At 61.0% G+C, this 56,706-nt stretch carries 52 protein-coding genes (2 of these 52 only partly in view); 30 read left to right on the top strand and 22 right to left on the bottom strand.

Going from position 1 to position 56,706, the window contains the following annotated elements; translation table 11 throughout:
- Positions 1-605 carry the 5' portion of a LysR substrate-binding domain-containing protein gene (locus NBG89_RS01955; protein WP_431321482.1) on the bottom strand. Its footprint begins 352 nt before the window's first position, so the window shows 605 of its 957 coding nt (coding positions 1-605); the start codon lies at positions 603-605; the stop codon falls past the left edge of the window.
- A 201-nt stretch (positions 606-806) separates the two neighbouring features.
- On the opposite strand from NBG89_RS01955, the gene NBG89_RS01960 reads away from it, so the two are divergent.
- A complete protein-coding gene (locus NBG89_RS01960) occupies positions 807-1,106 on the top strand; it encodes a DUF1127 domain-containing protein (RefSeq protein WP_431321483.1) in 300 nt (99 codons plus the stop codon).
- An 87-nt stretch (positions 1,107-1,193) separates the two neighbouring features.
- On the opposite strand, the gene NBG89_RS01965 is transcribed toward NBG89_RS01960, so the two are convergent.
- From NBG89_RS01965 to NBG89_RS01985, 5 genes are all read right to left on the bottom strand, one after another.
- Entirely contained in the window at positions 1,194-2,057 is an 864-nt protein-coding gene (locus NBG89_RS01965; RefSeq protein ID WP_431321484.1) for a DUF937 domain-containing protein, read from the bottom strand.
- Positions 2,058-2,414: 357 nt separating this feature from the next.
- Complete coding sequence (locus tag NBG89_RS01970) at positions 2,415-3,788, bottom strand: glutamate--cysteine ligase (protein WP_431321485.1); 1,374 nt, start codon at positions 3,786-3,788, stop codon at positions 2,415-2,417.
- Positions 3,789-3,938: 150 nt separating this feature from the next.
- Positions 3,939-4,676, bottom strand: a complete 738-nt coding sequence (locus NBG89_RS01975; protein ID WP_431321486.1) for a 16S rRNA (uracil(1498)-N(3))-methyltransferase — start codon at positions 4,674-4,676, stop codon at positions 3,939-3,941.
- A gap of 13 nt (positions 4,677-4,689) precedes the next feature.
- Positions 4,690-6,189 carry an inorganic phosphate transporter gene (locus tag NBG89_RS01980; protein ID WP_431321487.1) on the bottom strand — a complete coding sequence of 500 codons (1,500 nt, stop codon included), beginning with the start codon at positions 6,187-6,189 and terminating at the stop codon, positions 4,690-4,692.
- A gap of 62 nt (positions 6,190-6,251) precedes the next feature.
- Entirely contained in the window at positions 6,252-6,764 is a 513-nt protein-coding gene (locus tag NBG89_RS01985; RefSeq protein ID WP_431321488.1) for an NUDIX hydrolase, read from the bottom strand.
- Positions 6,765-7,029: 265 nt separating this feature from the next.
- Here NBG89_RS01985 and NBG89_RS01990 point away from each other — a divergent pair, with 265 nt between their 5' ends.
- Both NBG89_RS01990 and NBG89_RS01995 read left to right on the top strand, forming a co-directional pair.
- Entirely contained in the window at positions 7,030-7,911 is an 882-nt protein-coding gene (locus tag NBG89_RS01990) for a LysR substrate-binding domain-containing protein (protein ID WP_431321489.1), read from the top strand.
- 95 nt (positions 7,912-8,006) lie between these two features.
- Positions 8,007-9,164, top strand: a complete 1,158-nt coding sequence (locus tag NBG89_RS01995; RefSeq protein ID WP_431321490.1) for an adenosylhomocysteinase — start codon at positions 8,007-8,009, stop codon at positions 9,162-9,164.
- 40 nt (positions 9,165-9,204) lie between these two features.
- Here NBG89_RS01995 and NBG89_RS02000 read toward each other — a convergent pair whose 3' ends face one another.
- On the bottom strand, positions 9,205-10,203 hold the full coding sequence (locus NBG89_RS02000) for a zinc-dependent alcohol dehydrogenase family protein (protein WP_431321491.1): 999 nt from the start codon (positions 10,201-10,203) through the stop codon (positions 9,205-9,207).
- Between the two features lie 162 nt (positions 10,204-10,365).
- A complete protein-coding gene (locus NBG89_RS02005; protein WP_431321492.1) occupies positions 10,366-11,262 on the bottom strand; it encodes a LysR family transcriptional regulator in 897 nt (298 codons plus the stop codon).
- A 134-nt stretch (positions 11,263-11,396) separates the two neighbouring features.
- On the opposite strand from NBG89_RS02005, the gene NBG89_RS02010 reads away from it, so the two are divergent.
- The 4 genes from NBG89_RS02010 to NBG89_RS02025 are packed head-to-tail and all read left to right on the top strand — an operon-like array spanning position 11,397 to position 15,835.
- A complete protein-coding gene (locus NBG89_RS02010; RefSeq protein ID WP_431321493.1) occupies positions 11,397-12,836 on the top strand; it encodes an FAD-linked oxidase C-terminal domain-containing protein in 1,440 nt (479 codons plus the stop codon).
- Positions 12,833-14,038 (top strand): FAD-binding protein, encoded by a 1,206-nt coding sequence (locus NBG89_RS02015; RefSeq protein ID WP_431321494.1) that lies wholly within the window; start codon positions 12,833-12,835, stop codon positions 14,036-14,038. The genes NBG89_RS02010 and NBG89_RS02015 overlap by 4 nt, the downstream gene beginning before the upstream one ends.
- A gap of 4 nt (positions 14,039-14,042) precedes the next feature.
- A complete protein-coding gene (gene glcF / locus NBG89_RS02020) occupies positions 14,043-15,356 on the top strand; it encodes a glycolate oxidase subunit GlcF (RefSeq protein WP_431321495.1) in 1,314 nt (437 codons plus the stop codon).
- 38 nt (positions 15,357-15,394) lie between these two features.
- Complete coding sequence (locus NBG89_RS02025) at positions 15,395-15,835, top strand: hypothetical protein (RefSeq protein WP_431321496.1); 441 nt, start codon at positions 15,395-15,397, stop codon at positions 15,833-15,835.
- A 33-nt stretch (positions 15,836-15,868) separates the two neighbouring features.
- Here NBG89_RS02025 and NBG89_RS02030 read toward each other — a convergent pair whose 3' ends face one another.
- Positions 15,869-16,549, bottom strand: coding sequence for a L,D-transpeptidase (locus tag NBG89_RS02030; RefSeq protein ID WP_088694645.1), 681 nt, complete (start codon positions 16,547-16,549; stop codon positions 15,869-15,871).
- Positions 16,550-16,684: 135 nt separating this feature from the next.
- Positions 16,685-17,425: a L,D-transpeptidase gene (locus tag NBG89_RS02035; RefSeq protein ID WP_431321497.1), complete on the bottom strand. Its 741-nt coding sequence runs from the start codon at positions 17,423-17,425 to the stop codon at positions 16,685-16,687.
- 210 nt (positions 17,426-17,635) lie between these two features.
- On the opposite strand from NBG89_RS02035, the gene NBG89_RS02040 reads away from it, so the two are divergent.
- Together NBG89_RS02040 and NBG89_RS02045 are read left to right on the top strand one after the other, a co-directional pair.
- Entirely contained in the window at positions 17,636-18,265 is a 630-nt protein-coding gene (locus NBG89_RS02040; protein ID WP_431321498.1) for a DNA-3-methyladenine glycosylase I, read from the top strand.
- The gene (locus NBG89_RS02045; protein WP_431321499.1) at positions 18,262-18,744 is read left to right on the top strand and encodes a hypothetical protein; all 483 of its coding nucleotides are present in this window, start codon (positions 18,262-18,264) and stop codon (positions 18,742-18,744) included. Before NBG89_RS02040 ends, NBG89_RS02045 begins: the two co-directional genes overlap by 4 nt.
- 7 nt (positions 18,745-18,751) lie before the next feature.
- Here the strand turns inward: NBG89_RS02045 and NBG89_RS02050 are convergent, their stop codons facing one another.
- Positions 18,752-19,456 (bottom strand): HAD family hydrolase, encoded by a 705-nt coding sequence (locus NBG89_RS02050; RefSeq protein ID WP_431321500.1) that lies wholly within the window; start codon positions 19,454-19,456, stop codon positions 18,752-18,754.
- Between the two features lie 238 nt (positions 19,457-19,694).
- On the opposite strand from NBG89_RS02050, the gene NBG89_RS02055 reads away from it, so the two are divergent.
- Positions 19,695-20,744 (top strand): aldo/keto reductase, encoded by a 1,050-nt coding sequence (locus NBG89_RS02055; protein WP_431321501.1) that lies wholly within the window; start codon positions 19,695-19,697, stop codon positions 20,742-20,744.
- A 53-nt stretch (positions 20,745-20,797) separates the two neighbouring features.
- Here NBG89_RS02055 and copM read toward each other — a convergent pair whose 3' ends face one another.
- Positions 20,798-21,157, bottom strand: a complete 360-nt coding sequence (gene copM / locus NBG89_RS02060) for a CopM family metallochaperone (protein ID WP_431321502.1) — start codon at positions 21,155-21,157, stop codon at positions 20,798-20,800.
- A gap of 639 nt (positions 21,158-21,796) precedes the next feature.
- On the opposite strand from copM, the gene NBG89_RS02065 reads away from it, so the two are divergent.
- Positions 21,797-23,788 carry an ABC transporter ATP-binding protein/permease gene (locus NBG89_RS02065; protein ID WP_431321503.1) on the top strand — a complete coding sequence of 664 codons (1,992 nt, stop codon included), beginning with the start codon at positions 21,797-21,799 and terminating at the stop codon, positions 23,786-23,788.
- Between the two features lie 35 nt (positions 23,789-23,823).
- Here NBG89_RS02065 and NBG89_RS02070 read toward each other — a convergent pair whose 3' ends face one another.
- The gene (locus NBG89_RS02070) at positions 23,824-24,582 is read right to left on the bottom strand and encodes a hypothetical protein (RefSeq protein ID WP_431321504.1); all 759 of its coding nucleotides are present in this window, start codon (positions 24,580-24,582) and stop codon (positions 23,824-23,826) included.
- Between the two features lie 138 nt (positions 24,583-24,720).
- Here NBG89_RS02070 and hisS point away from each other — a divergent pair, with 138 nt between their 5' ends.
- From hisS to hisG, 3 genes are read left to right on the top strand one after another with little or no spacing between them, the layout of a single operon-like run.
- A complete protein-coding gene (hisS, locus tag NBG89_RS02075; RefSeq protein WP_431321505.1) occupies positions 24,721-26,235 on the top strand; it encodes a histidine--tRNA ligase in 1,515 nt (504 codons plus the stop codon).
- Position 26,236: 1 nt separating this feature from the next.
- Complete coding sequence (locus NBG89_RS02080; protein WP_431321506.1) at positions 26,237-27,355, top strand: ATP phosphoribosyltransferase regulatory subunit; 1,119 nt, start codon at positions 26,237-26,239, stop codon at positions 27,353-27,355.
- Positions 27,355-28,050, top strand: a complete 696-nt coding sequence (gene hisG, locus NBG89_RS02085) for an ATP phosphoribosyltransferase (protein WP_431321507.1) — start codon at positions 27,355-27,357, stop codon at positions 28,048-28,050. The genes NBG89_RS02080 and hisG overlap by 1 nt, the downstream gene beginning before the upstream one ends.
- A gap of 81 nt (positions 28,051-28,131) precedes the next feature.
- Here hisG and NBG89_RS02090 read toward each other — a convergent pair whose 3' ends face one another.
- The gene (locus NBG89_RS02090) at positions 28,132-28,554 is read right to left on the bottom strand and encodes a DoxX family protein (protein WP_431321508.1); all 423 of its coding nucleotides are present in this window, start codon (positions 28,552-28,554) and stop codon (positions 28,132-28,134) included.
- Positions 28,555-28,769: 215 nt separating this feature from the next.
- On the opposite strand from NBG89_RS02090, the gene NBG89_RS02095 reads away from it, so the two are divergent.
- Positions 28,770-29,480: a glutathione binding-like protein gene (locus tag NBG89_RS02095; RefSeq protein WP_431321509.1), complete on the top strand. Its 711-nt coding sequence runs from the start codon at positions 28,770-28,772 to the stop codon at positions 29,478-29,480.
- A 66-nt stretch (positions 29,481-29,546) separates the two neighbouring features.
- On the opposite strand, the gene NBG89_RS02100 is transcribed toward NBG89_RS02095, so the two are convergent.
- The 3 genes from NBG89_RS02100 to groES all read right to left on the bottom strand — a co-directional run bounded on the left by NBG89_RS02100 (position 29,547) and on the right by groES (position 32,712).
- Positions 29,547-29,993, bottom strand: a complete 447-nt coding sequence (locus NBG89_RS02100) for a hypothetical protein (RefSeq protein WP_189637243.1) — start codon at positions 29,991-29,993, stop codon at positions 29,547-29,549.
- Positions 29,994-30,701: 708 nt separating this feature from the next.
- The gene (groL, locus tag NBG89_RS02105) at positions 30,702-32,342 is read right to left on the bottom strand and encodes a chaperonin GroEL (protein ID WP_088705065.1); all 1,641 of its coding nucleotides are present in this window, start codon (positions 32,340-32,342) and stop codon (positions 30,702-30,704) included.
- Between the two features lie 73 nt (positions 32,343-32,415).
- Entirely contained in the window at positions 32,416-32,712 is a 297-nt protein-coding gene (gene groES, locus NBG89_RS02110; protein WP_007530391.1) for a co-chaperone GroES, read from the bottom strand.
- 326 nt (positions 32,713-33,038) lie between these two features.
- On the opposite strand from groES, the gene chrA reads away from it, so the two are divergent.
- From chrA to NBG89_RS02135, 5 genes are all read left to right on the top strand, one after another.
- Positions 33,039-34,451, top strand: a complete 1,413-nt coding sequence (gene chrA / locus NBG89_RS02115; protein ID WP_431321510.1) for a chromate efflux transporter — start codon at positions 33,039-33,041, stop codon at positions 34,449-34,451.
- Positions 34,452-34,554: 103 nt separating this feature from the next.
- Positions 34,555-35,403 (top strand): TIGR01459 family HAD-type hydrolase, encoded by an 849-nt coding sequence (locus tag NBG89_RS02120; protein ID WP_431321511.1) that lies wholly within the window; start codon positions 34,555-34,557, stop codon positions 35,401-35,403.
- Between the two features lie 27 nt (positions 35,404-35,430).
- Positions 35,431-36,414 (top strand): bifunctional riboflavin kinase/FAD synthetase, encoded by a 984-nt coding sequence (locus NBG89_RS02125; RefSeq protein WP_431321512.1) that lies wholly within the window; start codon positions 35,431-35,433, stop codon positions 36,412-36,414.
- A 269-nt stretch (positions 36,415-36,683) separates the two neighbouring features.
- A complete protein-coding gene (gene ileS, locus NBG89_RS02130; protein ID WP_431321513.1) occupies positions 36,684-39,659 on the top strand; it encodes an isoleucine--tRNA ligase in 2,976 nt (991 codons plus the stop codon).
- Between the two features lie 133 nt (positions 39,660-39,792).
- A complete protein-coding gene (locus NBG89_RS02135) occupies positions 39,793-40,419 on the top strand; it encodes a hypothetical protein (protein ID WP_431321514.1) in 627 nt (208 codons plus the stop codon).
- A gap of 110 nt (positions 40,420-40,529) precedes the next feature.
- On the opposite strand, the gene NBG89_RS02140 is transcribed toward NBG89_RS02135, so the two are convergent.
- Positions 40,530-40,967: a nucleoside deaminase gene (locus NBG89_RS02140; RefSeq protein WP_431322756.1), complete on the bottom strand. Its 438-nt coding sequence runs from the start codon at positions 40,965-40,967 to the stop codon at positions 40,530-40,532.
- A gap of 90 nt (positions 40,968-41,057) precedes the next feature.
- Here NBG89_RS02140 and NBG89_RS02145 point away from each other — a divergent pair, with 90 nt between their 5' ends.
- The 3 genes from NBG89_RS02145 to NBG89_RS02155 are packed head-to-tail and all read left to right on the top strand — an operon-like array spanning position 41,058 to position 44,420.
- Positions 41,058-42,959, top strand: a complete 1,902-nt coding sequence (locus NBG89_RS02145; RefSeq protein WP_431321515.1) for a pseudouridine synthase — start codon at positions 41,058-41,060, stop codon at positions 42,957-42,959.
- A complete protein-coding gene (gene rsmD / locus NBG89_RS02150) occupies positions 42,940-43,500 on the top strand; it encodes a 16S rRNA (guanine(966)-N(2))-methyltransferase RsmD (RefSeq protein ID WP_431321516.1) in 561 nt (186 codons plus the stop codon). The genes NBG89_RS02145 and rsmD overlap by 20 nt, the downstream gene beginning before the upstream one ends.
- Positions 43,501-43,523: 23 nt before the next feature.
- Complete coding sequence (locus tag NBG89_RS02155; RefSeq protein ID WP_431321517.1) at positions 43,524-44,420, top strand: patatin-like phospholipase family protein; 897 nt, start codon at positions 43,524-43,526, stop codon at positions 44,418-44,420.
- Between the two features lie 316 nt (positions 44,421-44,736).
- Here NBG89_RS02155 and NBG89_RS02160 read toward each other — a convergent pair whose 3' ends face one another.
- Together NBG89_RS02160 and NBG89_RS02165 are read right to left on the bottom strand one after the other, a co-directional pair.
- The gene (locus NBG89_RS02160; protein WP_431321518.1) at positions 44,737-44,940 is read right to left on the bottom strand and encodes a hypothetical protein; all 204 of its coding nucleotides are present in this window, start codon (positions 44,938-44,940) and stop codon (positions 44,737-44,739) included.
- Between the two features lie 106 nt (positions 44,941-45,046).
- Positions 45,047-46,855, bottom strand: a complete 1,809-nt coding sequence (locus tag NBG89_RS02165; protein ID WP_431321519.1) for a monovalent cation:proton antiporter-2 (CPA2) family protein — start codon at positions 46,853-46,855, stop codon at positions 45,047-45,049.
- 118 nt (positions 46,856-46,973) lie between these two features.
- Here NBG89_RS02165 and NBG89_RS02170 point away from each other — a divergent pair, with 118 nt between their 5' ends.
- From NBG89_RS02170 to lpxK, 6 genes are all read left to right on the top strand, one after another.
- Positions 46,974-48,320 carry a TldD/PmbA family protein gene (locus NBG89_RS02170; protein ID WP_431321520.1) on the top strand — a complete coding sequence of 449 codons (1,347 nt, stop codon included), beginning with the start codon at positions 46,974-46,976 and terminating at the stop codon, positions 48,318-48,320.
- 17 nt (positions 48,321-48,337) lie between these two features.
- Positions 48,338-49,147, top strand: a complete 810-nt coding sequence (locus tag NBG89_RS02175) for a 3'(2'),5'-bisphosphate nucleotidase CysQ (RefSeq protein ID WP_431321521.1) — start codon at positions 48,338-48,340, stop codon at positions 49,145-49,147.
- Positions 49,148-49,208: 61 nt separating this feature from the next.
- Positions 49,209-49,454, top strand: a complete 246-nt coding sequence (locus tag NBG89_RS02180; RefSeq protein WP_088705076.1) for a DUF4170 domain-containing protein — start codon at positions 49,209-49,211, stop codon at positions 49,452-49,454.
- Positions 49,455-49,602: 148 nt separating this feature from the next.
- On the top strand, positions 49,603-50,922 hold the full coding sequence (gene waaA / locus NBG89_RS02185; protein WP_431321522.1) for a lipid IV(A) 3-deoxy-D-manno-octulosonic acid transferase: 1,320 nt from the start codon (positions 49,603-49,605) through the stop codon (positions 50,920-50,922).
- Between the two features lie 14 nt (positions 50,923-50,936).
- Positions 50,937-51,650 (top strand): HAD family hydrolase, encoded by a 714-nt coding sequence (locus NBG89_RS02190; RefSeq protein WP_431321523.1) that lies wholly within the window; start codon positions 50,937-50,939, stop codon positions 51,648-51,650.
- A gap of 105 nt (positions 51,651-51,755) precedes the next feature.
- Positions 51,756-52,811 carry a tetraacyldisaccharide 4'-kinase gene (gene lpxK, locus NBG89_RS02195; protein ID WP_431321524.1) on the top strand — a complete coding sequence of 352 codons (1,056 nt, stop codon included), beginning with the start codon at positions 51,756-51,758 and terminating at the stop codon, positions 52,809-52,811.
- Positions 52,812-52,821: 10 nt separating this feature from the next.
- Here the strand turns inward: lpxK and NBG89_RS02200 are convergent, their stop codons facing one another.
- Positions 52,822-53,052, bottom strand: a complete 231-nt coding sequence (locus NBG89_RS02200; protein WP_431321525.1) for a DUF2093 domain-containing protein — start codon at positions 53,050-53,052, stop codon at positions 52,822-52,824.
- 68 nt (positions 53,053-53,120) lie between these two features.
- Positions 53,121-54,932, bottom strand: a complete 1,812-nt coding sequence (mutL, locus tag NBG89_RS02205; protein ID WP_431321526.1) for a DNA mismatch repair endonuclease MutL — start codon at positions 54,930-54,932, stop codon at positions 53,121-53,123.
- A 176-nt stretch (positions 54,933-55,108) separates the two neighbouring features.
- Here mutL and NBG89_RS02210 point away from each other — a divergent pair, with 176 nt between their 5' ends.
- A protein-coding gene (locus NBG89_RS02210) for a response regulator (protein WP_431321527.1) crosses the window boundary here: on the top strand, positions 55,109-56,706 show its 5' portion. It continues 118 nt past the right edge of the window; the window shows 1,598 of its 1,716 coding nt (coding positions 1-1,598); it begins with the start codon at positions 55,109-55,111; its stop codon lies beyond the right edge, outside the window.

Here is a 56,706-nt window from a genome sequence, read left to right on the forward strand (position 1 = left end):
GCGTCGAGCGCCGAGCAGGCGAGTTGGCGCCACTGGCAGTCGCGACGGCCGACGGCCAGTGGAACCGGCGCATCGTCACGGATCGGATGGTTCGCCGAGCCGACCCAGCAGAGCGGTTCCGTTCGCACGACGTCCGACATGCGCTCGCGCGGATTGTGCGTCACCAGCGCGATGTCGAGCTCGCCGCGATTCATGCGCTCGGCGAGACCCACCGAGGGCTCGCAGACAATGTATAGTTCGACGTTCGGGTGCGTCTTGGCGAAGCGGCCGATGATCTCCGGCATATAGCGGTCTGCATAATCATCGGGCGTGCCAATGCGCAGCGTGCCCTCGAGACGATTGTCGTCGAAGGCTGCAATCGCCTCGTTGTTGAGGCGAATGATGCGTCGTGCATAGTTCAAGAGCTTCTCGCCTTCGACGGTCAGGCGGTTGCCACGCCCGTCCTTGATGAAAAGCTGCTTGCCGATGCGCTCTTCCAGCCTCCGCATCTGCATGGAAACGGCCGACTGCGTCTTGTAGACCCTATCCGCAGCCTTGGTGAAGCTGCCGGAATCGACGATCGCGATGAAGGTCTGCAACTGATCAATATCAAGAGGCGCGGACATGAGTTCACCTATAACAATCTCTGATGTTAATCATTAGAAACATTCGTTGGACTGATCAATAGGTGTTTGGCATCTTCGGGATGCAAATCAAGCAAAGTGAAGGACAGACACCCTGCCTGTCCGCTCGGATTTCAACCCGATGCCTTCCCGCTCGACCTCGCGGGAGGGGTGGGTTGTTGCGCGCCAATGAAAGGATCAGCCATGCGCACGACAGACCGGATACTCGAACTCGACTGCAGCCAGACCACCCTGACGTTCCCCCAGCGTCTCGCAAATGGCTTTGCAACGTTGTCATCCGTACTGCGCGTGTTCCGCAACCGTATAGAGATCAACCGGCTGCACGATCTCGATGACAATCAATTGAGGGATATTGGCCTTAGCAGGGCCGATCTCACCTCGGCCTTCCTGGCGTCGACCTTCTTTGAAGATCCGTCGGAACATCTGACGCGTTCCGCGCGCAATCGCGGACCGAAGTCGCTCTTCAGGTCCCGAAAGGATTAAGGGCGGCCCAACTTTTCCCCGCAGGGTGATAGCCAATAGCCCTGCCTCTTGCCCGGTGACTGGCCTCCCAGCCGTCTCCGGGTTTTTTTATGCCTTCGGGGGCGAGGAGGGAGGCGTCTTCGGCATATAGGTCTCGAAGATCGCTTCCATACTTTTCTGGTAGCTCTTCTGCACCTCAAGCCCGCTGTCGAACATGTTGTTCAGCATGTCCATGTAGCTTTCCGTTTCCGCCTTTTCCTGCTCCTTCGGAGTTTCGGTCGGCTTCGGCTCAACTGGCTTTCCAAGCGAACCCATCATTTCCTGAAAAGCCTTGGCGAAAGGGTTGTCGAAAAACGGGTTGGTGACCGTCTTCTCTACCTCCGGCTTCTGCATACCGAACATCAGCTGCATCGCCTGGGTGAAAGGATTGTCGAAGATGCTCGGCTCAGGAGCGGGCTTTTGCTTCGGCGCGAAACCGGTGCTTTCGAGCCATTTCTGAATCGTTTCGCCCATCGCCGTGTTGACGAATGGATTGACCGGTGCATTCATCTGCCCCATCGACTGCTTGAACAGCCCGCCCATCAACGTGTCGGCCATGACAGGCAGCATCTGCTTGTAGATTTCCTGCCCGATTCCGGTCATCTGGGCCGCCTGGGCTGCCACAGCACGCGAAACTTCCTTTGAGCCGAACAGCTGCGCAAGGATGTCGTTGCCGTCCGATATTCCCTGCGGCGTGAAAGCCTTGCTCATGTCCTCGAAATATTTGGCGTAGTTGCCGGAGCCGACTGCCTGCATCAGCCCCATGAAATCGTAGGGGTTGTTGCTGCTCCGCTTGAGGCCGGCGGAAAATGCCGGCACGAGCGCCGCCATCGCCTTGGCGGCCTGCTCCTGAGCAAGATTGAACTGCTTGGATACGGCATCCATTGCCGCGCCGTTCTGGGCCTGCATCATCATGTCGAAGAGTGGCAGCATGGAAATCCCCTTCCCGGTTCGCAACGCTTATTCGCAACGCTTAATTGAGTCACTATAGCCGGAAAAAGGAATGCGCAAACCGCTTTTTGCAGAAGGATTTAGTAGGTCCTGACCCTAGAGCCTTTCAGGGTTAAATTGAAGCGTTCTGTTGGCTCAAACGGAGTCGAATGGCCGGTCGATCAGGCGGCCCGTTTCAGCCAACCCCGGTGGTTTGCTTGCAAACCAGCTAGGCCGGGCTTTCCACCAGGATCAGAGGCGATCGGCTCGGACGTACTTTGGGGTATGCCCTTCGCCAATCGCCTCTGCCCTGACGAAAATCTGCTCCGGCAGAACGCTTCAATTTAACCCTGAAAGGCTCTAGTATTGATATTCTTCGAAGACCGGCGCAACGGAACCGTTCCAGCGGCCGTGGTAGAGCGCCAGCAGGTCTTCGGCCAAGGTCGCCTTCTTGGCCATGACTTCGTCAAGCGGCGCAAGGAAGATGGTTTCGTCCTGGCCTTCCCGATTGAGCTTGTTACGCGCCCTGAGACCCACCTTCGAAACGGCGATCACTTCGCGTGCTGTTTCATAAAGCTCATGCCCACGAAACTTTGCCCTCAAGCCTTGAGACGGCACGGCGTCACGCAAGGCGTTGACCTCGTCGAACGTCCAGTCCTTGGTCAGCATATCGGCATCTTCAAGCGCCGCTTCGTCATAGAGAAGCCCGACCCAGAAGGCTGGCAACCCACAGATCCGTCGCCAGGGGCCACCGTCCGCGCCACGCATTTCGAGGAAGCGCTTCAGGCGCACATCCGGGAAGAGCGTCGAGAGATGGTTCGTCCAGTCTCCCATCGTCGGCTCCCACTCAGCGACTTCGCCCTTCAGCGCGCCGTTCATGAACTGCCGGAAGGTGATGTGGGTACAGTCGTGATAGTGCCCGTCACGCACGACGAAATACATCGGCACGTCGAGGGCCCATTCGACATAATCATGAAAACCGAAGTCGTCACGGAAGGTGAAGTCCAGCAGACCGGAGCGATTGTTGTCGGTGTCGCGCCAGATGTCGCCGCGCCATGAGAGCAGGCCGTTGAGCTTGCTTTCGGTAAAGGGCGAGGAGGCAAAAAGGGCGGTTGCCAGAGACTGGAGCTTCATCGAAACGCGCATCTTCTTGCGCATGTCAGCTTCCGAGGAAAAGTCGAGGTTCACCTGGATCGTGCAGGTGCGATACATCATGTCGAGGCCCTTGGATCCGACCTTCGGCATGTAGCGGGTCATGATCTCGTAGCGGGATTTCGGCATTGCCGGCGTTTCGGCAAGCGTCCATTTGGGGCTGCCGCCAATGCCGAGGAAACGGATGCCCATGGGCTCGGCGATCTCGCGCAATGTCGCAAGATGCGCGTTCGATTCCTTACAGGTCTCGTGGATCGTTTCCAGCGGCGCCCCGGACAATTCGAACTGGCCGCCGGGTTCGATTGAAATGGCGCCCATTCCCTTCGGCTCGCCAAGGCCGATGATGTTGTCGCCGTCCATGATCGGATCCCAGCCGGATTTCTGCTGCAGACCTTTCAGCAGCGCCGAAATACTGGCCTCGCCGAAGTACGGTACCGGGCTGTTGTCGGCCCGGAAGAAGGCGAACTTCTCATGCTCGGTGCCGATGCGGAATTTCTCTTCCGGCTTGCTTCCCGCAGCAAGATAATCGGTCAGCTCCTGAACCGATGAGAGTGGCGTCTGGTCGGTGGTATCGCGAGCCATTCAAGTCTACCTGCAATGGGAGAGCGCCTGGAAAAAACCCGGGCAATTGGAAGGGTGATTAGGACCGCTCCCACGTATGTTGCAAGTGAAATTGTTTCAACGGCTCATCAAAAAAATAGCGGCATATTTTGGCCGTCACCGATCCTAAGGTTAATTCCAGTCGCCGATCGACGCCTGAATGACGGCCATGGCAGCAACTGCAGCCGTATCGGCTCTAAGTATCCGCGGCCCGAGCGGGATTGCGGTGACGAAATCGAGGCTGCGCAGCCGCGCACGCTCCTCCTCGGAAAAACCGCCCTCTGGTCCGACCAGAAGGGCCAGCTTTCGCTCGCTAATTTTGGACAGCAACGGCAGCGGGTTTTGCCCCGCGTCGCCCTCGTCGCAGTAGACGATGCGGCGGTCGCTCGGCCAGGTATCCAGTAGGTCGGAAAGCTTTATCGGCTCGGCAACATCGGGGATGTCCAGTATCCCGCATTGCTCCGCCGCTTCGATGACATTTGCCCTCAGCTTGTCGAGATTGGTGATCTTGCCCTGCACGTGTTGTGTCATCACGGGGCGCAGTGTGCCGGCCCCCATCTCGACGGCCTTCTGCACCAGATAATCCAACCGCCCGACTTTCAGCGGTGCGAAGAGATAGTGCAGGTCGGAAGGGGTGGGCTGCGACCGCGTCTGCTCCTCCGCAATCAGCACAATACGTTTTCGCGTTGGGAAGGTGAGGCGTGCCTTCCACTCGCCGTCGCGGCCGTTGAAGACGAGCAGCTCGGCGCCCTCGGCCATACGCAGCACGTTGGCGAGGTAGTTGAAGTGATCCGCCGTCGTCTCCACCGTTGTTCCGGCAGCGAGCGGGGTGTCCACAAACAGCCGTTGCATCCGAAAATTGGCGCGCATTGAAAAGTCCCGCTCAAACAAAGAGCGCGAACATAACCCAATAGAGGATGGCTGCAAGCGCTGCCGAGGCCGGCACGGTGATGACCCAGGCAGCAATGATCGTCATGAAATGCGAACGACGGACGAGATAGCGGCGGCGAACCTCATGCGTGTTCGGGTCTTCCGGTTCGTCGATCGCCCAGCTTTCCGCCTTGCGGCGCATGTATTCGATACGGCGCTTCGAATGTCGCGTGTACCACTCGCGGAAGAAGCCGACGCCGAACACCGAGCCGACCGCGATGTGCGTCGTACTGACGGGCATGCCGAGCCATGAAGCGACGATAACGGTGAAGGCCGTGGACAGCGCCACGCAATAGGCCCGCATGGGGTTGAGCTTGGTGATTTGCTCACCGACCAAGCGGATCAGGCGAGGCCCGAATAGCAGCAAGCCGACCGAGATGCCGAAGGCGCCGATCAGCAGCACCCATGTCGGAGGCTGGCCGTGCACCCCCTCAGAGGATTCACCTACGGCGCGCACGATGGCCGAAAGCGGTCCGACGGCGTTGGACACGTCATTGGCGCCATGGGCAAAGGAGAGCAGGGCTGCCGAGCCAATCAACGGGATCTGAAACAGGACGCGCAGCGAACTGTTGCGGTTTTCGAGCCCGACAGCCTGCCGCAGAACGAACGACCGCGCCGCGATCCATCCGATGAAGCCGGCAGCGACTCCGAAGAGCAGTATGGTCAGCGTCGCGAATTCGCCGGGCGTTTCAAGCTGCAGCATCATGTAGGACGAAAAGCCGCCAACCATCATGGCGATGAGGATGGGCACCCAGCGCCGCGCCGCGGCAATCTTGTCGGTGCGGTAGATGATCAGGGTCTTCACCATGAAAAGCAGACCGGCGGCAATCACGCCGCCGAGCAGCGGGGAGGTCACCCAAGCCGATGTGATCTCGATCATCACCCGCCAGTTCACCGGCTCGGGACCGACCGCGCCGATACCCGCGCCGATCACCGCGCCGACGATGGCGTGCGTGGTCGATACCGGCGCGTTCATCCAGGTCGCGAGGTTGATCCACAGGGCGGCGGCCATCAATGCCGACATCATGATCCAACCGAGCGTCGCTGGCGGCACCTGCACCGCGTCCACGATGCTTGAGGAGATCGTCTTGACGACCGCGCCGCCCGCAACCGTCGCGCCCAGAATTTCGAAGATTGCGGCGATGAGCAGCGCTTGTCCCATCGTCATCGCGCGGGCGCCCACCGCCGCGCCGACGTTGTTGGTGACGTCGTTCGCGCCGATGTTCATGGCCATGTAGGCAGCGAGCGCCGCAGCGGCGATCACCAGCACCGCACTTGGCCGGTCGAAGACGTAGACGCCCGCAAAAAGCATGGCCAGTCCGAGGAAGATCAGTCCGAGACCCGGCGCCACCAGCTTTCGCGACACGAATTTCGCCGCGTCCTCGACATGCATAAGCTTGTCGAGGTCCTTGTCGAGCGTTCGTTTGGTGAGGACGGCTGGTCGGTCGGGCATTCTATTCCTTCGTTGAATCCTGCTTTAGCGCCGCCAAGTTTAGCAGCGCAAGATGGCAGTATTCATTCCGCTGGAATTTGCCTTGGCGACCTTGCGGCGAGCTGTTCCGTCATACGGCGTTTAAACTGCAAAAAGAGACTGCGAAGTTCGGGCTCGTGGACGCGCTTCACTGCCTCGTCGCAGGAGACCCACTCCGTCTTGCGTTCGCCCTTTTCCTTGAAGTTCTTGGACATCTCCGAGACCTCAAGCGCATAGACTTGAACCTTGCAGGTGACCTTCAAGCCGTTCTTCAGCATCTTGGGATAGGAGTAGGCGCCAAGCGTTTGGTGCTCGATAGTCCCACGAACGCCGGCTTCCTCGAATGCCTCGCGGGCTGCGACCTCATAGGAGCAGCGTCCGTCCATCGGCCATCCCTTGGGGATAACCCAGCGGCCGGTATCACGGCTGGTTAGCAAAAGTACTTCAACATCGTTGGTCTTCTTTTTGACCCGGTAGCAGAGCGCAGCATATTGTTGACGCGGGGGGCGCCGAAACATGAGCTGAACGTCTGAAGCGAGGCGGGCAAGAAGAGTCAACGGTCGGGTCACCTTTGCATTTTTATTGGAGTGAGTCGTCTATATTAGTATCCGCTGGAAAGCTTGCGCGATCCATAAGCACTTCATGCGTTTTGCACGGATTTGATTGCCATCAATAGGAACTTTTTGTTTCGCCGGGTAACAAAAAATCCGCCAGATACTATCCTGATTCCGCCAATGCACAGGCGTTCAATATGCGCCTGTCCTGTATTTCAATCAACGAGTGCATAATGTAGTGCACTGTTATGTCCGCAGTGTGGTAACCATGCGTCTTCCTCCCCTAAAAGCGATCCGTGCCTTCGAAGCCGTTTACCGGCATGGCAGCATTCTCGGTGCTGCCGCAGAACTCGGTGTCGTGCGCGGCGCCGTGCGTCAGCAGATCTCGATCCTTGAAAACTATTTCGGCGAGAAACTGTTCGAGCGCGATGGCAGAAAATTGGCTGCAACGGCGAAGGCAACCGAGTTTGCGGAAGCCTCCAATGCAGCCCTTGTTCTGCTCGAACGCGCCGCGGCAGACTTTGTTGGACGTGAGCAGCGCCGCGTCCGCCTCGGCGTGCCATCGGCCTTTGCTATATGGTGGCTTATGCCGCGACTTGCAAATATGCAATCAGCGCTTGATGGCGTGGATGTCGATATCGTGCCGATGTCGATTGTCGAACCCTTGTCGCTGCATCCGGAGCTCGATGCGGTCATTATGGGCGGTGAATACCGGCCGGCCGCAGGCGTGACCGCGGTCAAATTCATGGAGGATGAGTTCGGACCCGTTGCCATGCCGGATCTTGCGGCAAGGATCGCCGACAATCCCGCGAGAATGGTGGAGAGCACCGCTCTTGTTAGCCGCAGCGCGCCAACCCTCTGGCAGGAGTGGTTTGCCGAAAGCGGTACCCAGGCCGTCATCTTCCGGCGCAAGCAGGAGTTTGAAGATTTGCTGCTCGCACTCGGAGCGGCGCGATCGGGCGTGGGTGTCGTGCTCGCGCCGCGCGCCGCCATCGAGGATGATTTGCAGCGCAATGTGCTTGCGGCACCCTATGGCTTCGTTCGCCGACCCGCGGGCTATAGCCTGTCTTGCCGCAATGCCGATGCCAAGAGGCCGGCGTTCATCGCTCTCCGGGACTGGCTGCGTCGCTCCGACGTGTCGAAGCAATAGGGCAGATTTTCTGCCCTATTGCGAAGAATTATCTCCATGGCCGAAAGCCGTTGCCAGGTCTAACACTGCGTTGAGAGCAGAAGGACGTGGGACACATGCAGAGAAACGCAACGCGCATCGAATGGATCGGTGGCAGCTGCCGATTGCTCAGGGCAACGGCGGCGGAGTTCGAGAAGACGCAACCGTTCGCCGGTCTGACCATCGGCACCGGCATCCATTTGGAGCCGAAGACCGTGGCGCTGCTGATGACACTCAAGGCCGGCGGCGCACGGCTCGTTTGCACCGGAAACCTGAACAGCACGCAGCCGTCGACCGTCGAGTTTCTCCGCTCGCAGGAGATCACCGTGTTCGCGACCCAAACGACGGACCCCGTCGCGCATCATAAGAGCCTGGAGGCGATCGTCGCTGAAAAGCCGGATCTGCTGCTCGACAATGGCGGCGACCTCTTTGCGATCGCGGCCACGGCTCCTTACGCCAGCCTTCTCGGCGGCACCGAGGAAACGACATCAGGCCGCACACGCCTGCTGCCGATGCGGGCAAAATTGAACATGCCGATCCTGATCATCAACGACAGCCCGATCAAGCAGTTCGCCGAAAACCGACATGCGGTGGGCCAGAGCCTTTTCGAAAGCTACATGCGCTTCACCAACCGCTCGACCAACGGCAAGCGTGTGACGGTCTTCGGTTACGGCGCCTGCGGGAAGGGGACAGCGGCCTGCTTCCGCAACGCGTTTTCAACGGTCAGCGTCGTTGATATCGATCCGGTGACAACGCTGGAGGCACATCTTGACGGATTTTCTACCCCGCTGCGCAACGAGGCGATTGCCTCAGCCGACGTGCTTGTCACCGTTACGGGCTTTCCCGCGATCGTCACCGCCGCCGACCTTACGCTGATAAAGGATGGCACGATCCTGATGAACGGTGGGCATTTCCCGCATGAGATCGACGTCGCCGCATTTCGGCAGCACCCCGATGTCGTGCGGATCGATCGCTACGAGGCGGATCATATCGAGACCTTGCACCTGAAGGATGGTCGGTGCTTCCATATTCTCGGCGGCGGACATATGGCAAACCTTGCCGGCCCCCGGCCGCTCGGCAATTCCGTCGAATCGATGGATCTTGGTTTCACGCTGCAGGCGCGCTGCCTTGAGCGTGTCGCCAGGCGCGAAGTCGGCGCCGAGAGCTGTATCGTACCGGTGCCTGCAGATATCGATGCCATGGTGGCAAGCGCCTATCTCGATCTGGCGCGATAAGTGACGGGCGCGGCGAGAATCCGCCGCGCACCCCCAAATTTCAGGCAATCTCCACCACCAGCTTGCCGCTTGCCTGGCGGCTTTCGATCAACGCGTGGGCTTCGGCGACATCTGAAAGTCCGAAGCGGCGCGCGTCCAGCCTCGGCATCACCTTTCCTGCCTCGACGAGTTTGCCGACCTCCCTCAGGATCTCGCCATGGTGGCTGCGCCCTTCGCCGGTCAGAAGCGGCAGCAGTGTGAAGACACCCGAATAGCTCGCCGCTTTGAACGACAGCGGGGCAAGCGCATGCGTTCCCCATCCGAGCGCGCTGACGACGTGACCGAATCGTCCGACCGCCTGGAAGGCCCCATCGAGGCCGGGACCGCCGACGGTGTCGTAGACGATGTCGAAGCCTTTGCCGCCGGTGTGACTGCCGACATAACCCGTCACAGTCTCTACTCTGTAGTCGATCGGCGTTGCTCCGAGGCTTGCGAGGTAATCCGCCTTGGCGGCGCCGTCGACCGCAAACACATCAGCGCCTGCGGCTTTCGCGATCTGTACCGCAATGTGCCCAACGCCGCCGCCGGCGCCGAGGACGAGAACCTGCTGGCCCTTGCGGACATTGGCGCGATCGACCAGCCCTTCCCAGGCAGTGATTGCGATCAGCGGCAGGGCTGCTGCTTCCCGCATCGAGAGATTTTGGGGCTTCGGCGCAATCAGCCTGGCGTCGACCGCGGCGAATTCAGCCAGCGAGCCCTGGATGCCGCCGATGCCACCGGTCATGCCATAGACTTCGTCGCCGCGGTGGAACTCGGTGACGCCGGGGCCGACCTGCTCGACGACGCCAGCCAGATCAATGCCAAGAACGGCCGGAAACGGATGCCGAGCATGGGCGGCATTGCCGGCGCGGATCTTGGTGTCCAGCGGATTGACGCCGCTTGCCTTGATGCGGACCAGAACCTCACCCTCTCGCGGCGCCGGCTTGGCGACCTCGGCGAGACGGAAATCGGCCTTCGGCGCGTCAATCAGGAGCGCCTTCATCGTTGTGAACTGGGACATGCGTTTCCTCCAATGAAAGAACACAAGGGGTAAAACACCTTTAACTGGCGGCTTTTCCTTGGATTCGGATCGGCTATCACCGGGACATGAAACGGTAGGCTCGCTTGCGGGCACTGCTTGATCTCGTCATCGAGAGGCTGGCGAACTGACCGGTGAAAGCCCCTAGCGTTCCCAGTAGGGAACCGGCCCGTAGACTTCGGCGAGGTAGTCGATGAATAGCCGCACCTTGGCGGGCAGGAATTGGCGGCTCGGATAAACCGCGGAAAGCGTCACGTTGCGCGATCCCTCGTAGGCGGGAAGGATGTGGACCAACCGGCCATCCCTGAGTTCGCGGCTGATGTCCCAGGTGGAGCGCAGCGCGATCCCGAGCCCCGATATGACAGCCTCCCGCACCACCTCGCTGGAGTTCGTCACCAACATCCCTTCCGGTCGCAGGGAAAGCGGGCCTTCGGGTCCTTCCAGCCGCCAGGCGTCGTTGTTGTGCGCGGGCAGGCAGCGGTGTTGCTTGAGGTCTTCGATCGTTTCCGGTGTGCCGTTGGCGGCGAGATAATCCGGGGAGGCGCAAAGCAGGCGTCTGACCGGTGCAAGTCGCCGCGCGACAAGACTCGAGTCGGTAAGTTCCGCAATCCGGATGGCAAGGTCGAAGCCTTCGCCCACGATGTCAGTGAATTCGTCGCTGAGCACCAGATTGATCGCAAGCCCCGAATGCATGTCCATGAAGGACTTCAGATGAGGGGCGATATGCGTGCGTCCGAACGAGGTCGGCGCCGTCACTTTCAGAGTTCCCTGCATCTGCGCGGAGCGCCCGGAAATGTAGTATTCCGCCTCCTCGATACCGGCGAGAATGCCGAGCACCCGATCGTAGAAGCCCTGGCCCGCCTCTGTCAGCGAGATCTGCCGCGTCGTGCGTTGCAGGAGTCGCGTGCCCAGCCGATCTTCTAGCCGCTTGATGCGTTTGGAGACCACGGCCGGCGAAAAGCCGAGCGCCCTACCGGCAAGCGACATGCTCCCTGTCGAAACGACTTTTGCGAAAATTTCGAGGTCACCCAGATTGGTCATGCGTTTTGATTGTTTGTCCTTTTGGAATAAGTGCTTAGCATTTGCGCCATAATGGGGAAAGTGCTAAGCCCGATTGAGCTGGCACCGCGGAGGATGCGTCCGGTTTTCGCTGCCGCCGGCGAAGGGAGAGAGCTATGTCCGACACCATTTCGTTTCTCGCCCCGCGTGCCGACGTACTTGCCCGCCGCCGGCAGATCGTCGCCGATCTTGTCGACCTGCTGCCGCCGGAATGCCTGGTGCATGAGGCGCGCGAACTGATGCCGTTTGAGACCGATGCCTTCGTTTCCTATCGCCGGATGCCGCTGGCGGTTGCCCTGCCGCGAACGACCGCGGAAGTGGCCGCCGTCATGAAATACTGTCACCGCTATGGGGTCCCGGTAGTGCCGCGCGGCGCCGGTACGTCACTCTCGGGCGGAGCGATTCCGCAGGAGGATGCGGTCGTCGTCTGCGTTTCCAAGATGAACCGCATTCTCGACATCGATCTGCCCAACCGCGTGGCGGTCGTCGAAGCGGGCGTGACCAATCTGAATATCTCGGAATCCGTCGCCGCGGACGGCTTCTTCTATGCGCCCGATCCGAGCTCGCAGCTGGCCTGCACGATCGGCGGCAATATCGGCATGAATTCCGGCGGCGCGCACTGTCTGAAGTATGGCGTGACGACCAATAACTTGCTCGGTGTAAAGATGGTCCTGACGGATGGCACCGTCATAGATCTCGGGGGCAAGGCGTTGGATGCCGGAGGCTATGACCTGCTTGGGTTGGTTTGCGGACACGAAGGCCAGCTTGGGATTGTCACGGAAGCGACCGTCCGGCTGATCGCCAAGCCCGAGGGCGCGCGGCCGGTCCTGTTCGGCTTCGATACCTCCGAGGAGGCAGGGTCCTGCGTCGCCGATATTATCGCTGCGGGTATCATTCCCGTTGCCATCGAATTCATGGACAAGCCTGCGATCGAAATCTGCGAAGCCTTTGCCAAGGCCGGCTATCCCTTGGATGTCGGTGCGCTGTTGATCGTGGAGGTCGAGGGATCGGAAGCGGAAATGGACGACATGCTGAAGAGCATCGTCGAAATCGCGCGCAGGCATGGCGTGAAAACCGTCCGCGAATGCCAGTCGGCAACCGAGGCGGCGCTGATCTGGAAAGGCCGGAAGTCGGCCTTCGGCGCCACCGGGCGCGTTGCCGACTATATCTGCATGGACGGCACCGTGCCGCTCAGCCAGCTTTCCTACGTGCTGAAGAAAACCTCTGAAATCATCGATCGCCATGGGCTTCGCGTCGCCAATGTGTTCCATGCCGGCGATGGCAACATGCATCCGCTGATCCTCTTCAATGCCAATGATCCGGAAGATGCCGCGCGCGCCGAGGCGGCGGGCATGGAGATCCTGAAGCTCTGTGTCGACGCAGGCGGCTGTCTCACGGGCGAACATGGCGTCGGCATCGAAAAGCGTGACCTGATGCGCCATCAGTATTCCGAGGCGGACTTGGCACAGCAGATGGCCGCACGCGCTGCGTTCGATCCGGCCTGGCTCCTGAATCCGTCCAAGGTTTTCCCGCTCGAGGGACGTCCGGCCGCATGATCGACCTATCGCCTATGACGAACGAAGAAGCTGCGGCAATCGTCCGCAGCCATGCGCAGGCAGGCAGGCCGCTCGCGCTCTGCGGTGGCAACACCCGCTCTGGCTTCGGAAATACGGTGGTGGCGGAAAGCCGCCTGCGCTCGTCCAATCTGAGCGGCATCACGGCCTATAATCCCGGCGAGATGGTCTTGACCGCACGCTCGGGAACACCAATGTCCGAGATCGAAGCCGCACTGGCCGAGAACGGTCAGATGATGGCCTTCGAGCCCATGGACCATCGGCCGATCATGGGAACGTCAGGCGAGCCGACGATCGGCGGCGTCTTTGCTGCAAACGTCTCGGGCCCGCGTCGTTTCGTGGCCGGGGCCGCGCGCGATAGCCTGCTTGGCGTCAGCTTTATCAATGGCAAGGGCGAGGTGATCAAGGCTGGCGGTCGCGTAATGAAAAACGTGACCGGGTTGGATCTCGTCAAGCTGATGGCCGGTTCGCACGGCACGTTGGGGTTCCTGACCGAAGTGACCTTCAGGGTGCCGCCGCGACCGCGAACCGAAGCGACCGTCGTCGTCTCGGGATTGAACGATGCCGAAGCTGCCAACGCCATGGCAGCGGCGATGGCGTTGCCGGTCGAGGTCTCCGGCGCCGCGCATTTGCCGATGACTGTCTCCTGGAAGTTTCTCGACAGCACGCTTTCCGGAGGTGAGGCGACGTGTCTGCGCATCGAGGGCCTGCCGGGCTCCGTCGGTGCCCGATCAGCCAAGCTCGCCGCGGCCATGGCGGTGTTCGGCTTGGTCACGCGACTGGAACAAAGCGAGAGCGTGCGCCTTTGGAACGACATCCGGGATGTCGCGCCTTATGCCGACGGCACGGCGCGGCCTGTATGGCGAGTCTCCGTTGCCCCAACCGTCGGCCACCAACTCGTCGCAGCCCTTCGCCTGGAAGCCGGCGTCGATGCATTCTACGACTGGCAGGGCGGGCTGATCTGGATGCGAATGGAGGCAGATGCCGACGCGGACCTCTTGCGCCGCTTCATCAAGGCGCTGGGCGGCGGCCACGCCACGCTGATCCGCGCCCCGGAGAAGATGCGGGCGATAACGGCGGCCTTTCAGCCGCAGCAGGAGGCAGTGGCCTTGCTCTCGCAGCGTCTGAAGTTGAAGTTCGATCCCGCCCGCATCTTCAATCCCGGGAAGATAGCAGGAGCATAGGGCCATGCAGACCAATTTCACGCCCGCCCAGCTTGCCGACCCCAATGTTGCCGAATCCGAGAAGATCCTGCGCAAATGCGTCCATTGCGGCTTCTGCACCGCGACCTGTCCGACCTATGTGACGCTCGGCAATGAGCTCGACAGCCCGCGCGGGCGCATCTATCTGATCAAGGACATGCTGGAAAACGGGCGCCCGGCGGACGCGGAGGTCGTCACCCATATCGACCGTTGTCTCTCGTGCCTCGCCTGCGTGACGACCTGTCCCTCCGGCGTCGACTACATGCACTTGGTCGACCACGCACGGGCGCATATCGAAAAGACCTACAAGCGTCCTTTCAAGAACCGGCTCGTGCGGGCCATCCTTGCCGCTGTTTTGCCCTATCCCGATCGGTTTCGCCTCGCGATCAAGCTGTCGTCGGCGGGGCGGCCGTTCGCAGGCCTTCTCAGGCGTTCGCCCGCATTGAAACCATTTGCCGCGATGCTGGCGCTGGCGCCGCGACGTATTCCTCCCGCCTCGAGCTATGCCGCGCCGGCAAGCCACCCTCCTGTTGGTGAGAAGCGCGGTCGCGTCGCGATCTTGACTGGCTGCGCACAACCGGTCCTCGATCCCGGGATCAACGAGGCAACCATCAGGCTGCTCACGCGGCTTGGCGTCGAAGTCGTCGTTCCCGAGGGGGAAAGTTGCTGTGGCTCGCTCGTCCATCACATGGGACGCGAAGAGCAGGCTTTGGCGAGCGCACGCGCCAATGTCGATGTGTGGACGCGTGAAATCGAAAGGGGTGGGCTCGACGCAATCATCATCACTGCCTCCGGCTGTGGCACGACGATCAAGGACTACGGTCATCTGTTGCGGCTCGATCCCGCCTATGCCGAAAAGGCGGCGCGCATATCGGGCCTAGCGAAGGACATCACGGAATATCTCGTATCGCTCGAGCTTCCGACACAGATGCCGAAGGGCATCATCGTCGCCTATCATTCTGCCTGCTCGATGCAGCACGGGCAGAAGATCACGATAGCGCCCAAGCGACTGCTGAAGACGGCCGGCTTCAATGTCCGCGATCCCGCGGAAGGCCACCTCTGTTGCGGGTCGGCCGGCACCTACAACATCATGCAGTCGGATATTTCCGAGGTACTCAAGACCCGCAAGGTCAAGAATATCGAAGCGACGAAGCCGCAGGTGATCGCAACCGGCAATATCGGCTGTATCATGCAGATTGCGACCGGGACAGCCATTCCGATCGTTCATACGGTGCAATTGCTGGATTGGGCCTATGGCGGGGATGTACCAGAAAAATTAAAGGATTTGCCTTTAGCTTAGCGGCGCGCCGGATTACCCGGCGATCTCAGGAGCCGCTCATGTATCGCACGATCCTCGCGCTTATGGTTTTCTGCGGCGCGGCAACTGCCGCCCACGCAGACACTCGCTACTTCTGCTCGGCGGATGACAAGGACGTGCGCTTTACGGTCGAAAGTGGCTTCGAGGCCGGAGGCGGACGCAAGCTCAACCATCTTCGCGGCGCTCTGGTGGCGAAGAACGATGACGTTCCGCAGGCACTCAAGAAGATTGCCGTCAGTTCAGAAAACCTGACACATCACTGGTCGCATGACGGCGAACTGCGGCTGGAGATCTTCTATGAGGGTGGTGACGATGCGAATGGCCAGGGGATCAGCCTGATCGTGATGGCTGGTCAGCGCGGAAAATCGATGAACACGTTCTCAGGGACCTATGAATTCGCTCTCGACGGTGGCGCAAAACCGCTCACCGCCACCGGCAAGGTCACCTGCGGCTCGAAATAGGCGACCGGTTGCCCGGCCGCCTGTTTGCTTGTCTCAGCCGCCGAACAGCGTCCGCAGCACGTCGATGCCGCGATCGTCGAAGCTCACTTCGCCCTGCTTGTTGCCGGGACCAACGACGATGACCTTTGTGCCGACGGGCGCGCGATCATAAAGATCGATCACATCCTTGTTCATCATCCGGATGCAACCGGACGACATGTTGAGGCCGATCGACCACGGCTGATTGGTGCCGTGGATGCGGAAGGACGTATCGTTGCCGCCCTTGTAGAGATACATGGCGCGGGCGCCGAGCGGATTGTCTTCGCCGCCTTCCTGGAAGGTCGGGAGGATGTGACCCTTTGCCGCCTCGCGAACGCGCATTTCAGGGGGCGGCGTCCAGCCTGGCCACTCTGCCTTGCGGCCGATCTTGACGACGCCCGACCAGCCGAAGCCCTCGCGGCCCACGCCGATGCCATAGCGCGTCGCGCGGTTCTCCGTTTCGACGAGGTACAGGAACTTGTGGTTCGTATCGATGATGATCGTTCCAGGCGCTTCGTTGGTGACGAGGTGTACGCGCTGGCGTTTGAACTGTGGCTTGACCGATTTCGGCGGCACGGCGACCCGGACGACAGGCGCGCCATCATGGGCAGGCGTAATCGGCTGCGCCGACACCGATGCGGACATGGAAGAGACCAGAAGGCCGGCGGCCGCAAGGGCCGTCGCGAATTTCAGCATGGTTGATTCCCTCAAAGCAAAACTGGAGCGAAGCTATCCGAACTTCGGTCCAGTTCAAGATGTCGGGCGCGGAATGAAACAGGTGCGATGTTTAATTGCAACTGTTCTTGGCGGCATGCCGGTATTGATGAGCCTTTACATGACGATGACGCGAGTTCCAACCTTTACGCGTTCGTAAAGGTCAACCACGTCTTCGTTGCGCAGCCGAATGCAGCCGGACGAGACTGCGTTGCCAATCGTCCAGGGGGCGTTGGTGCCGTGGATACGATAGAGGGTCGAGCCGAGATACATGGCACGTGCGCCGAGCGGATTCTCTGGCCCGCCGCCCATGCGCGCCGGGAGATAATGGCCCTTGGCGGCTTCGCGGCCGATCATTTCCGCCGGTGGCGTCCAGTCTGGCCATTCGGACTTGCGGGTGATCTTGTGCACGCCGGCCCATTCGAAGCCCGGCTTGCCTACGCCGACGCCGTAACGTCGTGCCTTACCGCCGTCCATTACCAGATAGAGGAAGCGGCTGTTGGTATCGATGACGATCGTGCCGGGCTGCTCCGTGGTGTCGTAGTTGACGATCTGCGGCAGATACTGTGGGTCAAGCTGGCGGCGGACGACAGGAACGCCGGGATTGATGGCGGACGCCGGTTGTGCCGCGGCGGCGGGAGCGCGGCCGAAGGCGCCGGACGTGAACAGACCGCGTTGCGGAAAGACCGGTTGCTTGTAGACGACGGGGCGAACCTTGCCGCCGAACTGCATGATCCAGGGCTCCGCGAGATCGGGGCTCAGAACAACCGGTGGGCGCGTCGCATAACGATCGTCGCCGAGCGCGGCCGTCGAAAAGGCGCCGAGCATCGCTGCGGCGAGCAGAAGGGATTTCATCATCGGACGGACTCTCTACAAATGGCCGAAAATGCACTGACGGCACCGGCCGTCTGCCTTCACGCTGCCATCTTTCCCGCCAGCGAATGGTAAATTTGAATTCATTCAAACCTGAAGCACCGGATAAACTTTTCGTCAGGGTTATCGTTCGGTTTGGAAACAGAGTTTGCAAATGGTAAAGCCGGATTCGCAGCACGAAAGCGAAGTAGGATCATGAGCGATACGGGCATCATTATCGGTGAGGATGGCAAGAGCCGCTGCCACTGGCACGCCAACCTCCCGGATTATCTCAAGTATCATGATGAGGAATGGGGACGTCCGGTAACGGATGACATCCGCCTTTTCGAGAAGATCTGCCTGGAAGGGTTCCAGTCGGGCCTCTCCTGGCTCACCATTTTGCGCAAGCGCGAGAATTTCCGCGCTGCCTTTGCCGGCTTCGATTTCGAAAAGGTCGCGCTCTTCGACGATAGCGATATCGAGCGCTGCCTTGCCGATTCCGGTATCGTGCGCCATCGCGGCAAGATCGTTTCGACGATCAATAACGCCCGCCGTGCGATCGAACTGCGGCAGGAGTTCGGGTCACTCGCGCGCTATTTCTGGAGCTTTGAGCCCGGTCACAACGAGCGGCCGAAGGTGGTTGATCGAGCCGCCGTCATGGCCAACCCGACAACGCCGACATCGGTCGTCATTTCCAAGAATTTGAAGAAGCGCGGCTGGACGTTTGTCGGTCCGACCACAGTTTATGCCTTCATGCAGGCAATGGGTCTCGTCAACGATCATGTCGAAGGTTGCTTCTGCCGCGTTGAGGTCGAGGCGATGCGCGATGCATTGGTGCGCCCATGAGGGCGCTCGCGGCAACCGTCGCCTTCTGCCTGGTGGCGTCGATGGCATTTGCCCAGTCACCGGAACTGCAGCCCGGCGAGCGACTCGAGAAGCTGCAGTTTCCGGCCGCTACCATGGAGCTCAAGGGTTGGACGAAGTTCGGAAACGGGCGCGTCTACACGCTTCCCGTCAAGGCGGGCCAGCATGTGAAGGTCAGTTTCTCGACCAAGAGCAAGTTTGCCTTCCTCTCGATATTCGATCTCGCGACGCCTGATGAGGAGGCGATCTTCGGTACCGACGAGGATGGCAGCAGCTACAACATAACCGTGAAGGACAACACCACCTGGCTGCTGCGGCCTTATTATTCAAAAGTATCGCCGCGCCGCGGGCTGGGCGCACCCTACAGTATTCTGGTTGAGCCTCGGGCAGCGGCGGCGCCGCAGCCGGTCGCTCCCGCTGAAAAGCAATCGCCGTCGCCTCTCTTTCCCCCAAGGCAGTGACGACGGGTCAGCCCAGGCCTTCGATCAGTCCGCGCAGTTCTCCGAGATGTTCGATCTTGCGAAAGCGCGGTGCGTCCTTCGGTTCCTCGACATGCTCGACGACCCAGGTCAACTCGTGCGGCACGAAGACACCGTAGCTGCCGGCGGCGATTGCGGGGACAATGTCTGATTTGAGCGAGTTGCCGACCATCATCGCTCGTTCCGGACCGCCGCCGACCTTGGAGAAGATCCGCCGGTACGTCACAGCGGTCTTGTCGGAGACAATCTCGATGGCGTGAAAGAAGTCGCCGAGCCCGGACTGCGCCAGCTTGCGCTCCTGATCGAAAAGGTCACCCTTGGTTATCATCACCAGCAGGTAGTGTTCCGAGAGCGCCGCCAGCGTCTCCTGCACATGCGGCAACGTCTCGACCGGGTGGGAAAGCAGATCGCGGCCGGTGTCGAGGATGCCGGCAATGACGCTGGCAGGCACCTTGCCCTCGGTGACCTCGATTGCCGTCTCGATCATCGATAGGGTAAATCCCTTGATGCCAAAGCCATAGTGGCGGAGATTGCGCTTCTCTGCTTCCAGCAAGCGCTCCGAGACCTTAGGGCCATCAGCATAATCGGCCAGCAATTCGGTGAAATGCGCCTCGGTCAGCCGGTAGTATTGCTCATTCTGCCAGAGCGTGTCGTCGGCATCGAAGCCGATGGTTGTCAGCGTGCGAGTCGTCATCGCCCATCTCCGAGTGATCTGATTGGAATCTATTGAAAGATGGACGCGAAACAAGGGGATCACGAGGGGTGTAGGGCGAGCACATGGCATGTTGAAATGCTGCCGTCTCGCCTTACATCGATAGTGCCTCCCGCGCAGCCGCATGCCGGCTGTTCCTGTCATGCGCAGGCCAATAACCAAAAATGAATTCATTTGTCCGTGGGCGTTACCTACGGTCGTCACAAGGAAATCTTCGACCATGCGTTACAATCAACTTGGAAATACGGGGCTATTCGTCTCCGAAATCTGCCTCGGCACCATGACCTTCGGGGCTGCCAGCGAAGGCAATATCTGGGGTTCCATCGCCGACGTCGACCAGAAGGCTGCCGACCAGATCGTCGAGAGGTCGCTTGCATCAGGCGTGAACTTCATCGATACGGCCGACGTCTATTCCTTCGGCGAATCCGAAAAGCTGCTGGGCCAGGCCCTGAGGAACCTGAGCGTTCCCCGCAAGGACGTTGTCATCGCCACAAAGGTCTACGGCGTCATGGGCGACAAGCCGAACGACCGCGGCGCCTCGCGTGGCCACATCATGGATTCGGTCGAGGCGAGCCTGAAGCGGCTACAGACCGATCATATCGACCTCTATCAGATACACGCCACCGATACTGTCACGCCGATCGACGAGACGCTGAGGGCCTTCGACGATCTCGTGTCACGCGGTCTGGTGCGTTATATCGGTGTCTCCAACTGGCAGGCGTGGCGCATCGCCAAGGCGCTTGGCATCTCGGAACGACGCGGCTTTGCGCGCTTCGAAACCGTGCAAGCCTATTATTCGATCGCCGGCCGCGATCTCGAACGCGATATCGTGCCGATGATGCAGGAAGAAAAGCTTGGTCTGATGGTCTGGTCGCCGCTGGCTGGCGGGCTTCTATCCGGCAAGTATGGGCCGGGAGCACCCGGCAATGGGGAAGGGCGCCGCGCCTCATTCGACTTCCCGCCGGTCGACAAGGATCGCGCCTGGGCCTGCGTTGCCGTCATGCGCGAGATCGCTGGGAAGCACGCCACGAGCGTCGCGACCGTGGCGCTTGCCTACATTCTCGCGAAGCCTTTCGTGACGACGGTCATCATCGGGGCCAAGCGCGTCGAGCAGCTCGACCAGAACCTTGCGGCCGTCAACTTGAAACTCGATGCAGACGACCTGAAGAAGCTGGACGAGGTCAGCGAGCTCGCGCCTGAATATCCCGGCTGGATGCTTGCACGGCAGGGGTCTGGCCGCCGGCCCGAGCCATTCCAGCCGAAGGCCTGATCGAGGTCTTCTGAGGCGGACGCCGGAGCCTGCTGCTCCGGCGTCCTTCGCGATTACTTGCCGTGTGCCTTGAGCCAGGCCTGCATATCGGCAATCTCGGCCTCCTGGGCCTTGATCACCGCTTCGGCGAGTTTGCGAATTTCTGGATCCTTGCCGTATTGCAGCTCGATCTTCGCCATGTCGATCGCGCCCTGATGGTGCGGGATCATGCCGCGGACGAAGTCGACATCGGCATCGCCGCTATACTTGAGCATCATATCCTTGTGCATCTTGGCATTGGCCTTAGCGAAGGCATGGCTGGACGCGTTGTGGTCGCCCATCGGCTTGCTCATGTCCATCTTCATGTCTTCGGCGAAGACAGATGCAGTCGAGAGTCCAAGCGTTGCAGCAATGGCGAGAATTTTCAGAGACATGGGATTTCCTTCCTCTGTCTGATATTGGAATTCAATGCACGGCCGGGGCCGCAGCAGTTCATGAAAACCCGTCAGGCAAGCCGAGGAGGAGGCGCCAGTGGCGCAGGGCGTGCATCCCGCATGGCATGAGCCGCTCCGGGCGCGGGATAGGAAAATGCTTGCTTGCCGGCTTCGCCGAAAACCATCGGTGGCGGCACAACAAGACAGGCCGAGCAGAATGGCATGTGCACCATCCCGGCGGCCGAGCAGGGATCCTGTTGCGGGGCGGGCGACTCGGCTTTCTCGCCCATATCCATCCCGCTCATATGCTGATGCTCGACGATGGCTTTCGAAGCGGCGGCTTGCATGGACAGGCATGTCGGGCAGCCAGCCCAAGCGGACATGGTGCCATAAGCAAGCCAGGCGAATACCATCGCTATGATTGCGAGAAAGCGCATGCTGTAAAAATGGGAACAGGAAGCGAAGATGCCAAGCCGCTTTTTGTTGATTTGGCAGACGCTATGGGCGTGGTAGCCACATTCGGGCCGACTGGCTGAAATTGAGTTCGAGCGGCGATTGCCCCAATTTCTCGACAGGCCTCCAACCAAGTTCGACACTGGCACCATGAAACCTTTCGATTTTTAGGCCGTTGTCGCGGTTATGACGGACGCTAAATTCAATCCGAAATCGGTCGGCGGTGCCAAATCAGACCATGCCGGGAAGGCATCGACTGTCGAAGTTGCGCCGCCGCCAAATGTCGTTGAGCCCGATCCGGAGTTGACGGCTGAGGAGGCCGAGCAGGCGCGCAAGAGATACTTGCTGATACGTTTCTGGATCAGCGCGCGCGGTTATTGGGGTCGCGGCGGCGACAGCTTCGCGTGGCCCTGCTCACTCGGGCTATTGACACTGATCGTCGTCAATGTCGGCTTCCAGTATGGAATCAATCTCTGGAATCGCGCAATCTTCGACGCCCTCGAGCAGCACAATGCCCGTACTGTATATTTTCTGAGCGCCGTTTTCCTGCCACTCGTGCTCGGAAGCATAGTCCTCGTCACCACACAAGTCGCCCTTCGTATGACGATCCAGCGCCGCTGGCGTTCCTGGCTTACGACCGCGGTGATCGCGCGCTGGCTTGCAAACGGCCGTTATTATCAGTTGAACCTGATCGGCGGCGACCACAAGAATCCCGAAGCGCGCATTTCGGAGGATTTGCGGATTGCCACGGAATCACCCGTCGATTTCATCGCCGGCGTCATCTCCGCATTCCTGTCGGCCTCGACCTTCATTGTGGTACTTTGGACGATCGGCGGAGCCCTGCATCTGACAATTGCAGGGTCGATCGTCACCATTCCCGGCTTCCTCGTCATCACTGCGGTACTCTACGCGGCGATCACGTCCAGTTCGATGGCGGTCATCGGCCGTAATTTCGTCCACGTCTCGGAGGTCAAAAATCAGGCGGAAGCCGAATTTCGCTATACGCTGACGCATGTGCGGGAAAACGGCGAGAGTATCGCACTGCTGGGCGGTGAAGAGGAGGAGCGTAGCGACCTCGACAAGACCTTTACCAATGTGCTCAGGCAATGGGCGCTCCTTGCACGCCAGCACATGCGCACGACGCTTGTTTCGCAGGGATCGAGCTTGTTCGCGCCCGTCGTGCCTGTCTTGCTTTGCGCTCCAAAGTTTCTCGAAGGCAGTATGACCCTTGGGCAGGTCATGCAGGCAGCCTCCGCCTTTGCCATCGTTCAGAGCGCATTTGGATGGCTCGTCGACAACTATCCTCGTCTCGCCGATTGGAATGCCTGTGCACGGCGCATCGCATCGCTGATGATGTCGCTCGACGGGCTCGAGCGCGCGGAGCAGAGCAATGCCCTGGGACGCATCAAGCGCGGTGAAACGGAAGGCGATGTGATGCTCAGTCTAAACGATCTCTGCGTGTCGCTAGACGACGGTACCGCCGTGGTCAAGGAAACCCAGGTCGAGATCGAACCGGGTGAACGGGTGCTCGTGGCCGGAGAATCCGGCTCGGGCAAGAGCACGCTGGTGCGGGCGATCGCAGGTCTCTGGCCCTGGGGTGACGGCAGCGTCAGTTTCCACGCCGACAGACAACTATTCATGCTGCCGCAACGACCTTACATCCCTGCCGGCATGCTCCGCCGTGCCGTCGCTTATCCCGGTGCCGCCGATCGCTGGACCTTGGATGAGATCAAGGCGGCCCTCGACAAGGTAGGGCTGGATTATCTGACCGATAAGATCGAGGAAGACGCGCCCTGGGACCAAACATTGTCGGGTGGCGAAAAGCAGCGGCTCGCGTTTGCGCGTCTGCTGCTGCACAATCCCGATATCATCGTGCTGGACGAAGCAACGTCAGCCCTCGACGAGAAGAGCCAGGACAAGATGATGGAGATGGTGATCCAGGAATTGCCGAAGGTCACCATCATAAGCGTAGCGCATCGAGCCGAGCTGGAAGCCTTCCATAGCCGCAAGATCACGTTGGAACGGCGCGAGGGCGGTGCAAAGCTTGTCAGTGATGTTGATCTTGTCCAGCGCAAGAGAACGCGGAATTTGCTTTTGCGCCTCGTCGATAACCGGCGCTCCTTGCCGAAAGGCAGCACGACCTCGAACAAAACGGCGCTTCCCCAGAATAAAAATTGAACTCGCCTGGTTAGGTCGACGTGTGGAAAGAAGCCTCAATAGGCGACGACGACCTCATGGACGATCTCAAAGTCGGCGCTCTCTTCTCCGAGTGGCGCCACGGGCCATTTCCAGGTGGCTTGAACCGATGACAGCGACACGCTGTGCAGCAAGTCAGCCTCCTCATGAACCTTCCCCGTGCGATCGATGACGGCATAGGAAACGTCCGTGATCAGGCAGGTCTTGCAGGGCGCCGCCTCCAAGGCTGACCGGTGCGCCTCGATCAGTTGCGTCACAGTATCGGCAGGCATGGTGCCTCGTTCTTCCGTGTCGTAGCGCCGTTTTGCGCCGCGACCGATCTGGGAGAGGAGATTGGCCGAGACTACGAAATCGAGATACGGAACGGTTCTCAGGAAGGCGAGCGGCTCCGGTTGCTTACCGACCGTAAGCTCATCATAGCCCGAGAGATCGCGCTCGATCAGCCGAACATTGCTGTACCCTTTGAGCCGGAGCCAGAGGCGCACCGAGGCGAGATGCACGAGGTCGACAAGCACAACGGTATCAAAGGTCCGTGCCAGTTCCTCGATCGGCACGTCGCGCAGCAGACCTGACCCGAGGACGACCGCCGTTCTCCTCTGTCGCAGGCCCATCAGGGCACTCCTCACCGCGTTCTTGCTTTGCTCCTCGTGCTCCGCCCATTGCCGGCTGCAGCGGCCGGCGCGGGACCAGAGATTGACGGAGTATCGGATGAAGCGGCGATGCGCCTTCCGCGTCATCGGAACGGTCGCGGCATAGAGAAGCGCCTCTGCGATCATGATAGAGCTCCTGCCATTCGATCCATTCTCCCTCGTTCAATCGATTCTGTGTTCCGGATCAAGGGCCTTCGCCCTTGCCGCACCCGGCCCTTTCCGCTAGGAAACCGCCACTGTCACAGCGAGCGGAATACCTTGGAAATGAACGACAAGCAGAAGAAACCACAAAAGCTCAAGGCCAGACTTCCACGCGGCTTCGTCGATCGTTCGGCAGCCGACATTCGCGCTGTCAACGAAATGACCGCGAAGATCCGGGAAGTCTACGAGCATTATGGTTTCGATCCTGTCGAAACGCCGCTCTTCGAATACACCGATGCGCTGGGTAAGTTCCTGCCCGATGCCGACCGGCCGAACGAAGGTGTCTTCTCACTGCAGGACGATGACGAGCAGTGGATGTCGCTCCGCTACGACCTGACGGCGCCGCTCGCCCGTCATGTCGCCGAGAATTTCAACGAGATCCAGCTGCCTTACCGCACCTATCGGGCCGGTTGGGTCTTCCGCAACGAGAAGCCCGGCCCCGGTCGCTTCCGCCAGTTCATGCAGTTCGACGCCGATACGGTCGGTGCGCCTGGCGTGCAGGCCGATGCGGAAATGTGCATGATGATGGCCGATACGCTGGAAGCCCTCGGCATCAAGCGCGGCGATTACGTCATCCGCGTCAACAACCGCAAGGTTCTCGACGGCGTTCTCGAAGCGATCGGTCTCGGCGGTGATGACAAGGCCGGCCAGCGTCTCAACGTGCTGCGCGCGATCGACAAGCTCGACAAGTTCGGTCCGGAAGGCGTCACGCTCTTGCTCGGCCCCGGCCGCAAGGACGAGTCCGGCGACTTCACCAAGGGTGCCGGCCTTGATCAGACCCAGATCGACAAGGTTCTCTTCTTCGTCGGCATCAAGGACTACGCCGAAAGCGCCGCGCAGCTTGCCGAGCTGGTTGCCGGGACGTCCAAGGGCGGCGAGGGTGTCGAGGAACTGAATTTCATCGGCGCATTGGTACGAAGCGCCGGCTACCAGTCCGACCGCATCAAGATCGACCCCTCCGTCGTCCGCGGCCTCGAATACTACACTGGCCCGGTCTACGAGGCGGAGCTCACCTTCGACGTCACCAACGAGAAGGGCGAGAAGGTTGTCTTCGGTTCCGTCGGCGGCGGCGGTCGCTACGACGGCCTCGTGTCCCGCTTCATGGGTCAGCCGGTTCCTGCCACCGGCTTCTCTATTGGCGTCTCGCGCCTGATGACGGCGCTGAAGAACCTCGGCAAGCTCGGCCAGGCCGAGGTCATCGAGCCGGTTCTGGTCACCGTCATGGACGGCGACGTCGAGTCGATGGGCCGCTATCAGCACATGACGCAGGAACTGCGCAAGGCTGGTATCCGCGCCGAGATGTTCCAAGGCAACTGGAAGAAGTTCGGCAACCAGCTGAAATACGCCGATCGCCGCGGCTGCCCCGTCGCCATCATCCAGGGCGGCGACGAGCGGGCGCAGGGCGTCGTGCAGATCAAGGACCTGATCGAGGGCAAGCGCCTGTCGGGCGAGATCGAGGACAACGCCAGCTGGCGTGAGGCACGCGTCGCCCAGGAAACTGTTTCAGAGGGCGATCTCGTCGGCAAGGTGAAGGAAATTCTGGCGGCGCAGGCCGAAGACCGGAAGAGGGCGGGCTGAGATGGCCCTGATCAACCTGCCGGACTTCTCCGGCGAGCTCCTTGCAGCGTTTGCGGCGCGAAAGACGGAGCGGGTGGACACGCCCGTCATTCAGCCGGCCGAACCATTTCTTGATATCGCCGGCGAGGATCTTCGCCGGCGTATCTTCATGACCGAGAGCGAGACGGGCGCCAGCCTCTGCCTGCGCCCGGAGTTCACGATCCCCGTCTGTCTGCGCCACATCGAGAGCGCCACCGGCACGCCGAAGCGCTATTCCTATCTCGGCGAGGTCTTCCGCCAGCGGCGCGAAGGCGGCAACGAGTTCTATCAGGCCGGGATCGAGGATCTTGGCGACATCAACATTGCCGCGGCCGATGCGCGGGCGATCGGTGATGCGGTCGGCGTGCTGGAGCGTGTCGTTCCCGGCAAGCGTCTTGCAGTGACGCTCGGCGATCAAGCTGTCTTCGAGGCGGTCGTGCAGGCGCTTGGCCTGCCGCTCGGCTGGCAGAAACGGCTGATCCACGCTTTCGGCAATATGAGCCAGCTCGAGGCTCTGCTGGCGAGCCTTGTCAGCCCTCAGTTCGTAACCGGGCTGAGTGACGAGATCGCGCAGCTGATTGCCGCTGACGACGAAGCCGCACTGGTTGCGCATATCGATGCGACCATGCAGGCGACGGGCTATTCGACGAACGCCAGCCGCTCGCCACTGGAAATCGCGCGTCGCTTGAAGGAAAAGCTGATCCTCTCCGAAACGCGCCTCGATGATGCGGCCTTCCGCGTGCTGGAGGAATTTCTCTCGCTGAACGTGCCGCTGATCAATGCCTCGGCAGCGCTCGCTGGCTTTGCCGATGCCGCGGGCCTCAAGCTCGGCAACGCGCTGGCGCGTTTCGACGGCCGCGTGGCCGCTCTGGCGAATGCCGGCGTCGATTTGGCGCTGATCGACTACCGAGCCGCTTTCGGCCGTCCGCTGGATTACTACACCGGTCTGGTTTTCGAGATTGGCGTCCAGGGCACGTCGGCGGTTCTCGCCGGTGGGGGCCGTTTTGATCGCCTGATGACCTTCCTTGGCGCCAAGGAACGCATTCCTGCCGTCGGCTTCTCGCTCTGGCTGGATCGCATCGAAGCCGAGAGGGCTGCCTGATGACGATTACTATCGCACTGCCTTCCAAGGGCCGCATGAAAGACGATGCCTCGGCGATCTTCGAACGCGCTGGCATCAGGATCACCGCTGTCGGTAACGATCGTTCCTACCGCGGACGCGTTGCAGGCTGGGACGACGTCGAAGTCGCCTTCCTCTCCGCCTCCGAGATTTCTCGCGAGCTCGGCAACGGCACCGTCGATTTCGGCGTCACCGGCGAAGACCTCGTTCGCGAGGGCCTGGCGGAGGCCGACAAGCGTGTGGAGTTGTGCGCACGTCTCGGTTTCGGCCATGCCGATGTCGTGGTTGCCGTTCCTGAAATCTGGCTCGACGTCGACACTATGGCCGATCTTGGCGATGTCGCCTCCGATTTTCGTGTCCGCCACGGCCGCCGCCTGGCGATCGCCACCAAATACTGGCGGCTGACGCAGCAGTTCTTCTCCAGCCAGCATGGCATCCAGCTTTATCGCATCGTCGAAAGCCTTGGGGCAACGGAAGGGGCGCCAGCCTCGGGCTCGGCCGATATCATCGTCGACATCACCTCGACCGGCTCGACCCTTCGGGCGAACAACCTGAAAGTCCTGTCCGACGGTGTCGTCCTTCGCTCCGAGGCTTGCTTCGTCAGGGCACGGAAGGAAAGCCACGCGAATGACGCGACAGTTCAGCGGTTGATCGACGCCGTTCGTTCGGCGCTCTGACGCATCTTCGAATAATCGCATGAAAAAACCCGCCGTCTCGTGAACGGCGGGTTTTTCATGCCTGGGAGGATGCCTGATCGCTTAGGCGGCTGCGTAGGCGCGGCGACGTGCGTCGAGCGAGTAGACGCCCGGGCCGTAGGTGGCGAGCAGGATGTAGGCGCCGGCCAGCGTGATGTTCTTCATGACCATGATCTGGTTCAGGATGTTAACCAGTTCCGTGCCGCTGGCGTAGGGCAGGTGGAAGAGAACGGCGGTGAACACACAGAAGCCAGCCAGCAGCCAGCCGACGATCTTCGTCTGGAAGCCAACGAGAACGGCAAGGCCGGTCAGCAGTTCGAAGGCGCCTGCGAGATAGGCGAGGGCGGTCGCTGCCGGAAGGCCAGCGCCGGCGATCATGCCGGCAGTGCCAGCCGCATCGGCGAGCTTGCCGAAGCCTGCCAGGATGAACATGAAGGAGAGTAGGATGCGGGCGCCAAGAATGATGAGGTTGTTGGTATTCGACATGGGACGTTGTCTCCGTTTGAATGACGTCTGAGGTCGTTGTGCCCCCGGCACGCTATCAACCTCGATGCCACTTTGTCGCCTTTTTTTGCCGTAGTGGAAAGATAGACGGAAGGGGACACTTTGTTCTCTAATATTGAACGACAGATAGTGAGTAGGCAGCCTTGCCATCGGCGTTGGCCCTCTTCTATGTTCGGCCACCCAAGATGGAGACCCCAATGGCAGATCTTTCCGCTTTTCCAATCACGACGCGCTGGCCAGCAGCGAACCCGGACATTATCCAGCTTTACTCGTTGCCGACGCCGAACGGCGTGAAGATATCGATCGCGCTCGAGGAACTCGGCTTGCCCTATGAGCCGCATCTGATTTCGTTCAGCACCAATGACCAGAAATCTCCGGAATTCGTGTCGCTCAATCCGAACGGTCGTATTCCAGCGATCATCGATCCCAATGGTCCGGACGGAAAGCCGATCGGCCTTTTCGAATCCGGTGCCATCCTGCTCTATCTCGCCGAGAAGACCGGCAAGCTCATTCCGTCAGACGCGGCCGGGCGCTACGAGACGATCCAGTGGGTCTTCTTCCAGATGGCCGGAATCGGGCCGATGTTCGGGCAGTTCGGGCATTTCTACAAGTTCGCGGCCGACAAGGTCACCAACAACTCCTACCCGATGGAGCGCTACCGCGACGAATGCAAGCGGCTGCTCAGTGTGCTGGAAGCACGGCTGCAGGGCCGGCAGTGGTTCATGGGTGATCTCTACACCATCGCCGATATCGCCACGTTCCCGTGGCTCCGGGGCGCCGATATCTTCTACGGCGGCCGAGAGGTGCTGGACTATAAGAGCTTCCCGGCTGTCATGGACTGGCTTGAGCGTTGCATCGCCCGGCCGGCATCCGGAAAAGGCCTGAGCATACCTGCGCGACCTGAGTAAAGCCGAAGCAAGATAGCGACAAAGGCCGGTCCCACAGGGGCCGGCTTTTTTGTCTCGTGGACGCTGCTATTGGCGGCGCGCAAACTCGTTGCCGACATTGGTCTTGAAACGCGGAAAGACGAAAACGCCAAGCATGCTGCCGTGGTAGGCATCGTCATGCCCGTTCGACTCGCCCATGCAGAACAACGGCTGACGGAAGCCATTCGACATTATGATCGTCGTCGAGAAGCAGAAGGACGACGAAAGCGTAGCGGCCTGCTCGAAGAGTTCCAGGATGTGTGCGTGATCCTTGGGGTCATAACAGCGCATGAGGCTGAGAAGCCCACATTCCCGGGCCGGCAGCCCGTGCAGCAGGGCGCTCGATTCCTTGAGGTGGATCACGCCGCTGGAAAAGTCTGCGACCCAGGTTTCCGAAATGGAAAACTGCGCCAGCATTTCAGGATCGTGATTGCTGATATCCAGTGAGCCCGGCATGAGCGGTGCCGCGGCGTTGGTTTTCGCGATTTTGAACAAATTTTTCCCCAGCTTAGGTACAGCTTCCCCCGCTGCACGTCCGGCAAAAATGAGCAGGTTCAAGCTGCACCGCGCTTCATGCACGGGCACCTGCGAAATGGGGTCTGGATTGCCGGTTCTTCTAACGGAACCGTTTCCAATTTCGCCGAAAGCTTACACAACTTATGATGTATCGTCGGGAGGGGCTCTTCCCGAGTTCGGTCTCGCGCTCTCGTGGTCGGGATCGTTGTCGGTCGCGACCGTCGGCCGATGAAACGCGCGCCGAATGCAGCGCGGATTTATAGGCACTTTTATGCAAACGGCAATCGGCTTTTTGCATGCCGCTGGTCTCTACTGTGAGTGGAAAGGGAGCTTGAGGCGGTGTAAAGATCTAAAAGAAAGCCAAAAGACTGCAATTTTTGAGGGTGTAAACGGTTTCAGTTGCCGTCGATGCAGTCAAATCTGCATGAAATTGCATCGAAATGGAAAACAGCCTCGGGACGAAAAAATGCAAACCCGCAAGCCTTGCGAAAGCCTCGCCAAACGCGAGCCACGCTCAGATATCTGCTTAAACGTTTCAGCTAACAATTGAAAAACACGCTCGACCGCGATCCCGCGAATCAGAGTCGAAACGAAAAGGGCGGTCCGAAGACCGCCCTTCCTGTTCCCGGAAAACCGGAGATAGATCGGTGAAGCTTTATGGACGCTTCAGCGATAGGCTTTCGCCTATCACATCATGTCCATCCCGCCCATGCCGCCCATGCCGCCTGGCATACCAGCCGGAGCGTCCTTCTTCGGCAGCTCGGCAATCATGGCTTCGGTGGTGATCAGCAGCGAAGCAACCGAAGCTGCGTCCTGCAGAGCCGTGCGAACAACCTTGACCGGGTCGACGATACCCATGGCGATCATGTCGCCATATTCGCCGGTCTGGGCGTTGTAACCGAAGTTGTCCTGGCCCTTTTCGAGGATCTTGCCGACAACGATCGAAGCTTCATCACCAGCGTTCTCGGCGATCTGACGGGCCGGAGCCTGCAGAGCGCGGCGAACGATGTTGATGCCGGCTTCCTGGTCGTCGTTCTCGCCCTTGACCGAGATCTTGGCGGAGGAACGCAGGAGGGCAACGCCGCCGCCCGGTACGATACCTTCCTGAACAGCAGCGCGCGTCGCGTTGAGCGCGTCGTCGATGCGGTCCTTCTTTTCCTTCACTTCGACTTCCGTCGAGCCGCCGACGCGGATGACGGCAACGCCACCAGCGAGCTTAGCAAGGCGCTCCTGCAGCTTTTCGCGGTCGTAGTCGGAGGTGGTTTCTTCGATCTGGGCCTTGATCTGGGCAACGCGGCCTTCGATGTCGGACTTGGCGCCCGAACCGTCGACGATCGTCGTGTTTTCCTTGGAGATCGAAACCTTCTTGGCGCGACCGAGCATGTCGAGCGTGACCGACTCGAGCTTGATGCCGAGGTCTTCGGAGATGACCGTGCCGCCCGTTAGGATCGCGATATCTTCGAGCATGGCCTTGCGGCGGTCGCCGAAGCCCGGAGCCTTGACAGCAGCGATCTTCAGGCCGCCGCGCAGCTTGTTGACGACGAGCGTAGCAAGAGCTTCGCCTTCGACGTCTTCAGCGATGATGAGGAGCGGCTTGCCGGTCTGAACGACAGCTTCGAGAACCGGGAGCATAGCCTGGAGGTTCGAGAGCTTCTTCTCGTGCAGGAGGATGAAGGCGTCTTCGAGGTCAGCAATCATCTTTTCCGGGTTGGTGACGAAGTAGGGGCTGAGGTAGCCGCGGTCGAACTGCATGCCTTCGACGACTTCGAGTTCGGTTTCAGCGGTCTTGGCTTCTTCGACGGTGATAACGCCTTCGTTGCCGACCTTCTGCATTGCTTCAGCAATGTCGAGACCGATCTGCTTTTCGCCGTTTGCGGAGATCGTGCCGACCTGGGCAACTTCTTCCGAGGTGTTGATCTTCTTGGCCTTGGCCTGGAGATCCTTGACGACTTCGCTAACAGCGAGGTCGATACCGCGCTTCAGGTCCATCGGGTTCATGCCGGCAGCAACTGCCTTGGCGCCTTCGCGAACGATTGCCTGAGCGAGAACCGTTGCGGTCGTCGTGCCGTCGCCGGCGATGTCGTTGGTCTTCGAAGCAACTTCGCGGACCATCTGGGCGCCCATGTTTTCGAACTTGTCTTCCAGTTCGATTTCCTTGGCGACCGAAACGCCGTCCTTGGTGATACGCGGAGCGCCGAAGGACTTGTCGATGATGACGTTACGACCCTTCGGGCCGAGCGTTACCTTCACTGCGTCAGCGAGAATGTCGACGCCACGCAGCATCTTTTCGCGCGCGGTGCGGCCAAACTTGATTTCTTTAGCTGCCATGATTGAAACTCCTGAATTCGAGTTGTCCGGGCTTTAGGCCCGTAGCTAAAATCGGAAAGGGGAAAACGGCTGATTAGCCGATGATGCCCATGATGTCGGCTTCCTTCATGATCAGAAGGTCTTCGCCGTTGATCTTGACTTCGGTGCCGGACCACTTGCCGAACAGAACGCGATCGCCAGCCTTGACGTCGAGAGCGACGACCTTGCCGGACTCGTCACGAGCGCCGGAACCGACGGCGACGATTTCGCCTTCCTGCGGCTTTTCCTTGGCGGTGTCTGGAATGATGATGCCGCCCTTGGTTTTTTCTTCGGACTCAACGCGGCGAACGACGACGCGATCGTGAAGGGGGCGGAAATTGGTGGTTGCCATTGTCTAATCCCTCGATCAAATGACACTCGCGGGCCGAAAACGGCCCGCACGGATGGGTGTTAGCACTCCTCATTGGTGAGTGCTAGCGAGGCAGCATTTAGGAGTGGCCTATCGGGGAGTCAAGAACGGCCGCAATTTTTCTTTGCCGTCCTCGCAAACAACCTTAACAGCACATCCTTGTCGGAAATGCGATAGGCTGCGCGGTGATCGAGCTTTCCGTGAGCTTCTATCTCTGAAAAAGCTAAGTGCAGCCCTTTGGCGCGCCAGGATTGTCGTAAAGGCGTGCCGATGATATCGAGCGCTTTGGGGCGAGAGGGGCGGCAACCGTGAACGAGGCGATCGCGGCAGAGGATAGCGTGGCGGTACCGACGCTGCGACAGGCAGCGCGCGTCTGGGCGCGGATTGGCTGTCTGAACTTCGGCGACCCAACCGGCCAAATCGCTCTCATGCATAGGACCATCGTCGACGAGAAGCGCTGGATCTCCGAAGAGCGCTTTCTGCATGCACTAAATTTCTGCATGCTGCTACCAGGGCCCGAGGCCCAGCAACTAGCCACCTACATGGGCTGGCTGATGCACGGCATACGCGGTGGCCTTGTTGCCGGCCTGCTGTTCATATTGCCAGGCTTCCTTGCCATCCTGGCGCTGTCGAGCCTCTACGCCGTCTTTCAGGAAGCGGCCTGGCTTCCCGCGCTTTTCTTCGGTGCGAAGGCTGCGGTCCTGGCAATCGTTATCGAGGCATTGCTCCGGGTGGTGCGCCGAGCGTTGAAGGAACGATTTCATTATTATGTGGCCGGAGCGTCGTTCCTGGCTCTCTTCCTTCTGAACCTGTCGTTTCCCCTGGTTATCATCCTGGCCGGAGCAGCAGGACTGCTATGGATGAAGCGTCGCCAGAGCCGGTTGGCAGCCCCAGCCTTGCCGCGAACCTCTCCGCACAGGCGTTTTCCGGCGGTAACGACGCATGCGATCGCAAAGCCGCTTGTAGTGCTCGTGCTCTGGATCCTCGTCTGGCAGTCACCGCTCTTTTTCATTCGTGGCCTCGACGCGCCTACGGATCTGATCGCCGAAACGCTGAGCGGCGAAACCAACGTCTTCGGTGCGATCTTCGTCTTCTTCTCCAAGATGGCCGTCATTGCCTTCGGAGGCGCTTACGCCGTCCTGACCTATGTCGCGCAAGTTGCCGTCGGTCACTACGCCTGGCTTCAGCCCGGTGAGATGCTCGACGGACTGGCACTTGCTGAGACGACGCCGGGGCCGCTCGTCCTTGTCCTCTGCTTTGTCGGTTTTCTCGCTGGCTACCGCAACCCCGTTGCCATGGCGCCGCTGGCCGGTGGCGTTCTCGGCGCCTTCCTCGCCGCATGGGCAACGTTCGTGCCGAGCTTCGTCTGGATCTTCGCCGGGGCTGCCTACATCGAGAGGCTGCGGAACAATGAGAACCTCTCGGCCGCCCTTTCGGCGATTACAGCGGCCGTGGTCGGCGTCATTCTCAATCTTGCACTCTGGTTCGGCCTGCATGTGCTTTTTTCCGAGATCGGCCGCGTCGCGTTCCTTTCCGGCAAGACCGGGCTGCCGATCGTCTGCGTCGCCTGGCCACAGTGGTGGACGCTCGATCTCGCGGCGCTTGGGATCTTCGTGCTGGCGTCCGTCCTGCTCTTTCGCTTCAAGGTCGGCATCCTGACAGTCATCGGCGTGTCCACCGTCGCAGGCCTGTTGGCCAAGGCTGCCGCCGCCGTCCTCTAGTCGATGGGTTCCGGTTTTTTGCAGTTGCTCACTGCAAAATGCCTTGCCATCGCGGCATGCCTTTGCGATGTCAGCCGTGACTTAACGAGATCGGGAAATCGGAATGGCCAAGCGGATCGAGAACTTTGCGGAAATCACCAGCCAGTATGATGCGGTGTTCTGCGATGTCTGGGGTGTCCTGCACAACGGCGTCGATCCCTTCCCGAAGGCGGCGACTGCACTGGAGGCAGCGCGTGCGGAAGGACTGACCGTCGTTCTCATCACCAATTCGCCACGCATCGCTCCGCAAGTTGTGGCGCAGCTTCGCCAGATCGGTATCCAGGACGGCGCCTACGACCGGATCGTCACGTCGGGCGACGTTACGCGAGGCCTGATTGCCGAGGGGCCGAAGAAGGTGTTTCTGCTCGGACCGGATCGCGACCTGGCAATCATCGAGGGGCTTGGCGTGGAACGCGTCGATGCCAGGGATGCGGACTCCGTCGTCTGCACCGGCTTTTTCGACGACGAAACTGAGACTCCGGAAGACTACACCGAGATGCTGAAGGCGTTCCAGGCGCGCGGTGTGTCGATGATCTGCGCCAACCCTGATCTGGTTGTCGAGCGCGGCCACAAGATCATTCCCTGCGCCGGTGCGATGGCGGCTTACTACAATCAGCTCGGTGGACAAACGCGCATTGCCGGCAAGCCACACAAGCCGATCTACGACGCCGTATTGTCCGTTGCCCGCGAGGCGCATGGCGAGTTTCCGAAGAGCCGCGTCCTCGCGATCGGGGACGGGATGCCGACCGATGTGCGCGGCGCTCTCGATTATGGCCTCGACCTCCTCTATATCAGCGGCGGCATCCATGCGAAGGAATACACGCTGAATGGAGAGACCGATGAGGCGATCCTCACGGCCTACCTAGAGCGCGAAAAAGCGACCCCGAAGTGGTGGATGCCCCGTCTCGCATAAAGAGCCCCGCACAAGAAAAGCCAGCCGATGACCGTTTTTCACCGCAACGAAACCCGCGAACCCTTGCCGGACCACCTGCGTGGTGGTGTGATTGCTATTGGCAACTTCGACGGCGTGCATCGCGGGCATCAGTCCGTGCTGAACCGGGCCCTGGAGATATCGCGGCAGCGTGGCATTCCGGCACTGGTCCTGACCTTCGAGCCACATCCGCGCACTGTCTTCCGTCCCGATCAGCCGGTCTTTCGTTTGACGCCCGCACCGCTCAAGGCGCGTATCCTCGAGGCGATCGGCTTCAATGCGGTCATCGAATATCCCTTCGACAGGGAGTTTTCGCAGCGCTCCGCCGATGATTTCATCCATTCGATCCTCAAGGATTGGCTCAGCGCATCCGAGGTCGTGACGGGGTTCAACTTTCATTTTGGGCGTGGCCGGGAAGGCGGTCCGGCCTTCCTGATGGATGCCGGTCAAAAATACGGGTTCGGCGTGACGCTGATCGACGCATTTCGCGACGAAAATACCGATGTTGTGTCTTCGAGCCATATTCGCGAACTGCTGAAAGACGGCAACGTCAGCGAGGTGGCCGCAATGCTCGGCTATCACTATACTGTGGAAGCGGAAGTCATTGGCGGCGAGAAGCTTGGTCGCCAACTCGGCTTCCCGACCGCAAACATGCAATTGCCTGCTGAAGCCGATCTGAAGGCCGGCATCTATGCCGTTCGCTTTCGTCTTGCCGATGGCACACTGCATGATGGCGTCGCCAGCTACGGTCGCCGTCCGACGGTCACGGACAATGGTGCGCCGTTGCTCGAGACCTACGTTTTCGATTTCAGCGGCGACCTTTACGGGCAGATCTGTTCCGTTTCCTTCTTCGGCTATCTGCGACCCGAACTGAAGTTCGATGGCCTCGATCCGCTTGTGGAACAGATGAACCGCGACAAGGAAGAGGCAAGGGCACTGCTTGACGGCGTGCGGCCGCTCGGCGAACTCGACCTCAAGATCTGCTTCCACTGAATTCGGGGCGGCGGCGCTTGCCGCGCGCTCATGGGCGTTCGCGCGACGCCATGAAATCCCTCTTCCTTTTCCCTGCAAAAGCGCCTATGAACCGGCGCGATGAACAAGTTCCGGCTGGCGATCACGATACGAATTATCGGCCCGGCCTTCCGCGCGCGCTAAGCGGCCGGAAGGTCCGGGTTTTCGGCGCTTGGACGACGAGCGCCTCCGTCACCAATTTTCAAGCCCGTTGCGCCCGCTTCCGTGGCGCCTAGAGACGATTGCTAGACATGACCGACACAGCCGAAAAACTCGACTACTCGAAGACCCTCTATCTGCCAGAAACGAACTTCCCGATGCGCGCCGGCCTGCCGCAGAAGGAGCCGGAGACCGTTGCCCGCTGGCAGCAGATGGGTCTCTACAAGAAGCTGCGCGCTTCCGCCGCTGGCCGTGAGAAGTTCGTGCTTCACGACGGCCCTCCCTACGCGAACGGCAACATCCATATCGGCCACGCGCTGAACAAGATCCTCAAGGATGTCATCAATCGCTCGTTCCAGATGCGCGGCTACGACGCCAACTACGTCCCCGGCTGGGACTGCCACGGCCTTCCGATCGAATGGAAGATCGAGGAGAAGTACCGTGAGAAGGGCAAGAACAAGGACGAAGTTCCGGTCAACGAATTCCGCCAGGAATGCCGCGACTTTGCTGCTGGCTGGATCAAGGTCCAGTCGGAGGAGTTCAAGCGCCTCGGCATCGAAGGCGACTTCGACAACCCGTACACGACGATGAACTTCCATGCGGAATCGCGCATCGCCGGCGAACTGCTGAAGATCGCCAAGTCAGGCCAGCTCTATCGGGGCTCGAAGCCGATCATGTGGTCAGTCGTCGAGCGCACGGCGCTCGCCGAAGCCGAAGTCGAATACGCTGATGTCGAAAGCGACATGATCTGGGTGAAGTTCCCAGTGGTTAGCGCTTTTGGCCAAAGCGATCAATCGGGCTATGCCAAGTCGATGGATGCTGCATTTGATGCAGCCAAAGAAAAACTGAAGGCGCTCGTCGGTTCATCAGTTGTGATCTGGACGACGACACCATGGACGATTCCCGGTAACCGCGCCATCGCCTATTCCTCGCGCTATGGCTATGGCCTCTACGAGGTTGCGACGGCGGAGAATGATTTCGGCCCGCAGCCGGGCGAGAAGTTGATTTTTGCCAAGCGGCTGGCTGAGGAATCTGCGGCCAAGGCTAAGCTTACCTTCAACTTCGTCAGTGATGTATCTGCGGAAGAGCTCTCAGCCATCACCTGCGCGCACCCCCTGCACGGGCTCGGCGGTGGCTACGATTTCCATGTGCCGCTCCTCGACGGCGACCATGTCACCGACGAGACGGGCACCGGTTTCGTTCACACCGCGCCGAGCCACGGCCGGGAAGACTTTGATGCCTGGATGGCCAACGTCCGTTTGCTGGAAGAGCGCCACATCTCGTCGGCGATCCCGTTCCCGGTCGACGACGCTGGTTTCTTCACGGCTGACGCTCCCGGCTTCGGCCCGGATGCCGAGGGCGGTGCTGCTCGCGTCATCGACGACAAGGGCAAGAAGGGTGATGCCAACGAGCGCGTCATCAAGGCGCTGATCGGTCGCCATGCGCTGTTTGCACGCGGCCGCCTCAAGCACTCCTATCCGCACTCCTGGCGTTCGAAGAAGCCGGTCATCTTCCGTAACACGCCGCAGTGGTTCGTCTACATGGACAAGGAACTCGGCGATGGCACGACACTGCGCTCGCGCGCCCTGAACGCAATCGACGCAACCCGCTTCGTACCCGCGGCCGGTCAGAACCGCCTGCGCGCCATGATCGAACAGCGCCCGGATTGGGTCCTGTCGCGTCAGCGCGCCTGGGGCGTGCCGATCTGCCTCTTCGTCGATGATGACGGCGGTATCCTGCAGGACGATGCCGTGAACGCGCGCATCCTGGAAGCCTTTGAGAACGAGGGCGCCGATGCCTGGTTCGCGGATGGTGCACGTGAGCGCTTCCTGGGCGAGAAGGCAAATGAGCCCTGGACGCAGGTCATGGACATCCTCGACGTCTGGTTCGACTCGGGCTCGACGCACACCTTCACGCTCGAAGATCGCCCGGATCTGAAATGGCCGGCCGACCTTTATCTTGAAGGGTCCGACCAGCACCGCGGCTGGTTCCATTCGTCGCTGCTGGAATCCGCCGCAACCCGTGGCCGGGCGCCCTATGATGCTGTTCTCACCCATGGCTTCACCATGGACGAGAAAGGCGAGAAGATGTCGAAGTCGAAAGGCAACGTGACATCTCCGCAGGAAATCATGAAGGACGCAGGCGCAGATATCCTGCGCCTTTGGGTGATGACGTCCGACTACGCCGAGGATCTGCGTGTCGGCAAGACGATCATCCAGACGAACATCGATGCCTATCGCAAGCTCCGTAACACGATCCGCTGGATGCTCGGCACGCTGGCGCACGACAAGGGCGAAGTCATCGCGCTTGCCGATCTGCCGGAGCTCGAGCAACTGATGCTGCACCGCCTGGTCGAGCTTGAGCAACTCGTCCGCGAAAGCTACGACGCCTTCGACTTCAAGAAGATCGCTCGCGCACTGATCGATTTCGCCAACGTCGAGCTCTCGGCCTTCTACTTCGACGTCCGCAAGGATGCACTCTACTGCGATGCGCCGTCGAGCCTGCGCCGTCGCTCGGCCCTTCATGTCATCCGCAACATCTTCGAATGCATGGTTACATGGCTGGCGCCGATGCTGCCGTTCACGACGGAAGAGGCATGGCTGTCGCGCAATCCTTCGGCGGTTTCGGTTCACCTCGAGCAGTTCCCGACCATTCCGGCGGACTGGAAGAACGAGGCATTGGCCGAGAAGTGGAAGAAGATCCGCTCGGTCCGCACGGTCGTCACGGGCGCACTGGAAATCGAGCGTAAGGACAAGCGCATCGGCTCCTCGCTGGAGGCTGCCCCCGTCGTTCACGTCGCCGATGCGGAGCTTCTGAACGCGCTGGAGGGCCAGGACTTCGAGGAGATCTGCATCACCTCTGGCATCGTCATCGACGGCACGGAAGGGCCGGCCGATGCGTTCCGTCTGCCGGAGGTGTCAGGTGTCAGCGTCGAGCCGAAACTGGCCGAAGGCACCAAATGCGCCCGCTCCTGGCGGATCACGACGGATGTCGGTTCTGACACCGAGTATCCCGACGTCTCGGCCCGCGATGCGGCTGCGTTGCGCGAACTAGCGGTGCAAAACTGAAGAATATTACCGGGTGAATTGCACAATCGCGGTTCATCCGGTAAAAGCTGCCTGAAAATGGCCGGATTTTTGCGTCAGGGGGACGAGTGTCCGGTAGGGCGATGATTGCACCGGCATGGCTGGAAGGGTTTTCATGTTATCAACACGTTGGATCCGTGTGGGCGTCTGCCTGACTGTTGCTATGGCAGGCGGCGCGATGATCACCGGCTGCATGGGGAGCCCGCGCTACGGTACCGACAAGACCGCGATGGAACAGTTGACCGACGACCTTGGTCAGTCCGTTTCATTGACCGGCGACGGGCCGAAGAACAAGGGCGTCAAATACAGCGCCCGCCCAGGCCTCGTTCTGCCGCAGGCAGCTGACAAGGAGAACCTCGTCGAGCCGCAGCAGAGCATCGCCAGCAAGGAAAATCCGCAGTGGATCGAATCCCCGGAAGAGACCCGCGCACGCCTAGTCAAGGAAGCTGACGAAAACAGCGACAACCCGAATTACCGCTCGCCGCTCGCAAGCGACAAGGTTGAAGGTGGCCGGCAAACGACCGAAGCCCAGACCAAGGCCTATCGCGAGGCTCGCGCCATCCAGAAGGGCTCCTATACCGATCGCCGCTACATCTCGGATCCGCCAACCGAATACCGCCAGGTCGACGATCCGGCCAAGCTGGACGATCTCGGCGAGCCGGAGCTGAAGAAGGCGAAGAAGAAGAAGAAGGAAGCTGCGATTGCCGGTACCGGCAATCAGTGGTGGAACCTCCTCCAGTAAAGTTTCAAGCGGGGCATCAGCCCCGCTTTGCTTTTGACCACTTGTCAACCAGCATCCTGCCGGCAAGGCTAGTGCCGACGGCGCGAGGATCGCGCCCGGTACGAGCAATGTTACGGCATATCCCGTTTCTGCGCGAAGAACGTTCGAAGGATGTCGGCGGATGTCGTCTCCTGCAAACCGGAATACACCTCCGGGGCGTGATGGCAGGTGGGCTGCCTGTAGAAGCGCACGCCATTGTCGACGGCGCCACCCTTCGGGTCTTCCGCACCGTAGTAGAGCCGGCGAATGCGCGCGAAAGAAATGGCGGCCGCGCACATGGTACAGGGTTCCAGCGTCACATAGAGGTCGGCGCCGGTCAGCCGTTCCTGGCCAAGCGCCTCGCAGGCCATTCGAATGGCGGCGACTTCAGCGTGAGCTGTGACATCGTTGAGCTCGCGGGTGCGGTTGCCGGATGCCGCGACCACGGCCCCGTCAATCACCAGAACCGCTCCGATCGGCACCTCGCCGCGCTCTCCGGCGGCGCGGGCCTGGTCGAGCGCCAGCTCCATAAATTGATTTGTCTTCACGATCCGACAATTTCCACTTAACCGCAGGGGCGCGACCTGATAGGAAGGCCCCAAAAGGCAGGCAAACAACAAATGACATTCAAAGACAAGCCAAAACGGCCAGGCGGCAAGCCATCTCCGCGCGATGCCGGCCCGAAATCCGGCGGGAAGCCGGCAAAGGCGCTCGTCAAGACCGAGGCGAGCAGCGTTGCCGAAGGTGACGCCAAGGCCGAGCGCATCTCGAAAGTGATGGCGCGCGCCGGCGTCGCATCGCGTCGCGATATCGAGCGCATGATCATGGACGGCCGCGTCAAGCTGAACGGCAAGCTCCTCGAGACCCCCGTCGTCAACGTGACGCTGACGGATAAGATCGAAGTGGACGGCGTTCCGATCCGCGGTATCGAACGGACCAGGCTCTGGCTTTACCACAAGCCCGCCGGCCTTGTGACGACGAACGTGGATCCGGAAGGACGCCCCACGGTATTCGACAATCTGCCGGATGACCTGCCGCGCGTCATGTCGATCGGCCGCCTCGATATCAACACCGAGGGCCTGCTGCTTTTGACCAACGATGGTGGCCTTGCGCGTGCGCTGGAACTGCCGACGACAGGCTGGCTGCGCCGTTACCGCGTGCGTGCCCACGGCGAGATCGATCAGGAGGCGCTCGACAAGCTCAAGGATGGCATCGCCGTCGATGGCGTCCTCTATGGCGCGATCGAAGCGACCCTTGACCGTACACAGGGCTCGAACGTCTGGCTCACCATGGGCCTGCGCGAAGGCAAGAACCGCGAAATCAAGAACGTGCTGGGTGCGCTCGGTCTCGACGTCAATCGTCTGATCCGCATCTCCTACGGCCCGTTCCAGCTCGGCGATCTGCCGGAGCGGGATGTGGTCGAAGTGCGCGGCCGCACCTTGCGCGACCAGCTCGGCCCTCGCCTGATCGAGGACGCGAAGGCCAATTTCGACGCGCCGATCTACAACTCGCCTGCTGTTGCTGCCGAAGAAGAACCCGAAACGAAGCCGGAGCGCCGCGAGCGCCCCCGCAAGCCGGAAGACAAGCGCGAGCGTGCGCTGAGCCGCCTCGACACCAAGCCTGACGATCGCCGCGATGGTGGCCGCAATGACGATGATCGTCCGAAGCGCCCCGCGCTCGGCAGCCGCCGTAACGCCAACGTTTGGATGGCTCCCGGCGCGCGCCCGCTCGGCGAGAAGGCAGCCGCCAGGGCCGAGAAGAATGCCAAGACGGCGCAGCGCCGTGGCGAAAAGCCCGGCCGCGATAGGCCGCAGGCGGCAAGCTTCGGGGATGACCGCCACCGCGTCCAGATCAACCGAGCCACCGATGAAGAGGGCGAATGGATCCGCTCCAGCGATGTGAGCCGCGACGACGGCGATCGCAAGCGTTCCGGTGATCGTGGTGATCGCGGCCTGCGCGGCGACCGTGGTTTCGGTGACCGCTCGTCGCGTGGCGACAGGTCCTTCGGCGATCGTGGCGACCGCTCCGGCGGCGACCGCACCGCGCGCGGGGAGAGACCCTATGGCGACCGGCCACCGCGCGGCGATCGGCCATTCGGCGACAAGCCCCGTGGTGAGCGCAAGCCACGCGAGGACGGCGACCGTCCCCGTTCCTTCGGCGACCGCCCGGCGCGCGGAGACCGGCCAGCCGGTGACCGTCCATTCGGGGGCAAGCCGCGTGGCGACCGCAGGCCGCGCGAGGACGGTGATGAGCGTCCCCGCGCCAAGCGCTTTTCCGGCGAGGCTCGCTCCGAGCGTCCGGCCGGCGAGCGCTCCTTCGGTGACAAGCCTAGTGGGGGACGTCCCTTCGGCGACAAGCCGCGCGGCAAGAGCTTCGGCGGCGGTAAGCCCGGTGGCGGCAAGTCTTTCTCCGGCAAGCCGAAGGGCGACAGGCCGGGGGGCAGTGGCAAGCCTTCGGGCGGGCCGTCGCGGGGTGGACCAAAAGGAAAAGGAATAGGACGCAGTGCGGATCGTCGGCGGTGAGTTTCGCGGACGGCCGCTCGCCGTACCAAAGTCAAACGACATCCGGCCGACTGCCGACCGGACGCGTGAGAGCCTGTTCAACATTCTGAGCCATGCCTATCCGGAATGCGTCGACGGCACCCGGATACTGGATCTCTTTGCCGGCACGGGCGCCGTTGGCCTCGAAGCCGTCTCGCGCGGTTGCCGCCATGCGCTGTTCGTCGAAAACAGCGTCGAAGGCAGGGGCCTGCTCTGGGAAAACATCGATGTGCTCGGCCTGCATGGCAGGACGCGTATCCTGAGGCGCGATGCGACCGATCTCGGCAGTGTCGGCAATCTCGAGCCGTTTCAGATGCTGTTTGCCGACCCGCCCTACGGCAAGGGACTTGGCGAAAAGGCAATGGCCGCCGCAGCCAAGGGTGGCTGGCTGCAACCGGGCGCGATTGCAGTCCTGGAAGAACGCGCGGACGTTGCCGTTTCGGTCGACCCTTCCTATCTTTTCCTCGAAAGCCGGATATTCGGCGATACCAAGGTTCATTTCTTCCGCTATCAACCCGAATAGGGTTGCGGAAATCGGGGGCAGCGGTGCAGCAGGCAGAGAAGATCGAAACCGAGTTGCCTGCCCCGACCGACGCCTCTGGCCGTTCGACACCCACAGTTGCGGTTGCCTTCGGCGGTGGCGGCGCGCGTGGCCTGTCTCACATCCACGTCATCGAAACGCTGGATGAACTCGGCATTCGCCCCGTGGCAATCGCTGGCTCCTCGATCGGCTCCATCATGGGCGCGGGCATGGCGGCTGGAATGACCGGCGAAGCCATCCGCGAGCATGTCATGATGACGGTCGGCAACAAGGCTGCTGTTGTCAGTCGCCTCTGGGGCCTGCGCCCGCAGACGGTGCGCGATGCGGTTGCCAACGGCGTGCGCATCGGACAGTTCAATCTCGAGCGTATCCTGAAAGCTTTCCTTCCCGCCGATCTTCCGGATCGCTTCGAGGATCTGCTGGTGCCAATGACGGTGACGGCCACCGATTATTACGGCCAGTGCGAAGTGCTGACGAGCCACGGTGCGTTGTTCCCGGCGCTGGCCGCTTCCTCGGCAATCCCTGCGGTCTTCATGCCGGTGCGGCTGCACGGACGGGTGATGATCGATGGCGGCATCAGCAATCCCGTGCCTTACGAATGCCTGATGGACCGCGCCGACATCGTCATCGGCATCGATGTCGTCGGTGCCCCGGAAGGCGATGGCACCCATATTCCGAACCGGATGGAGAGCATCTTCGGCTCCGGGCAGCTGATGATGCAGACCGCCATTTCCCTGAAGCTGCGCCTGCAGGCACCGCACATCTTCCTGCGCCCCCCAGTTGGGCGCATCGGCGTGATGGACTTCCTGAAGGCTCGCCAAGTCCTGTCCATGTCGGTCGGCATCAAGGACGAACTGAAATACGCGCTCGATCGGGAGATCGAAGCGCGGATCGCCTCTTAGAGGCTTTGCCCAAGACTAGTAGCCGTTAATACCGCTGCCACGAACCGGGCCAATCCCTGCAGGGGTTGCGTAGGTGGTATTCCCTGCGCCCGAGCCGGTGGTTGCACATCCGGAAAGGGTAAGGGCAATGGCCGCGACGGCCAGAAGACAGCGTAGAGGCATAGCATTGTCCTAACATCGAAGACTGCGCGGGCCTCAGAGGCCAGAGCCGGATACTCCCTCAAATCAACGGCAATGGCAACGAGCGGATGTAACCATTCGGGGGCCTCAACGCGAGCGGTGCCGGCAGGTAGGGCACTCGGAGTCGGCGGCACGCCTATAGAATATGCCAGCTCACAAGGAATGGGTGAATTCCTGAAGGAAGGGCGCCGATGGTGGCTAGCGTAGCGAGCAGGATCTGGTAGGTTTCTAGCCTCAGCCGTTTTTCGAGGATGACTGCCTCACCTTTCCAGAAAAGGCGCCCATCGTCGCCGACTTCCAGATGCTCCATGTCATCCCAACTGATACTATGTCGTCTCATCGTTCCTCCAATCTGACGCGACCCTTTGCTGCAACCAGTCTCACCGCAGGACCGCTTGCCAGGATCATCGCATTTAGCCTTTCAACAATTTGCGCTATCGAAGGCTCTAAGCGTCGGCCGTCACCTCTGCCGTGCCGGCCAGCGGGTCCTCGTCGAAGCTCGCGGCGCGCTTTGGCTTCATGAGGGGCTCCGGTTTCACCGGCTGGGAGAACAGCATGTCGCGGCCGGCCTGCAGTCCTTCCGTGACCTGCAGCACCAGGCGCGCTTCATCGCGCTTGCGGATATCCTCGCCGATCTCATAGGCCTCCGCCTCGCCGACACCCAATGCCTCGAGCGTTCGCCGGCCGAACAGCAGACCGGATTCCAGCGTCTCGCGCAGTTCATAGTCGACGTTGAGATTGCGGAGCGCGATTGAGTGAATGCGGTCGTAGGAGCGCACGAAGAGCTTGGCATCCGGATAGTCCGCCTGCACCAGCTCGACGATCTTGTCGGTAATCTCGCGCTTCTGGGTGCAGACGACGACGATCTTGGCGCGGTCGATGCCGGCGGCTCGCAACACGTCCTTGCGGGTGCCGTCGCCGAAGTAGATCCGGAAACCGAAGGAGGAAGCCTGCCGGATGCGATCCGCCGAAAAGTCGATGACGGTTACGGCACGCCCGCCGGCGAGCAGGATCTGGGCGGCAATCTGCCCGAAACGCGAGAAGCCGACCATCAGCACATCCGCGCCGGCGCCTTCGAAATCTTCGTCCAGCTGTTCCTCCTCTTTGCCGGAGAGGAGACGCTTGGCCAGCATGGTTCCGATCGGGGTGAGCGCCATCGAAAGGGTGACAATGGCGATCAGCAACGAGGCGGTGCTTGTCGGCATCAGTCCGGCAATACCGGCGGCGGTAAACAGGACGAAGCCGAACTCGCCGCCCTGCGGCAGCAGGAAAGCGATCCTGATAGCGTCGTCATGCGGCGATCCTGTTGCGCGGCAGAGAATGTAGATCACCAGTGCCTTCGCGGCCATGATCACGGGCACGGCAACGATGATGAAAAGAGCGTTGTCTCTGAGCACTTCCAGCTCGATTGAAAGGCCGACCGCGATGAAGAAGATAGCGAGCAGCACGCCGCGGAAGGGCTCGATATCGGCTTCCAGTTCGTGGCGATAGGAGGACTCGGCAAGCATCACGCCGGAAAGGAACGCGCCCATCGCCATCGACAGTCCGGCAAGTTGCATCAGGCTCGCCGACCCCATCACCACGAAGAGGGCGGCGGCAATCATCGCCTCGCGGGCACCGGTGCGGGCGATGATCTGGAAGAGCGGCGTGAGCAGATAGCGCCCCATGACGATCATCGCGGCGACCGCCGCAATGGCGACCGCGAAGTCCAGCATAGGCGTCCCGCTGCCCTTGCCGCCGTCGAGAATGCTGATGAGGGCAAGCAGCGGTACGATCGCAAGATCCTGGAACAGCAGCATCGAGAAGGAGCGCTGTCCGTAGCGAGTGTTCACATCGCCTTCGTCTTCGAGGATCTGCATCGCAAATGCGGTCGAGGAGAGAGCAAGGCCGAAACCCGCGACGATGCTGCCGCGCCAGTCCAGAACCCCGGAAAGATAGGTCAGTAGTGTGAGCACAAGACCGGTCGCCACCACCTGCGCGGTTCCGAGCCCGAAAATGTCGCGCCGCATCTGCCAGAGGCGCGAAGGCTTCAGCTCAAGCCCGATGATGAAGAGGAGGAAGACGACGCCGAGTTCGGCAACGTCCAGGATCTGCTCGCCATCCGTCAATCCGTGAAAGATCGGGCCGATGACGACGCCGGCGGCCAGATAGCCGAGCACCGTTCCGAGCCCAAGGCGCTTGAAAATCGGCGCCGAAACCACGGCGCCACCGAGCAGCAGGATCGTCTCGGTGAAAAGAGTGTTGGGCTCTGACATCAGGCGAGTTTCTTTCAATGCGCGGAGGCACGCAAGCGGCCGGCAAAAGAATCGGCGCACACGGCCTTGATGCTTTTCGTAGCGCACAATAAATGGAACGCGAAGGAAAGGCCAAATCATGTCCTCAGAAATCGACTCCTCGACGCTTCTTTCCCGCGCAAGCCAACTGATCGCCCTGGCAAAGAAGGCTGGTGCCGACGCAGCGGACGCTGTGGTCGTGCGCTCGCGCTCGCAAGCGGTCAGCGTGCGCCTCGGCAAGGTCGAGGGCACGGAATCCTCGGAAAGCGATGATTTCTCGCTGCGCGTCTTCATCGGCAAGCGCGTTGCCAGCGTCTCCGCAAATCCAGGCTTCGATCTTTCGGCTCTGGCCGAGCGGGCTGTGGCGATGGCAAAGGTGTCGCCGGAAGATCCGTTCGCTTGCCTGGCGGACGAGGACCGGCTTGCGAAGTCCTATCCGGATCTTGAGCTTCTCGATACGACCGAGGTTACCTCCGACCAGCTTCGCGAAGCCGCACTCGAGGCGGAAGCCGCGGCTCTCGCGGTCAAGGGCGTGAGCAATTCGTCGGGTGCCGGGGCTTCGGCCGGTATGGGTGGCCTTGTGCTTGTGACCTCACACGGTTTCGAAGGCAGCTACATGGCCTCGCGCTTCGGCCGATCCGTCAGCGTCATCGCCGGCGAAGGCACGGCCATGGAGCGCGACTACGATTTCGACAGCCGCCTCTATTTCGGCGAGCTTGATGATGCCGCGGAGATCGGCCGCAGGGCAGGTGAGCGCACGGTCAAGCGCATCAACCCGCGTCAGGTGGAGACGGGCAAGGACATCACCGTCGTTTTTGATCCTCGCGTTGCTCGCGGCTTCGTCGGCCACATTGCCGGGGCCATCAACGGCGCCTCGGTTGCGCGCAAGACAAGCTTTCTGCGCGACAAGATGGGTCAGCAGGTCTTGAAATCGGGGCTTTCGATCTCGGACGATCCGCTGATCGTCCGCGGCCCGTCGTCGCGCCCCTTCGATGGCGAGGGCGTATCCGGTGAGCGGCTGCTGATGATCGAGGACGGTATCCTCAAGCATTGGTTCCTCTCCACCTCGACGGCCCGCGAGATCGGCATGGAAACCAACGGCCGCGGCGTGCGCGGCGGCAATTCAGTGACGCCATCCGCGACGAACCTCGCGCTGGAGCCGGGCGACATCTCGCCGGAGGACCTGATCCGCAGCGTCGGCAACGGTTTCTATGTGACCGAGCTGATCGGCCAGGGCGTCAACATGATCACCGGCGAGTATAGCCGCGGTGCGACCGGCTTCTGGATCGAGAATGGCGAACTGACCTTTGCCGTCTCCGAAGTGACGATCGCTTCGAACCTCAAGGACATGTTCATGCGGGTCACGCCTGCAAACGACATCGACCGCAAGTTCGGTGTCGCCGCTCCGACGCTTGCGATCGAAGGAATGACGCTCGCCGGGCGCTGATAGATTGGATTGCCGAAATGACCGACATGGACACAGCCGTCTGGCGGAGCGATCTGGAACTGATCGCGGATGCTGCCAGGCAAGCCGGCGATGTTGCACTCGGTTATTTCAACCAGTCGCCTGAAGTCTGGTGGAAGAACGAGGGACGGTCGCCCGTCAGCGCCGCCGATTTCGCAGCCAACCGGAAGCTTGAATCTATCCTGCGTGCCGCCCGGCCGGATTATGGCTGGCTCTCCGAAGAGACCGAAGACGACGGCGATCGGCTTTCACGAGACACGCTGTTCATCATCGACCCGATCGATGGCACGCGAGCATTCCTGGCGGGGCTGGAATTGTGGTGCGTCAGTGTTGCGGTCGTCCGCCATGGGCGGCCTGTCGCCGGGGTTCTCTACGCTCCTGCCTTGGAGGAACTTTACGAGGCGGTCGAGGGTGGTGTGGCCTTGAAGAACGGCCAACCGATAACCGTATCGACGACACCGCTTGATGCACCGGGGCGCTTTGCGATCGCCGAGGACGTGCTCAAGGCATTTCCTGATGCGCTCAAGCATCGCATTGAGCGCGTCAGGCACGTGCCGTCCCTTGCCTACCGCATTGCGATGGTTGCCGACGGGCAGATCGACGGCACCTTCATCAAGCACAATTCGCACGATTGGGATCTCGCCGCCGCCGATTTGATACTGGAGCGCGCCGGCGGGCGGCTTGTCGATCTCCAGGGTGACACGCCGCTCTATAACCGCATTAAGGTCAGCCACGACGAACTTTGCGCAGCCGCCGCGCCGCGACTCTCCGATCTACTAACCGGGATTGGCGAACGACGAGGCAGTTGACGTTTTCGTCAAAATCCCTCAGATGAAGCGGCGGAGGAGAACAGAGCAGAAAGAGAAGAAAATGACTGAATCCGGCGACAAAAAGCAGCTCTTGCATCTCGTATTCGGCGGCGAACTGGAAAGCTTGGACGATGTTCAGTTCAGGGACCTCAAGGACCTCGATATCGTCGGCATTTTTCCGGACTATGCCACTGCACTGACGGCTTGGAAGGCAAAGGCGCAGTCGACTGTGGATAATGCGCATATGCGCTATTTCATCGTCCACATGCACCGTCTGCTGGACCCGGAAAGCAAGTCCGCGCAGTAACCCTCCCGCGGTCGCGGTTCATCGGAGCCGCGAACCGACCGACTGCCGGACGCATTCTGGACAAACTGATCGGTCATTGCAGGCCGCAACAATAATTGGGAATTGGGAACGGGTTGATGTCGATCGTTTGTGATCGGAGAATTGGCAGATGAGTGGTCGCATGGCGCGGTTTGCGCTGGGCGCCTACCAGGCAACGGGAACGTTGCTGACCCCTTTTGTCGGCGGCTATCTCGCCTATCGGGCGGCCAAGGGCAAGGAAGACCGCGCGCGCCGTTTGGAGCGCTCAGGCTATGCCAGCGCTGATCGCCCGGCCGGACCACTGGTCTGGTTTCACGCCGCAAGCGTCGGCGAAACGAACGCCGTCATTCCGCTGATCCGCGAAATTCGCCGGCGCGACGTCCATGTCATTCTGACAACAGGAACGATCACGTCCGCCAAACTGGCTGCTGAGCGTATCGGCAGCGAGGCGATCCACCAGTATGTGCCGCTCGACCTGAAGCCAGCCGTCAGCCGCTTCCTCGAATACTGGCAGCCGGACTGCGCGCTGATTGCCGAATCCGAAATCTGGCCTGTGACGCTGATGGAACTCGGTCGCCGCCGCATCCCGCAGATCCTTGTTAACGCACGTATGTCGGACCGCTCTTTCGAGCGATGGAGCCGGCGTCCGGCACTTGCCGAGGCTCTGTTTGAAAACCTTGCGCTCGTTATTGCGCAGTCGGATGTCGACGCAGAGCGTTTCCGCGATCTCGGCGCACGCCACGTCATGATGTCGGGCAATCTCAAGGTCGATACCGACGCTCCGCCCTATGATGCCGCCGTGTTCGCCGAGTACAAGCAGCAACTCGGTGGCCGCAAGACCTGGGCGGCAATCTCCACCTTCGACGGTGAGGAGAAGGCCGCGGGCATCGTCCATCGGGCGCTGAAGGAACGAAACGGGCAGTTGACGATCATCGTGCCCCGCCATCCCGAACGCTCCGACGAAATTGAAGCCGAGCTTGTCAATCAGGGACTCAAAGTGGCCCGCCGCACGCGTGGCGATGCGCTCACCCCCGATGTCGATGTCTTCCTTGGAGATACGATCGGCGAGATGGGCCTCTACCTGCGCCTGACCGAGGTCGCCTTCGTGGGCCGCTCGCTGTTTGCCGAAGGCGGGCAAAATCCGCTGGAGCCGGCGATGCTGGGTTGCGCGGTCCTGTCGGGCAGCAATGTTCAGAATTTCCGGGAAGCCTATCAGAAGCTGGCACGGCGAGGCAGCGCGCGCATGGTCCGCGATACTGAGATGCTCGCCAAGGGCGTCCACTATTTGCTCACCAACGACGGCGCACGCCGCACCATGATCGAGGCCGGGATCGGCGCCGTGCAAGAAATGCGTGGCGCGTTGACGGCGACGGTGAAGGGTTTGGAGCCCTACATCAATCCGCTGACGGTGAAGGCCAGGCTGCTGCCGAAGGCGGCGGTGCAGCGCTGAGGAGCAGGGCGGATATGAAGGCGATCAAGGGGATACTCTTCGACAAGGACGGGACGCTTCTCGACTATGACGAGAGCTGGCTGCCGGTGAACCGCGAACTGGCGCGCATCGCGTCGGCAGGTGATCCCGAACTTGCGAACCTGCTGCTTCTGGCTTGCGGCATGGATCCGGTCACCGGCCATATCGTTCCCGACAGTTTACTTGCGGCCGGCAACACCCGCCAGATTTCGGAAGGGCTGATCGCGGCCGGCTCGAAGCTTGACGTGATCGAGCTGACGACCAAGCTGGACGATCTCTTTTCGCACGCCGCCGAGTTTTCCGTTGCGGTCACCGATCTTTCCGCTTTTTTTGGTCGCCTGCATGGCCGCGGCTTTCGTCTCGGCGTTGCCTCGAGCGACAACGAGCGCTCGATCAAGCAGACGGCCCAGCGCTTTGGCTTTGCGCCCTTCATCGACTACGTGGCCGGTTACGACAGCGGCTTCGGCACGAAGCCGGAACCCGGAATGGTGCTTGGCTTCTGTGCGGCGACGGGCCTTGACCCCTCTGAAGTCGCTGTGGTCGGCGATAACAACCACGATCTGCATATGGGCCGCAACGCCAAGGTTGGCGTCACCGTGGCCGTTCTCACCGGCACGGGATCGCGGGAATCGCTCGCCGCCGCATCGGATTACTGCCTGAACGACATTACAGAGCTCGAGGGGCTGTTGCCCCACCTCCAGCTTGCCTGATTGACCAAGGCTTGCTTTTTCTTGAAAATTACCCTTTCTTTTCGCCCGGTCGAGGACATAGCCCGTCAGCATGATGCTCGGGGTCCGAAAGGCGGGACGGGGAAAATGGTATCCGAAGCGCCACCCTTCTGGTGGTCGAAAGCCGATTGGCGTGCCTGGGCGCTCTATCCGATTTCCTTCCTTTACGGACGTGTCGCCGGCTACCGTATGGCCAACGCCAAGCGCGCCTCGGTGCCCGTGCCTGTTATCTGTGTCGGCAATTTCACGGTCGGGGGTGCCGGCAAGACGCCGACGGCGCTGACCATCGCTCGCGCGGCAAAGGCGAAGGGGCTGAAGCCGGGCTTCCTGAGCCGCGGCTATGGCGGCTCCCTCGACGTCACAACGGTTGTCGATCCGGCTCATCACCGTGCCCTTGCTGTCGGCGACGAGCCTTTGCTTCTCGCCCGAGAAGCGCTGACCGTGATCTCGCGCCGCCGTGTCGAAGGGGCTCAGCGTCTCGTGAAGGAAGGCGCGGATCTCATTATCATGGACGACGGATTTCAGAGCGCGCGGCTGGCGATTGACTATGCATTGCTGGTCATCGATGCCACGCGCGGCTTGGGCAACGGCCATATCGTTCCGGGCGGCCCCGTGCGCGCACCCATTCGCCAGCAGCTACGCTACGCCACGGCGCTCCTGAAGGTTGGTGGGGGCGAGGCCGCCGACAACATCGTTCGGATCGCCGCGCGCGCGGCCAAGCCCTATTTCACAGCCTCGCTGAAAGTGTGCGACAGCGCCGAACTTTCTGGCCGCAACGTGCTGGCCTTTGCGGGCATTGCCGATCCGTCGAAATTCTTTCGCACGGTCGAATCCGTCGGCGCGCAAATCGCTGCTCGCCGCTCGTTTGGTGATCACGAGCATCTGACCGATGACGAGATCGACGACATCCTCTCAACCGCAGAGCGGGACGGCCTTCAGATTGTCACGACGTCCAAGGATTTCGTCCGCCTCGCCGGCCATCATGGCAAGGCCGAGGAACTTGCAGCGAAATGCCGGGTGATCGAGGTGGAGATGGCCTTTGCGGACGCAATGGCGCCGGGGTTGATCATCGACCGCGCGATCAATGCTTGCCGCGAGCGGCGTTTGAAGGAAGGGCGGAAGGCCCTAAGCGGAGATCTTTAGGCGCTGGCGCTCAACGTTTCTGATTGGGCAGGACGCCGGCGCGCTTGTCGGCCTCCAGTGAGGCAACGGCATCGGCATAAGGTTCCTGGCGCGCGACGCTCCAATAGCGCAGCTCGTCGAGCGGGATCTGCTTGCCAGTGATTGCGCACACGACGTAGGAGCCTGGCGACAGGATCTGAAAATCCGCATCGAGATACCGTATCTGCGCCTGGCGGTTTCCATTTCCCTCAAACAAATTCATGCGCTCCGTTTCCTTGCGGCTTGTTATTCGCCTGCCATAACGCGGCTCCGCTGGCTTTTCCAGCTTTTTCAGCTCCGGCCGAACAGCCGTTCGATGTCCGAAAGCTTAAGCTCAATGTAGGTCGGACGTCCGTGATTGCACTGACCGGAACCCGGGGTGACCTCCATCTGGCGCAGAAGCGCGTTCATCTCTTCAGGCCGCAGCCGCCGTCCGGAGCGCACGGATCCGTGGCAGGCCATGGTCGCTGCCACGTATTCGAGCTTAGCCGACAGGCCGGACGCAGTATCCCATTCGGCAATTTCGTCCGCCAACTGCCGGACAAGCCCCGTGGCGTCCACCTCCCCAAGCATGGCAGGTGTCTCACGCACCGCGATCGCGCCCGGACCGAAGCGTTCGATCGCCAGTCCCAGATCGCCAAGTTCGGTGGCAAACTGCATCAGCCGATCGCAATCCTCTTCTGGCAGATCGACGATCTCGGGAATGAGGAGCACTTGCGACGCAAGCCGCTTCGAATGTAGGGCCTTGCGCATCGCCTCAAATACCAGGCGCTCGTGCGCGGCGTGTTGATCGACGATCACCAAGCCATCATCCGTCTGTGCGACGATATAATTTTCGTGGATCTGCGCTCGGGCGGCACCCAGCGGATAGCGTTGCGGCGGCTCTTCCGGCGTGACCGGCATTCTTCGAGCCACGGCGTCGCTGCGGGCTGTCGGCGTCGCAAGTCCGTCGAAGGAAGCCTGAGGACGCTCCCCGAAGCTACTATTCGCAGCCTCGTAGAATGGGCGCGAGGGGGATGTTGCCGCCGACCAGGGTTGTTGCGGCCGCTGGGCACTCGGCTGGAAACCCGGTCGGAAGGAGCGCAGCATTCCGTCGGCGCCCGTTGTCGCTGCCCGGCTGCCGTCACGCGCCAGCGCCTCGCGCACAGCCCCGACGATCAGGCCACGCACCAGTTGCGGGTCGCGGAAGCGCACGTCCGATTTGGCCGGGTGCACGTTGACATCGACAAGGGCCGGGTCGAGCGTGATCGACAGAACCGCAACCGGATAGCGTCCGGCCGGGATAGTCTCGGCATAAGCGCCACGGATCGCCGACAGGATCAGCTTGTCCTGCACCGGACGGCCGTTGACGAAAGCGTACTGGTGGGCCGAGTTGCCGCGATTGAAGGTCGGGACGCCGGTAAAGCCGGTCAGCGATATGCCTTCGCGCTCGGCATCGATTTCGATGGCATTGTCGCGGAAGTCCTTGCCGAGGATCTGCGCCATGCGCGCCAGATGATCGTCGCCCGTCGCCGGCAATTCCAGCGTCGTGCGGTCAGTCCCTGACAGCACGAAGCGCACGCCGGGGAACGCGATCGCCATCCGCTTGACGACCTCCGTGATCGCCGCAGCCTCGGCCTTCTCCGTCTTGAGAAATTTCAGGCGGGCAGGCGTGGCAAAGAAGAGATCGCGAACCTCGACGATCGTGCCCGGATTGCCGGGTGAGGGGCGAAGATGCGTAATCCTGCCACCCTCGACAGCGATTTCATTGCCACCGGTGCTGTCCCGGCGGCGGCTGGAAATGCTAAGTCGTGCTACCGAGCCGATCGATGGCAGAGCTTCGCCGCGAAAGCCCAGTGTCCGGATGTCATCCAGCGTGTCTGAGATCTTGGAGGTGCAGTGGCGGCGTACGGCAAGCTCCAAATCCGCAACGTCCATACCGGAGCCGTTGTCCGAAACTCGCAGCAGGCTCTTTCCGCCGCCGGATGTCGCAACCTCGATGCGCGTCGCCCCTGCGTCGAGGGCGTTCTCGATCAGTTCCTTGGCGGCACTTGCCGGTCGCTCGATGACTTCACCGGCGGCAATCTGGTTGATGAGGGTTTCTGAAAGCTGTCTAATGGCCATGCGCCATTCTCTTGGATTCGCGGGGCCGAGGGAAGTGCGAAAGCGCAGCCGTTCCCTTGTTCTGCACGCTCCAATTCCGGCCGCTTAACGTTAAGCGCGCCTTAAGACAAAGATGCCATTTTGCGGCTTACTTCCGAGGATTGGGTTTAAATCGGACAGATGTGGGACGCGTAGGAATGAGTGCCGGCTTCGAAAAAGCGGACACATCATCTGTAAGCAGCGAAATGTCGGCTGATATCAGCCTGCAGACGGCGCTGTTTGACGCGGTATGCGAGAGCCTCGGCGCCGCATTCATTGTCTACGACAAGACTGACCACATGATCTTTGCGAGCCGCCAGGTTCTCAATTTCTTTCCCATATCGGAGACCATGCTGAAGCCGGGTACGCGGTTGCGAGACTTCCTCGGCGCGATCCACGACACTGGCATCCGCACGCAGTCACCCAGCAATCAGGCCGCGATGAGCCGTGAGGATTGGCTGTCCCAGAAGATTGCCTCGCATTGGCGCGAACGCTTCGAAGCCGTCGAACGGCACGGTACGGATCGCTGGATTCGCTTCGGCAAGCGTCGCCTCGCCAGCGGATATGGCGTCTCGGTCATCCAGGATATCTCCGAGGACAAGAAGCGCGAGGAACAGTGGCGCTCCGATCTGGAGCGTGTGCAACTCACCGAGGATATCCTCGATAACCTGCCTTTCCCGCTCTTCGTCAAGGACCGCAATCTCAACTACGTCGCCGTCAACATCGCCTTTTGCGAAAAGTACCAGACGACGGTTGACGAAGTGCTCGGCCGCAAGAGCGGTGACCTGTTCTCCAAGGAGGTTGCCCAACGCTTCGAGGAAAGTGACCGTCATGTACTGGAGACCGGCGAAATGTCGATCTCCCGCCAGCGACAGGTCTCCCGCGACGGCGTCGAACGCGACATAGTCGCGCGCAAGCACCGCATCGGCAAGCCCGGGCGCTATTTCCTCGTTTCGACCATGCAGGACCTGCCGCGCGACGGCGCCGATCTCGATGAGTTCCGGCTTGCGTCGGCGGTCACAACATCGAGCAAGAATTCCTATCGGCGCGCCTACGTTCCCATGGACGGCAGCGGCGAGCGCCGCGAACCGGCCGCGATGGAGGCCATCGTCCCGGAGAACTTCTCGGGTCGGAAAGTCCTGGTGGTGACGTCGGATGTGGTGGCTGAAGCAGCAGCCCTGCGAACCCTCGCCAAATACGGCTTCGAGGCCTGCTCGGTCCGCGGTGAGGACGAGGAAGAGCACTTCCTGGAGATTGCGAGCTCTTCCGGCATCTCGCTCGACCTGCTCGTGATCGACAATCAGCTTGGCATGCGTTGCCTCGAGCTCGCCGAACAGTACGGCATCCCCGCCCTGGTAATGGATGGCTTCCAGCTCGCCAATGAGCTTACTTTTCAGATCGCCCGACATTTCAACCGCAGCAATCGAGGCGAGATCGCCGAAAGCATCGATTGGGAGATCACTACAGTCGAAGACGTGAGCGTGCTCGACGTGCTTGTCGCCGAAGACAACGACATTAATCAGATTGTTTTCTCGCAGATCCTCGAGGGTCTCGGCTACCGCTACCTGATCGCTCCAAGCGGCGACGAAGCGATCCGGCTGTGGACCGAGCACCGGCCTAAAATCATCCTGATGGATATATCGCTGCCGGGCTTCAACGGTTTTGAGGCGGCGCGGCTGATCCGCCAGACCGAGGAAGGCGGCAGTTCAAGGACGCCGATTATCGGCGTTCTTACTCAGGCCTTCGAGCGTGATCG

Source organism: Rhizobium sp. YTU87027 (assembly GCF_050644135.1).
Taxonomy (GTDB): domain Bacteria; phylum Pseudomonadota; class Alphaproteobacteria; order Rhizobiales; family Rhizobiaceae; genus Rhizobium.

What these genes read in the sequence shown, in the direction of transcription:
- NBG89_RS02005 (WP_431321492.1), bottom strand. Translation starts at nt 11,262, where the DNA reads ATGACCAATCTGGGTGACCTCGAAATTTTCGCAAAAGTCGTTTCGACA.
- NBG89_RS01990 (WP_431321489.1), top strand. Translation starts at nt 7,030, where the DNA reads ATGCGTCTTCCTCCCCTAAAAGCGATCCGTGCCTTCGAAGCCGTTTAC.
- groL (WP_088705065.1), bottom strand. Translation starts at nt 32,342, where the DNA reads ATGGCAGCTAAAGAAATCAAGTTTGGCCGCACCGCGCGCGAAAAGATG.
- hisS (WP_431321505.1), top strand. Translation starts at nt 24,721, where the DNA reads ATGAACGACAAGCAGAAGAAACCACAAAAGCTCAAGGCCAGACTTCCA.
- NBG89_RS02175 (WP_431321521.1), top strand. Translation starts at nt 48,338, where the DNA reads ATGACCGACATGGACACAGCCGTCTGGCGGAGCGATCTGGAACTGATC.
- NBG89_RS02015 (WP_431321494.1), top strand. Translation starts at nt 12,833, where the DNA reads ATGATCGACCTATCGCCTATGACGAACGAAGAAGCTGCGGCAATCGTC.
- NBG89_RS02030 (WP_088694645.1), bottom strand. Translation starts at nt 16,549, where the DNA reads ATGCTGAAATTCGCGACGGCCCTTGCGGCCGCCGGCCTTCTGGTCTCT.
- NBG89_RS02135 (WP_431321514.1), top strand. Translation starts at nt 39,793, where the DNA reads ATGTTATCAACACGTTGGATCCGTGTGGGCGTCTGCCTGACTGTTGCT.
- copM (WP_431321502.1), bottom strand. Translation starts at nt 21,157, where the DNA reads ATGTCTCTGAAAATTCTCGCCATTGCTGCAACGCTTGGACTCTCGACT.
- hisG (WP_431321507.1), top strand. Translation starts at nt 27,355, where the DNA reads ATGACGATTACTATCGCACTGCCTTCCAAGGGCCGCATGAAAGACGAT.
- NBG89_RS02080 (WP_431321506.1), top strand. Translation starts at nt 26,237, where the DNA reads ATGGCCCTGATCAACCTGCCGGACTTCTCCGGCGAGCTCCTTGCAGCG.
- NBG89_RS02200 (WP_431321525.1), bottom strand. Translation starts at nt 53,052, where the DNA reads ATGAATTTGTTTGAGGGAAATGGAAACCGCCAGGCGCAGATACGGTAT.
- groES (WP_007530391.1), bottom strand. Translation starts at nt 32,712, where the DNA reads ATGGCAACCACCAATTTCCGCCCCCTTCACGATCGCGTCGTCGTTCGC.
- NBG89_RS01995 (WP_431321490.1), top strand. Translation starts at nt 8,007, where the DNA reads ATGCAGAGAAACGCAACGCGCATCGAATGGATCGGTGGCAGCTGCCGA.
- NBG89_RS02160 (WP_431321518.1), bottom strand. Translation starts at nt 44,940, where the DNA reads ATGAGACGACATAGTATCAGTTGGGATGACATGGAGCATCTGGAAGTC.
- NBG89_RS02050 (WP_431321500.1), bottom strand. Translation starts at nt 19,456, where the DNA reads ATGACGACTCGCACGCTGACAACCATCGGCTTCGATGCCGACGACACG.
- NBG89_RS02170 (WP_431321520.1), top strand. Translation starts at nt 46,974, where the DNA reads ATGTCCTCAGAAATCGACTCCTCGACGCTTCTTTCCCGCGCAAGCCAA.
- glcF (WP_431321495.1), top strand. Translation starts at nt 14,043, where the DNA reads ATGCAGACCAATTTCACGCCCGCCCAGCTTGCCGACCCCAATGTTGCC.
- NBG89_RS02090 (WP_431321508.1), bottom strand. Translation starts at nt 28,554, where the DNA reads ATGTCGAATACCAACAACCTCATCATTCTTGGCGCCCGCATCCTACTC.
- NBG89_RS02070 (WP_431321504.1), bottom strand. Translation starts at nt 24,582, where the DNA reads ATGATCGCAGAGGCGCTTCTCTATGCCGCGACCGTTCCGATGACGCGG.
- NBG89_RS02095 (WP_431321509.1), top strand. Translation starts at nt 28,770, where the DNA reads ATGGCAGATCTTTCCGCTTTTCCAATCACGACGCGCTGGCCAGCAGCG.
- lpxK (WP_431321524.1), top strand. Translation starts at nt 51,756, where the DNA reads ATGGTATCCGAAGCGCCACCCTTCTGGTGGTCGAAAGCCGATTGGCGT.
- NBG89_RS02190 (WP_431321523.1), top strand. Translation starts at nt 50,937, where the DNA reads ATGAAGGCGATCAAGGGGATACTCTTCGACAAGGACGGGACGCTTCTC.
- mutL (WP_431321526.1), bottom strand. Translation starts at nt 54,932, where the DNA reads ATGGCCATTAGACAGCTTTCAGAAACCCTCATCAACCAGATTGCCGCC.
- NBG89_RS02125 (WP_431321512.1), top strand. Translation starts at nt 35,431, where the DNA reads ATGACCGTTTTTCACCGCAACGAAACCCGCGAACCCTTGCCGGACCAC.
- NBG89_RS02010 (WP_431321493.1), top strand. Translation starts at nt 11,397, where the DNA reads ATGTCCGACACCATTTCGTTTCTCGCCCCGCGTGCCGACGTACTTGCC.
- NBG89_RS01980 (WP_431321487.1), bottom strand. Translation starts at nt 6,189, where the DNA reads ATGCCCGACCGACCAGCCGTCCTCACCAAACGAACGCTCGACAAGGAC.
- NBG89_RS01965 (WP_431321484.1), bottom strand. Translation starts at nt 2,057, where the DNA reads ATGCTGCCACTCTTCGACATGATGATGCAGGCCCAGAACGGCGCGGCA.
- NBG89_RS02055 (WP_431321501.1), top strand. Translation starts at nt 19,695, where the DNA reads ATGCGTTACAATCAACTTGGAAATACGGGGCTATTCGTCTCCGAAATC.
- NBG89_RS01960 (WP_431321483.1), top strand. Translation starts at nt 807, where the DNA reads ATGCGCACGACAGACCGGATACTCGAACTCGACTGCAGCCAGACCACC.
- NBG89_RS02180 (WP_088705076.1), top strand. Translation starts at nt 49,209, where the DNA reads ATGACTGAATCCGGCGACAAAAAGCAGCTCTTGCATCTCGTATTCGGC.
- NBG89_RS01970 (WP_431321485.1), bottom strand. Translation starts at nt 3,788, where the DNA reads ATGGCTCGCGATACCACCGACCAGACGCCACTCTCATCGGTTCAGGAG.
- NBG89_RS02040 (WP_431321498.1), top strand. Translation starts at nt 17,636, where the DNA reads ATGAGCGATACGGGCATCATTATCGGTGAGGATGGCAAGAGCCGCTGC.
- NBG89_RS02045 (WP_431321499.1), top strand. Translation starts at nt 18,262, where the DNA reads ATGAGGGCGCTCGCGGCAACCGTCGCCTTCTGCCTGGTGGCGTCGATG.
- NBG89_RS02000 (WP_431321491.1), bottom strand. Translation starts at nt 10,203, where the DNA reads ATGTCCCAGTTCACAACGATGAAGGCGCTCCTGATTGACGCGCCGAAG.
- NBG89_RS02035 (WP_431321497.1), bottom strand. Translation starts at nt 17,425, where the DNA reads ATGATGAAATCCCTTCTGCTCGCCGCAGCGATGCTCGGCGCCTTTTCG.
- NBG89_RS02065 (WP_431321503.1), top strand. Translation starts at nt 21,797, where the DNA reads ATGACGGACGCTAAATTCAATCCGAAATCGGTCGGCGGTGCCAAATCA.
- NBG89_RS02120 (WP_431321511.1), top strand. Translation starts at nt 34,555, where the DNA reads ATGGCCAAGCGGATCGAGAACTTTGCGGAAATCACCAGCCAGTATGAT.
- NBG89_RS02140 (WP_431322756.1), bottom strand. Translation starts at nt 40,967, where the DNA reads ATGGAGCTGGCGCTCGACCAGGCCCGCGCCGCCGGAGAGCGCGGCGAG.
- NBG89_RS02165 (WP_431321519.1), bottom strand. Translation starts at nt 46,855, where the DNA reads ATGTCAGAGCCCAACACTCTTTTCACCGAGACGATCCTGCTGCTCGGT.
- NBG89_RS01975 (WP_431321486.1), bottom strand. Translation starts at nt 4,676, where the DNA reads ATGCGCGCCAATTTTCGGATGCAACGGCTGTTTGTGGACACCCCGCTC.
- waaA (WP_431321522.1), top strand. Translation starts at nt 49,603, where the DNA reads ATGAGTGGTCGCATGGCGCGGTTTGCGCTGGGCGCCTACCAGGCAACG.
- NBG89_RS02025 (WP_431321496.1), top strand. Translation starts at nt 15,395, where the DNA reads ATGTATCGCACGATCCTCGCGCTTATGGTTTTCTGCGGCGCGGCAACT.
- ileS (WP_431321513.1), top strand. Translation starts at nt 36,684, where the DNA reads ATGACCGACACAGCCGAAAAACTCGACTACTCGAAGACCCTCTATCTG.
- NBG89_RS02145 (WP_431321515.1), top strand. Translation starts at nt 41,058, where the DNA reads ATGACATTCAAAGACAAGCCAAAACGGCCAGGCGGCAAGCCATCTCCG.